This window comes from Cyanobium sp. Aljojuca 7A6 (assembly GCF_024346455.1).
In the GTDB taxonomy this organism is placed as follows: domain Bacteria; phylum Cyanobacteriota; class Cyanobacteriia; order PCC-6307; family Cyanobiaceae; genus Cyanobium.
Genome location: NZ_JAGQCY010000020.1, coordinates 1 through 45703 on the forward strand (window position 1 = coordinate 1; position 45703 = coordinate 45703).

Below are 45703 nucleotides of genomic sequence, written 5' to 3' on the forward strand. Positions count from 1 at the left end.
CGGAGGATCCTGAATTCGAGACGTTCTACACCAAGAACATCCTGCTCAACGAAGGTCTGCGCGCCTGGATGGCCCCCGCCGACCAGCCGCACGAAAACTTCATCTTCCCTGAAGAGGTTCTGCCCCGCGGCAACGCGCTCTGATCTTTTCCCTTTCATCCACAGGCCCCTGGCAGGGGCCTTTTTATTGGCCGCCCTCACCCCCGCTGCCGCGACGATCCGCTCGGCGCTGGCCCAAAAAGCTGGTTACGATGGGCGAGTTCCGTCAGCAGTGACGTGGTGATCGACGGAAACGCCTGATTGGAGTCCATCGCGACTTCCGGTCCTGTGGCGCTCATTCCGTGCAAACGGATGCAATGGGTTCCACGGCCGGTTTGTTTTGGTGATTCTTCTTTTCCCGGTCGTTTTTCGTTCTCGCCGCAGGCGTCGCCGGCTGGCATCCAACCCACAGGAGGAGGTGTCCATGACCCCAAGTTGTCCCATCAAGGGTCTGCTGATCGCGGAGAATGCCGGCTGATCACGGCTGCTGACTCCTGATCCATCGGTTCCGCGCCAGAGCGGACCCGGCGAGAGCCCCCGGCATCGTGTTCCCCAGGTTCCCTGGAGATCACGATGCCGGGGGCATCGTTCATGGAGCTCTATCTACCTGGCGGGCCAGCACCAGCAATCCCACCGCGGTGGGCAGCAGCACGGTGCACACCCGCAGCACCAGGGTGACCGCCAGAGCGGCCGATCGATCGACGCCGAAGGCCACCGCCAGGCCGATGGCCGTGGCCTCCGCCGTGCCGACCCCTGCCGGCAGGAAGGAAAGAACTCCGCCGAGGGCCATCGCCGTGCGGATCACAGCGGCCTGGGTCAGTGCCAGGGGATCCCCCAGCATCTGGAAGAGGCCCATCAGCGCCGCCGCCTCAATCAGCCACACCAGCCCCGCCAGGGCGGTGCCCACCAGCAGGGGCCAGGGACGCAGCAGCCGGCGCAGACGGCCCACCGCTCCGAGGGCTTCCCGCAGCAGCCGGGTCAGTCCCCTCCAGCGCCGGTGGGCCGGCAGCCGGTCGAGGAACGCTTCCAGGCGACGCAGGGCGGCGGGGTGGGTCAGCAGCCAGGCGCCGATGGCCAGGGTCCCACCGCCGGCCACAAGGGCAGGCAGGATGCGACCCCCAAGCCCCCAGGCCAGCACAAGCAGGGCTCCGGCCAGGTCCGTCACCCGCTCCGCCAGAGTCACCCCCACGCCCACCTGCATCGGGATGCCGTGGCGACGCTGCAGCCAAAGCCCGCGCAGGGCCTCACCGCTGCGCCCTGGTGCGGCCACCAGGGCGAGGCCGGCCGCGTAGATCCTGCCGCTGGGACGCCAGGGCAGGGAGTGTCCCAGCTGCCTCAGATAGAACTGCCAGCGCTGAAACAGCAGCAGATAGCCCAGGGCCACCAGCGCCGCCACCAGCCCCCAGCACCACCAGGGCAGCGCCGCCAGGGAGCGCAACACGTTGGCGAAGCCGAACCAGATGCTCAGCCCCAGGTAGAGGACCAGAGTGGCCACCAGCCCCAGGAACCAGCGCTTTTTCATCAGTGGCTGGGACGCCGCCGAGGGCACGGACGTGGGCTGCACACCGGCGCGCTCATGGTGTGAAGCGCAGCTTCTGGGCCGCATAGAGACACATCCTCGCCAGGATCAGCCCCTCCTTCACGTGGGCGATGTTCGAGCTGCCGTAACTGCGCTCCTGATAGCGCACGGGCACCTCCACGATCTTGAGATTCAGCTTGGAGGCACCGAAGAGCAGGTCGAAATCGCCAAAGGGGTCGAAATCGCCGAAGTAGGCGCGCCCCGCCTTGAGGCGCTCGTAGTCGGCCTTCCAGATCACCTTGGTGCCGCAAAGGGTGTCCTTCAGCCGCTGGCGCAGCAGCCAGGAGAAGGCCGCGGCGAAGAAACGGTTGGCGGCCGTGTTCAGCGGTGGCATGGCGGCGCTGGTGCGGGGATACACCAGCCGGCAGCCGTTGACGAACTCTCCCCGGCCCTCGGCCAGGGCCTTGTAGAAGCGGGGCAGGTCTTCGGGGCGCACGGTGAGGTCCGCATCCAGGATCATCAGCACCTCTCCTCCGGCCTGGTCAAAGCCCAGCCAGACGGCATCCGCCTTGCCGCGGCCGCTCTGGCGCAGGGCGCGCAGCTGCAACGGGCCGCTGTACGCCGCGCAGACCCGCTCGATCTCCGCCCAGGTGTCATCGGAGGAGTGCCCTTCCACGAACAGCACCTCGGTGGCCGACCCCAGCAGGGGCATGCGGTCGATGGCGGCGGCGATGTTGCCCGCCTCGTTGCGGGCCGGGATCACCACACTGACGCTGGGCAGGCGCTGGGCCGGGGTGGCAGGACGGGCCACCAGCCAGTGGGTGAGCCCGAACTGTTCCAGCACGGGCAGCTGGCTCAGCCAGCGGTTGGCCAGGGGGCCGAGCAGGGGAATGCGTCGGGGCAGCAGGCAGCGGTGCCCTTGCTTGAGCACCTCCCAGCCGGCCAGGTCGAGCAGGTTCTGCACGTCCCTGGGGGTGAGCCAGCTCTCGGGGGGCTGGGGCTGGCGCAGGCCCAGGGTTTCCGCCGTCTTCAGCAGGGGCTGCCACAGCCAGTTGTGGAAACTCACCACCAGTCGGGTGCGGTCATGGCAGAACGCCGCCAGCCGCTCGATCACCCCCTGCACGTCCTCGAGGGTGTTGAGGGTGTTGGCGAGAAGAATCACATCGAAGGGCTCGCTCTCCCCGATCGCCTCCGGGGTGATGGCCGCCGCTTCGGCGCAGACGATGCGCAGATGGGGATGGGCCGTCCCGGCGGCGGCGGCGATGGCGGGGTCGCGCTCGATCCCCACCCCGTGGCTCGGGCGGGTGGCGGCCAGCAGATCCCCAAGGCCGCAGCCGATCTCGAGCACCCTCAGGCCTGGAGCGACCAGCACCTGGTGCAGACGGTCCAGGTCCTCGTAATAGGCGCGGTTGCGGCGGTGGAACCGTTGCAGCCCCTCGGGCTGGAGCGTGCCGTTCATCGCAGCAGGGCCAGGGTGCCGGCCACGTCCAGCCGCAGGCCGCTGGCCACGGCCCGCAGGGTCCGCAGGGTGCGGTTACCGGGGTCGAGCCGGGCGGCGGCATCGAGCGCCACCTGGGCCTGGCCGGGGTGGAAGCGGTAGAGCTGCACGAAGCCGAGGGCCATCAGGGCATGGGGATTGGTGGGTTCGAGGGACACAATGCGCTGCAGGGTGTCGACGGCCCCATCGGCGTGCCGCTGCAGCGCCTGGGCCAGGGCCAGACCATAGAGGTCCTCAAGATCGCCCCCACCGGCGTCGGCAGGGCGCTCCTGGAGCCGGGCCCGCAGCAGTCGCTCCCCCTGGGAGAGATAGATCTGCTGGGGATCGCGCTGGTTGATCTGACCCACCTGCCGGAACAGCAGATCCAGCTCACCCCGGCGCAGCAGTCTCCCCAGCGCGAGCAGCTGGTCGATGCGGTTCGGGGGCGCCCCGCCGTCTTGCCCACCGGCGCCGCCAGCCTCCGCCGCCACTGTCAGCGTGAGCGGCGCACTGCGCAGGGCCAGCGGCCTCCCCTGGCGGTCCGTGGCGCGGGCCCCCAGCCGGTAGGACCCGTCGGGCAGCCCCGCCGGCACCACCAGGGCCAGGCGTTCGCGGACCTCCAGGCAGGCGGAAGAACCAGCTCGCACCATCCCCTGGCCGATGCCGCGGTCGTGGCGCCAGTTCGGCAGGCCAGCTTCGGCGGATTCCGGCCGCCAGTCGAGCAACAGCAGGCCGTCGTGCAGCACCGCCGCCGGCCCCCGCAGGCGGCTCACCAGCACCGCCTCGCGGCCTGGCCGCAGAGAGGGCGGCTCGACGCTGAGATCCAGCTGGAGGCTGGGATCCGGCCCGCAGGCCACCGGCGTCACTTCCAGGCTCAGGTCCCGCCTCTTGAAGAGTTCGGCGCTGCTGCCGTCGGGCAGGGGCCAGCGGCCGGCGGCCTGGAACGCCGGCGATCGGCGCACCATCCCATCCAGGGCGGCCTGGCGGGCGTCGCTCATCACCCCCTGATCGCCCCCCTTGAGCAGGAACCAGTCGAAGCCGGCCAGGTCGCCGTTGAGCTGGTCGAGGGGAGCCACGGTCTGGCGGGCGGCGACGCGGAAGGCCTGACGGCGACCTTCGGCGTCGAGGTTGAAGGCGTTCAGGCCCTGGCTGTCCGGCAGCACCGCCAGGGTGGAGAGTTGGTGCGGACTGCGCTGCCGGATCGTGGCCACGATCGCCTCCAGGGGCCAGGCGGGGCCGGCGATGGGGGGTCGCGGCGGGAACCCGGTGGGGTTGGCCGCCAGGGCGAACTGGCTGGCCAGGGCTCCCCAGACCCCGATCCCCACCACCGCCAGCCGCCAGGCGGTTGTCCAGCGCCCGGCGGCCGAGGCCAGCACGATCCCCAGGCCGAGGCACAGCTGGGGAACCAGGGGCAGCACGAAGCGGAAATCCTTGGTGCTCATCAGGGTGGCCAGCAGCAGGGCCCCGAGCGGAAAGCTGAGCCACCAGGCGATCTGTGGCCAGGGCGAACGGGAGGCTGGGGTGCCGCGGCGGGGCCACCAGCTCAGCAACCCTCCCGCCATCACCACCGCCACCAGCGCGGCCCCGGCCATTGTGGGCAGCAGACGGGGGTAAAACAGCCAGCCCGCCAGGGTGTTCGCCTCCAGGCCGTCCTGATACAGCACCCCCCACTGGCGGGCCTTGTTGACGGTGGAGAGGATCGTCAGCCAGTTCTGGCTCCACCAGGGCCAGGCCACGGCCGTGGCGGCGGCGGCGGCCAGCAGCAGCTGGGCCAGCCGGCCGAAGCGGGCCTTGCGGCCACGTTGGCGCAGGGGAACGAGGGCCATCCAGGCCAGGCCCAGCAGGGGCAGCCAGAGCATCACCAGGCCGGTCGGGCGCGTCAGAACGACGGCCCCGAGGCCCAGGCCCCCGCCCAGGCTCCAGAGCCAGGGGTGCCGGGGGCGGGCGAGCACCCGCACGGTCAGCACCCACCAGGTGGCGGTGAGAACGGCCGTCAGGCTGAAATCGATCAGATAGTCGCTGCGCTGGTTGAGCAGGGCCGGGGAGACGCCGCAGAGAAAGGCGGCCCAGAGGCCGGCGGCGCGGCTGTGGGCCAGGCGACCAAGGCCGTACAGGCTCCCCAGCAGCAGGGCCTGGAACAGGCCGTTGGAGAGGATCGCGCTGCCATACCCGGGCCCCAGCAGGCTGAACACCGGTGCCGTCACCAGGTAGGTGAAGGGCCCTCGGTAGGTGGGGGTTTCGGCCCAGAGCCGTTGCCACCAAAGCGGATCCAAGGGAGCGGCCTCGCCGAGTACCTGCCACACCCCCAGGGCGCGGCTCAGGTGTTCCCCCTGATCCCAGGCCGGCGGCTGGCCGTGGCGCTGCAGCCAGAGGGCATCAAGGAGCAGCCCCGCCAGCCACAACCCCAGCAGGATCCAACCGTCCCGACCGCGCGCCAGCCTCATCGGGCCCTCCCTGACGCTTCGGCCAGCACCCAGGGCTCCAGCTCGGGGGCCTGCAGCCGCACGGGCCATCTGGCCGGCAGCTCCTGACGCCGGATCCACACCCGCTCCCCAGGGGGAACCCGTTCCGGTGGGCTGAGGCGGGGAATCAGCCTGGGGCTGGCCAGGGCCACCAGGATCAGCCCCGCGTGTTCACCGCCGCTGAGGGGGGTGCCCGCCACGGCCGCGATCGGCCCGGCCGCCAGGGCCGCCGCCGCCTCAGGGCGCGTCAGGGCCTGGCGCTGCAGGGGGCTTCTGTCCGTGAACAAGCCAGCCTGAACGAGCACGGCCAGGGCCAGCCAGGGACCGATCAGCAGGGCCCCCAGTCGGCGCCGGCCACGGCCACACCAGGGCACCAGGGCCCAGGCCAGCCCCAGGCATGCCGCCGCCACGGCAAAGAGAGCCGGCGCCGGCGCAAGGGCGGCCACCCCATTGGCCACCAGGACCCCGGCAGGCGTTCCCGGCCACAGCACCAACGCCGCCGCCAGGACCAGGACAACTCCCAGGCCAGCGAGGCCCAGGCCCGCCCAGCGGGCGCCCCTGCCGCCCCCCCTGCTCCAGGAGCGCAGGCCGGCTGTTGCCGCCAGGGCGACAAAGGGGGTGAGCTGCAACCCGTAATAGGTGGTCTTGGTACGGAAGGCGCTGAGAAGAAGAAGCATCAGCAGCGGATAGAGCAGTAACAGCAGGCGCCGGGTCCGGTCCATCGGCGCGGCCAGCCAGCCGCGCCAGCCCGCCAGGGCGAACAGGCTCCAGGGGAAGGTGTTGGCTGGCAGGCTCCAGAGGTAATAGAGCGGACCGGCGCTGTAGACGTCGCTCTCCGAGAGGTAGAGCAGCTTCTGCCACAGGCCCGCCACCACCGGCAGGCCGAGCACCTTCAGACTCAGGCCCAGCCAGAGGGCCACCGGCAGCCAGCCCAGGGCGAGGCCGAGCCAGAAGGCGGGCCGCCGCAGCACGGGCTGGCGCTCCAGCAGGGCGAAGGGCAGCAGGGCCAGCACGGGCAGCGCCACCATGAAGCCCTTGATCAGGAAGGCCGGGCCGATCCAGGCTCCGGCCAGGAGTGTCCAGTGCCGTTGTGGGCTGTCACCGGCCCGCAGCAGGGCCAGGATTCCCAGCAGCTCCAAGGCCAGCAGTGGCATGTCCTGGCTGGCCAGGTGGGCGTAGTCGAGCCACAGGGGGGTGAGCGCCAGCACAGCCGCGGCCAGCCAGCCGGTGCGCTCGCCACCCAGCAGGCGCCTGGCCAGGGCCGCGGTCAGCAGCAGGGAGGCCACGGCGGCGACCAGGGACGGCAGATGGGCCACCCAGGGGCCCATCCCCAGCAGCCGGTAGGCCGCGGCGATCAGCCAGGGCAGACCGATGGTGCGATCGAAGACGACCTGGTCCCACCAGGGGGGCGCCAGCCACTGGCCGCTCTCGGTGATCCAGCGGGCCTGCAGGGCGTAGTAGCCCTCGTCGTGGGCCAGAAAGCTGCGCGGCGCCGCCGTCAGCAACAGGGGCAGGAAGGGCAGCGCCGCCCAAAGGGCTTTCATGGGCGGCACTCTGGCAGCACCCCCGGGTACCGGACGTTGTGTTTTCTGGCACATGGACCCTGGATGGTCAGGTCCACCTGGGTGATTCTTCGTTTGGCGCATTGCGCCGCTTCCGTGTGAGGAACCCATGAAACTCTTCCAGCAACTGCTGGTTGCTCCCGCAGCCCTCGGCCTGCTCGCCCCTGTGGCGGTCCAGGCAGCTGAGCTCAACATCGACGGCATCAACAAGTACGCCGCCGAGGAGCAAGTCACCAGCATCAACCAGTTTTCCGACGTCAAGCCCACCGACTGGGCCTTCCAGGCCCTTTCGAACCTGATCGAGCGCTACGGCTGCGTCGCCGGCTACCCGAACGGCACCTACAAGGGCGGCCAGGCCATGACCCGCTACGAAGCGGCGGCCCTGCTGAACGCCTGCCTCGACCGGATCACCGAAGTGACCGACGAGCTCAAGCGCCTGATGGCCGAGTTCGAGAAGGAACTCGCCGTGCTGCGCGGCCGTGTGGATGGCCTGGAGGCCAAGGTGGGTGAGCTTGAAGCCACCCAGTTTTCCACCACCACGAAGCTGACCGGTAAGGCCACCTTCATCATGGGTGCCAACAGCTACGGCGGAAATGCTCGGGTGAGCCCTGCCGCTTCTGCTTTCTTCGGGACTTCGGCCGCCACAATCGCTCCTAACGGTGTGATCACTCCAGGTGTGCCGAACGTCCCCGTTCTGGTCCCTGGCGCCTTCGGTGCCAACTTCCCTGCTCTTTTCGTCCCTAACACCTGGGCGAACCAGGCCCGTCAGAGCCAGGGCGCCACGGCGTTCAACTACGACATCCAGCTCAACTTCGACACCAGCTTCACTGGTAAGGACCTCCTGCGCACCCGCCTGCGCGCCGGTAACTTTGCCCAAGGCCCATGGGCCGGTGGTCCGGTCGTTGGTCTGAACGCTACGGAAACTGCCTTTGAAGAGAACTGCGGCCTTGGGGTCGACTGCGGTGACGTGGTCGCCATCAACCGTCTCTTCTACCAGTTCCCCCTGGGCAGCAACTTCACCGCCACCATCGGTGGTCGGGTCCGTCAGGACGACATGCTGGCCGTCTGGCCGTCCGCTTACCCGGCTGACACTGTCCTTGACATCTTCACCTACGCCGGTGCCCCCGGCACCTACAGCCTCAACCTGGGTGCTGGTGGCGGTCTGTGGTGGAAGAGCGGCGGCTTCAGCGTCAGCGCCAACTACGTCTCCGCCAACGGCGACTCGGGCAACCCGATCGCCGGCACGGCGAACTGCGGTGGCATCGGCAACGCCTGTTCCGCCCAGACGGGTACGGCCCAAGTCGCTTACACCGGCTCCAACTGGGGCCTCGCGGCGGCCTACACCTACTCCTCGGGTGGTGCAGGTACCTATGCCGGCAACGCCACGCCTCTGGCCAACACCCTCTTCTTGAACTCGAATGCCACCAACTCGGTTGGCATCAGCGGCTACTGGCAGCCCAGCAACTCCGGTTGGATCCCCTCGATCAGCACCGGCTGGGGCATCAACACCAGCAACTTCAACGGCACCAACTTCGCCGACGGGGGGCTCGTCTCCACCACCGGCATCACCAAGGCCACCAGCCAGTCTTGGTACGTGGGCCTGCAGTGGGATGATGTGTTCATCAAGGGCAACTCCGCCGGTATGGCCGTGGGTCAGCCCACCTTCCTCACGGCTGTCAGCGGTGGCAACGCCGTCTTCGGTGGCCCAGCCGCCGCCACCGCCATCGTTGATGGCAACTATGCCTGGGAGTGGTGGTACAAGTTCCAGGTCACCGACAACATCAGCGTGACCCCGGCGCTCTACTACCTGAGCGCTCCGCTGGGTCAGGTCTCCAAGAACGTCGGTATTGGCGGCGTTCCTACTGGTGCTGGCGGAAGCGAGTTTAACAACTTCGGCGGCTTCATCAAGACCACCTTCAAGTTCTGATCCCTCAGGATCAATCCCCCTCACAAAACGTCCTCTCTCCTGCCCGGCTGCTTTGCAGCCGGGCTTTTTGTTGACCATATGATCACGAGTTGACGAAGACTTCAGCCTGTACCAATCGCTACCTGTGCCTGTGATGGGTGCTGATTGGCCCTCGCTCCCTGGCCATACCTTTGGGCTTCCCCTTGCGGGGATTCCTCTTTTTGGTGTGAGGACCAATGAAACCCTTCCAGCAATTTCTGCTGGCACCGGTAGCCCTTGGGCTGCTGTCGCCACTTGCCGCTTCCGCCGGTGAAATCTCCCCCAGCCAGCGGGCAGAGATCTCCACCTACATGGAGCAGCAGGACATCGATCGCTTCAAGGCCTGGGAAGCTCAGAACCAGGTCACGAGCGTCAACCAGTTTTCCGACGTCAAGCCCACCGACTGGGCCTTCCAGGCCCTTTCGAACCTGATCGAGCGCTACGGCTGCGTCGCCGGCTACCCGAACGGCACCTACAAGGGCGGCCAGGCCATGACCCGCTACGAAGCGGCGGCCCTGCTGAACGCCTGCCTCGACCGGATCACCGAAGTGACCGACGAGCTCAAGCGCCTGATGGCCGAGTTCGAGAAGGAACTCGCCGTGCTGCGCGGCCGTGTGGATGGCCTGGAGGCCAAGGTGGGTGAGCTGGAAGCCACCCAGTTCTCCACCACCACCAAGCTCCAGGGTGAAGCCACCTTCGTGATCGGTGCCAACTCCTTTGGTGGCAACCAGAGCCTGCCAAACCCCGCAGCCGGAATTCCGGCTGCTGCCGCCAATGCCTTCCCCGCCAACAACCGCCGCAACTGGGGAGCAACGGTCTTCAACTACGACGTTCGCCTCAATTTCCTCACCAGCTTCACTGGCAAGGATCTGCTGTACACCCGGCTGCGCAGCGGCAACGCCAACAACAGCCCCTTCAATGGCAACCCTTACAACTTGATGGCGCTGGACAAGCTCACCGCTCCCACCGCCGGTGCCGACACCGTTTTCATTGACCGTCTCTACTACCGCTTCCCCATCGGCAAGGACTTCACCGCCATGATCGGCCCGAAGGCTCGGGCCACTGAATTTCTTGCTATCTCACCCTGGTTCTACAAGTCCGACATCCTCGATGTCTTCACCTTGCATGGAGCACCGGGCGCGTATAACAAGTCCACCGGCGCGACCTTCGGCCTGATGTGGAAGCAGAACGTGCAGAAGGGCAAGCCCTTCTTCGCGGTCTCCACGGCTTATGTCGCCCCCAATGCTGACAACGGCAACCCGAATCAGGGTGGCCTGCTGAATGAGCGCAGCCGCGGCACCTGGACCACCCAGGCCGGCGTGTCCGGCCAGCAGTGGCGCTTTGCCTTCGCCTGGAGCTATGTCCAGTGCGGCCAGAACTTCCGCCGCGGCAGTTCCTTCGCCCAGCCGGCCGTCGGCTGCACCAGCATCAACAACAACTTCCTGGGTTCGGAGAACTTCGGCAACAGCGCCGCGTACTCCAACAACTTCGCCACCACCTTCGCGTGGCGTCCCAAGACCAGCAGCTGGATCCCCTCGATCAGCCTGGGCTGGGGCTACAACGCCATGACCCAGCCCGAGCTGAACCCCCAGACCCAGGCGGTCCGGATCGGAGCCACCACGGTGAACGTTCCCACCGGCTTCAGCACGGTTCCGACCTTCAACCAGTCGGCGAACCGCGGCGCCAGCCAGTCCTGGAGCGTGGGTCTGCAATGGTCGGATGTGTTCATGAAGGGCAACCAGGCCGGCATGGCCGTGGGTCAGCCCGTGTTCGCGACCTCGCTGCGCAATGGCGAGACGCCCCAGGACGGCAACTTCGTCTGGGAGTGGTGGTACCAGTTCCAGGTCACCGACAACATCAGCGTGACCCCGGCCATCTTCTACCTGAGCAGGCCGAACGGCCAGTTCACCACCGCCGGCGAGTCAAGCAGCGTGTTCGGAGGCCTGATTCAGACCCAGTTCAGGTTCTGAGCGTCCCGTTCAGCCTTCCTCACACACAACCCTCCGCCCCCCTTTCCAGGGGGGCTTACCCATGGGGTGCCATGTCGGCTGCAACACCAGCCGGTGTGCTGCGGCCTTGCAGCAGGGCGGATGGATTCCGATACCTTTGCGCCGTCCCCCTTGCGGGGATTCCTCTTTTTGGTGTGAGGACCAATGAAACCCTTCCAGCAATTTCTGCTGGCACCGGTAGCCCTTGGGCTGCTGTCGCCACTTGCCGCTTCCGCCGGTGAGATCTCCCCCACCCAGCGGGCAGAGATCTCCACCTACATGGAGCAGCAGGACATCGATCGCTTCAAGGCCTGGGAAGCCCAGAACCAGGTCACGAGCGTCAACCAGTTTTCCGACGTCAAGCCCACTGACTGGGCTTTCCAGGCCCTTTCCAACCTGGTGGACCGTTACGGCTGCGTCGCCGGCTATCCCAACGGCACCTTCAAGGGCGGCCAGGCCATGACCCGCTACGAAGCGGCGGCCCTGCTGAACGCCTGCCTCGACCGGATCACCGAAGTGACCGACGAGCTCAAGCGCCTGATGGACGAGTTCGAGAAGGAACTCGCCGTGCTGCGCGGCCGGGTGGATGGCCTGGAGGCCAAGGTGGGTGAGCTGGAAGCCACCCAGTTCTCCACCACCACCAAGCTCCAGGGTGATGCCGTCTTCGTGATCGGTGCCAACAGCTTCGGCGGCAGCCAGGGCAACCCGAACACCGCGGCTTTCCTGCCCTTGGGTGCTAATCCCAACAGCGCGTTGCCGGCCACCAACGCCAATGCGAACCGCTTCCCCGCCAACAACCGTCGCGACTGGGGCGGCACGGTTTTCAACTATGACCTCCGCCTCAACCTCCTCACCAGCTTCACCGGTAAGGACCTGCTCTACACCCGTCTGAGGGCCGGCAACTTCCAGAACAGCCCCTTCGGCGGCAACCCTTACAACCTGATGGCCCTGGATCGGGCCTTCTCCTCCAACGTTGGCAATGCTGCCGGCAGCACCGGCAACGACATCGTTTCCATCGATCGTCTGTACTACCGCTTCCCGATCGGCCGCGACTTCACGGCCCTTCTCGGCGCCAAAGCCCGGAACACCGAGTTCCTGGCGATCACGCCCTGGTTCTACAACGGCGGCATCCTTGATGTCTTCACGCTGCACGGTGCTCCCGGCACCTACAACAAGGCCACCGGCTCCACCTTCGGCCTGATGTGGAAGCAGAATGTCAAGAAGGGCAAGCCCTTCTTCGCGCTCTCCACGGCCTACGTCGCCCCCAGAGGCGACAACGGCAACCCCAACCAGGGTGGTCTGCTGACTGAGCGCAGTGGCGGCACCTGGACCACCCAGGCCGGCATCGCTGGCAAGCAATGGCGTTTCGCCTTTGCCTGGAGCTATGTCCAGTGTGGAACCAACTTCCGCAGGGGCACCCAGTTCGCCCAGCCTGGCGTGGACTGCACCAACATCACCACCCCCGCTGGCTTCGAGAACAACGGCGGCAGTGCCTCCTACTCGAACAACTTCGCCACGACCCTGGCCTGGCAGCCCAAAAAGAGTGGCTGGATCCCCTCCATCAACCTGGGCTGGGGCTACAACGCCATGACCCAGCCAGAGCTGAACCCCCTGACCTCAACGGTTCGGGTCGGACGCACCACGGTGACCGTGCCTAACGGCTTCAGCCGGGTCCCCACCTTCAGTGAGTCGACCAACCGCGCCGCCAGCCAGTCCTGGAGTGTGGGCCTGCAGTGGTCTGACGCGTTCATGAAGGGCAATGCCCTCGGCATGGCTGTGGGTCAGCCGGTGTTTGCCACCTCGCTGCGCAACGGCGAGACCCCCCAGGACGGCAACTACGCCTGGGAGTGGTGGTACCGGTTCCAGGTCACCGACAACATCAGTGTGACCCCGGCTCTGTTCTATCTGAGCCGCCCCAACGGTCAGTTCACCACCGCTGGCCAGTCAAGCAGCGTGCTCGGTGGCCTGATCCAGACCCAGTTCAGGTTCTGATTCTCTGGTTTCACGCTTCCTCACAACCCCCTGCCCCCCTTTTCGAGGGGGGCTTTTTCATGGGCGCCATCGACCTGGCCCATCGGCGATGCTGGGTCCAGATGGCGCGCCCAGCGCATGGCCAGGATCCCAGCCGACCACTACGCCACCCTTGGGGTCGCCCCCGGGGCCACCACCGCCGAGATCAAGGCCGCCTACCGAGCCCTCGTCAAACGGCACCATCCGGATGCCGGCGGTGATCAGCGCACGATCCTGGCCCTCAATGCCGCCTGGGAGGTGCTCAGGGACGGGGACCGTCGCCGCCATTACGACCACGGCGCCGGGCTGGGGGCGGCGGTTTCGCCGCGCTCCGGTGGACATGGTTCAGGCCCACGCCGTGGCGCCGGGGCGGCCAGCGACGAGGAGTTGCTGAGCTGGCTCCAGCAGGTTTACGTGCCGATCGACCGGTTGATTGGCCAGGTGATCAATCCCTTTCCGGCCCAGTTGCGCTCCCTGGCGGCCGATCCCTACGACGACGACCTGATGGCGGCGTTCTGTACCTTCCTTGAACAGAGCCGCTCACGGATGGAGAAGGTGGAGGCCCTCTACCGCTCCAGGGCCTGCCCGGCGGCGGCCAGGGGTTTCGGTCTCAGCCTGTACCACTGCCTCAGCCAGGTGCAGGATGCCCTGGTGGAGCTGGAGCGCTACACCATGGGGTATGTGGACAGCTACCTCCATGACGGCAAGGAGATGCTGCGCGAAGCCAGGCTGCGGCGCAGCCGGCTGAAGGAGGAACGGCGCCGGGTGGAGCTTTAGGCGGCGGGCATCGCTTCGAGCTGGTCGAGCCGCAACCACACATCTGGAACGGGCCGGCTCCAGCGCAGCTGGGCGTAACTCCCCTGGATGGCGAGGATCTCCCCCGGCCCCTCGAACAGATAGCCGGGGGCCACCGGATCACTGGCTCCGGCCTCGAGGCTGTTGGTGTAGGCCGTTCTGTTCACCCTCACCAGGGCACCCTTCTTGAGGCTCGGGGCAGCGGCAGGCGTGGAGTCAGCCATCTTGGGAAGGTGCGATCGGCTCAGGTTAGGGCTGCCGGAACCTAACCTCGGCAATGGATTGCGACGGACCTGTAGGCATGCGATTGCTTCTGCTCGGATGCACGGGTTTCGTCGGCCGGGAGCTGGTGCCGTTCCTGCTCAACCTCGGCCACCAGCTCACCCTGGTGAGCCGGCGGCCCCGGCCGGCCAGCGAGGCGGCCGATCCCAGGATCACCAACCTCTGCTTCGATCTGGCCGATCCGGCCAGCTGGAGCCAGCCCCCACTGCTCGAGGCGCTGGAAGCGGCCGATGGGGTGGTCAACCTGGCCGGTGAGTCGATTGCCGACCAGCGCTGGACGCCTGCCTACCGCCAGCGCCTGCTCGATAGCCGCCTGGTCACCACCTCGCAGCTGGTGCGCGCCATGGCGGGGCTGGCCAAGCCTCCCTCGGTGCTGGTGAGCGGATCGGCCGTCGGCTACTACGGCACGAGCCTGGACGGGTGCTTCACGGAGGCCAGCGCGCCGGGTGACGATTTCCTGGCCCGACTCTGCGCTCGCTGGGAAGCCGCCACCCAGGTCGCTCCCGAGGCCTGCCGCGTCGTGGTGTTGCGGGTCGGCATTGTCATCGGACCCGATGGCGGGGCCCTCGGCAAGATGCTGCCCGTGTTCCGCGCCGGGTTCGGCGGGCCGGTGGGCAGCGGCCAGCAATGGATGAGCTGGATTCAGCGGCACGATCTCTGCCGGCTGATCGCCACCGCCCTGGAAGAGGCCGCCTACGCCGGCCCCTACAACGCCGTGGCCCCGGAGCCCACCCGGATGGCCATTTTCGCCTCCACCCTCGGCCGTGTCCTCGGGCGTCCCAGCCTGTTGCCCGTGCCTGGCCCCCTGCTGCAACTGCTGCTCGGTGATGGCGCCAAGGTGGTGCTGGAGGGGCAGCAGGTGAAGCCCGAACGGCTGCTGGCCCAGGGCTTCCACTTCCAGTTCACCGATCTCAGCGCTGCCCTCGCCGCTGCCACCAGCCCAGAGCGCCGCTGAGCAGCGCTGCGGCCATCAGCAGGCCGATCGCCGGGGTGAACAGCGGTTGCCACAGCTGCTGGAAGAGCTCCAGGGGGGCATTGAGCTGCTGGCCATGCAGCACCACCGCCACGGCGAAGAAGAGGGCTCCGGCCAGCACGAGAAACACGTCGGCCACCAGCACGATGTCGAGGACGCGGCGCAGCTGGGCGCCGGGGCCCGTGGCGGGAGTGCTCATGCCGTTGGGGTGAACCGGGAGGAGGCGGAAATCCCGGCTGTGCCCAAACCTAAACTCGACCGGACTTGGTGTCCCGTGTGCCCCTTTCCCCTGCTCCCAGGATCCTGCTGATCAGCAACGGTCATGGGGAGGATCTCAATGGGGGGTTGATCGCCGACGGTCTGCGCCAGTGCTCGCCCGGGCTGGAACTGGCGGCCCTGCCGATCGTCGGTGCCGGCTCGGCCTATGGAGGCCGGGGCCTGCCGCTCCTGTTCCAGGGCCGGACCCTGCCGTCCGGGGGCATGGTGTACCAGGGCCTCAACATCTGGAAGGATCTGGCGGCCGGCTGGCTGCAGCAGAGCGTGGCCCAGCTCTGGGCGGCCTGGCGCCAGGGCCGTTACTACGACCTGGTGGTGAGCATCGGTGACCATGTCCCCCTGATCTTCGCCCTGCTCACCGGGCGGCCGACGGTGGTGTTCCTGGTCTCCACCTCCAGCTTTTACGAGGGCCGGCTTCGGCTCTCCGCCCTCACCCGCTGGTGTTGTCGCCGCCGGCGGGTGCGGCTGGTGTTGACCCGTGATGCCTTCACCGCCGCCGACCTCCAGGCCCAGGGCCTGGCCAAGGCCCTGTTCTGCGGTTACCCGATCATGGATCTGCCACCCCCGGACCCCGGCCAGGTGGCCCGCCAGCCGGGCACCCGAACCCTGGCGTTGGTGCCGGGCAGCCGCTTCCCGGAGGCGCTGCATAACCTGATGCTGATGTTGCGGCTATGCAGCCAGCTGGGGGGCCTGGCCGGAGATGGCCGCTGGCGTTTCCTCGTCGCCGTGGTGGAGAGCCCGCGCTGGCGGGAGCTGGAACCCCTGGCCGCGTCGATCGGCTGGCATCTGTCCGATGGGGTGCTGCGCTCCGCCGCCGGCGATCTCGAGGTGCGGCTGCTTCCGGGGGCCCTGGCGTCGATTCTGGCCGCCAGTGATCTGGTGGTGGGCATGGCCGGCACCGCCGTGGAGCAGGCGGTGGGGTTCGGACTGCCGGTGGTGCAGCTGGTGGGACGCGGTCCCCAGTTCAGCTATGCCTTCGCCGAATCCCAGATGCGACTGCTGGGTCCCACGGTCCACACCGTGGGGCGCCGTCCGGCCGAAAGCGGCGAGCTTCAGGAGGCCGCGGCGCTGATCCTGCGGCTTCTGGCCGATGCCGACCTGCCCGAGCGCTGTGCCCAGGCGGCCCTGGAGCGGGTCGGGCCGGCGGGGGGCTCGCGGCGCATCGCAGAAGCCGTGCTGGAAACCCTCGCCCAGGGCCGGTCGGCACTCAGCTGAGCCAGGCCTTCACCTTCTCCAGGGCCTGCCAGCCTGGCCGCCGCTGCAGCCCGTCGGCGATCGAGCCCTGCAGTTCGCCGGCCAGCTCGGGGGCCATCAGCATCACACGCTTCACAACGTCGATGTGCTCCCTCACCCCCTTGGCGCCGGTCTCGAGCATGGCCACGCTCAGGTTGATCCGGGCCTGGGGGTCCTGCGGATTGAGTTTCACCGCGTGGCGGGCCGAGGGCAGCGCCGCCTGGGGCTGGTCGAGCAGCAACTGCAACCAGGCCAGGCAGGTCCAGCCCGCCGACTGGCGCGGTTCCTGGGCCGTGATCTGCAGGAACTCATCAATCAGGTCTTCGGGCGCCGCCCCCTGCTGGTAGCGGGCGATGGCCTGGTCGAAGCGGGAGTCCTGCGGGGCCGTCATGGCGGCGGGGGGTGGCTAGGTGGGGTCCGTCAGACTCCCACGCCATGGGGCCGTGGCGCCAGCGGCAAGACCGGGCTCAGACGGCGAAGGAACTGCCGCAGCCGCAGGTCTGGGAGGCGTTGGGATTGGTGAAGTTGAAGCCGCCGCCAATCAGTGCCGAAGAGAAATCCAGCTGCATGCCGTAGATGTACAGCAGGCTCTTGGGGTCACAGACGACCCGGAAACTCGGCGCACCGGAAGGTTCGTAGGTGTAGGTCTCGTCGTCGCCCAGGATTTCCGCGCCCTCGATGAAATCCATCGTGTAGCTCATGCCGCTGCAGCCGCCGGAGCGCACGCCCACCCGCAGCACCTTGTCGCCCCCTTGCGAGGCCATCAGGGTACCGAGCTGGCGCATGGCGGGCTCGGTGATCAGGATGCCCTTGCCGTCGACACCGGCCGTGGCCGTGGTGGTTGGCGGGGCGCTGGACGTGGGGGCGGCGCTGGGGGCCTGAACGGGGCTGCTCATCGGGCGTTGGGGGGTCGGAGGGGAGGGATCGGGCCGCCGGACGACGCGGTGAGAATCCACTCTATGGAGAACCATCCTCGGTGGGTGGGCTCCAGTCCATAGAGTCAGGACCTTCGCGGGACTCCAAGGGTGCGGGTTGCCATCGTGGGTGCGGGTCTGGCCGGTCTGAGCGCAGCCGTCGATCTGGTCGACGCCGGTCATGCGGTGGACCTCTACGAATCCCGTCCGTTCATGGGGGGCAAGGTCGGCAGCTGGGAGGACCCGGACGGCAACCACATCGAGATGGGCCTGCACGTCTTCTTCTTCAACTACGCCAACCTTTTTGCTCTGATGCGCAAGGTGGGTGCCTTCGACAATCTCCTGCCCAAGGAGCACTGGCACCTGTTCGTCAACCGCGGCGGGGACCTGCGGGCCCTGGATTTCCGTTTTCCTGTGGGGGCTCCGTTCAACGGCCTCAAGGCCTTTTTCACCACGTCCCAGCTCGACTGGATCGACAAGCTGCGCAATGCCCTGGCGCTCGGCACCAGCCCGATCGTCCGGGGGCTGGTCGATTACGACGGGGCCATGAAGGTGATCCGCTCGCTGGATGCGATCAGTTTCCAGCAATGGTTTTTGAGCCATGGGGGCAGCCCCAGGAGCCTGAAGAGGCTCTGGAACCCGATTGCCTACGCGCTGGGATTCATCGATTGCGAGGCCATCTCGGCCCGCTGCATGCTCACCATCTTCATGATGTTCGCCTCCCGGACAGAGGCTTCCAAGCTCAACCTGCTCAAGGGGTCCCCCCACCGCTGGCTGACCGGTCCGATCCTTGACTACATCCAGGCCAGGGGCGGCCGCCTGCACCTGCGCCACCGGGTCAGCGAGGTCCGCCACGAGGAGCGCGACGGCCAGACCGTCGTCACCTCCCTGCTGCTGGGCACCCCGGAGGGTGAAAAGCGGGTGGAGGCCGACGTCTACCTGGCCGCCTGCGACGTGCCCGGAGCCCAGCGACTGCTGCCCCAGGCCTGGCGCCGTTTCCCTGAGTTCGCCGCCATCGACCGGCTGGAAACGGTGCCGGTGGCCACTGTGCAGCTCCGTTACGACGGCTGGGTGACCGAATTGGGTGACGGGGCCGGCCCCCAGGCCCGCCGCGCCGATCTGAGCCGCCCGGCCGGTCTCGACAATCTGCTTTACACGGCCGATGCGGACTTCAGCTGCTTCGCCGATCTGGCCCTGGCCAGCCCTGCCGATTACCGGCGGGAGGGGCTGGGCTCCCTGCTGCAGTGCGTGCTCACCCCTGGTGATCCCTGGATCCCGTTGAAAACCGAGGAGATCGTCGCCCACACCGATCGCCAGGTGCGTGAATTGTTTCCCTCGGCCGCGGGGTTGCAGCTCGTCTGGAGCAACGTGGTGAAACTGGCCCAGTCGCTCTACCGGGAAGCCCCCGGCATGGAGCCCTTCCGCCCCGATCAGCGCACCCCCGTGGCCAATTTCTTTCTCGCCGGCAGCTACACCCGCCAGGACTACATCGACTCGATGGAGGGCGCCACGATGAGCGGTCGGCTCGCGGCCGCTGCGATCCTGAACCAGCCCGTGGCCCTGGCCACCTGCGCGGCGGTGGCCTAGGAGCGAACCCATGGGCAAATGGCTCGAGCACAGCGTCACCACCGAGATCCAGGCCCCGGTGGCCAGGGTCTGGGAGGTTTGGAGTGATCTGGAGGCCATGCCCCGCTGGATGCGTTGGATCGAATCGGTCGTCACCCTCGACGACCCCGACCTCACCGACTGGACGCTGGCGGCCCAGGGCTTCCGTTTCCACTGGAAGGCCCGGATCACCGAGCGGGTCGACTTGCAGAGGCTGCACTGGGAATCGGTGGGTGGCCTGCCCACCAAGGGAGGCGTGCGCTTCTATCCCCTCGGGCCTGACCTTACGGCCGTCAAGCTCACAGTGAGCTATGAACTGCCTGGTGCGCTTGCGCCCCTGATGGAACCCACCATCATGGGGGGCATCGTCACCAGAGAATTGCAGGCCAACCTTGACCGATTTCGCGACCTGGTGGAAAAAGGGTAACGGCCACTTCGGCCTCTGGGCGCTGGCGCCCCTTGTGCTCGCCGGATGCGCTGCCGCCCCCACGGTGGAAGCCCCACCGCCGCCAGCTCCGCCCAGGCCGGTCCCTGCCGCGGTGGCCTCAGGGGCCGTACCCGCTGGGCTGACCCCTCTGCCCACCTCCCAGCAGGTGGTGGCGGCTTTCCCAGTGGGCCGCAAGGATCCGTTCGGTGCCCTGGTGCCGCAGCTGGCCCCGGGGGGTGCGGCAGCCGCGGCCGGCGGTGGGGCGGCAGCATCGCTCCCTCCACCGGCCTTTCTTCAGGACTTCCGCGTCACCGGCGTGATTGACAGCGGCGGCCAGCGCGAAGCGGTGGTGACCTACAAGCAACTCAGCGGCAGCCTGCGCCGGGGCGACCGGGGTGGACGCAACACCGATCTGCTGCCCGCCGGCTGGAGCGTGGCTGCGGTGGATGTGGCCAACGGTCAGCTGATCCTGCAGAGCGGCAGTCGCAAGGTCAAGGTCGACCTCTGAGGGCCAGGCTGCAGGCCGCCACCAGACCCTCCAGGTCGTGGGGGTCTGCTTCCCCATCCACCCGTCCAAGCCGCTCCAGGCAGCGCTGACTGGTCTGGGGGCCGATCGAGATCACCTGCACCCCCTCCAGCTGCTGGATCCAGGCGTCGCCGAAGCTGCCGGCCAGCAGCTGGGCGGTGTGCTCCACCGTCTTGCCGCTGCTGAACGTGATGGCATCGAGCCCGCGCCGTTCCAGGGCCTGCAGGGCCCCGGTGGGCAGCACCGCTGGACAGCGCGTCTCGTAGGCGGCCACCTCCACCACCCGGGCTCCGGCCGCGGCGAAGGCTTCGGCCAGCAGCGTGCGCCCGCCGCTCTGCACCCGCGGCAGCAGCAGCCGCTGCCCCCAGCCCGACACGGGGAAGTGCTCGATCAGGCTGTCGGCCACGAAGGCCGGAGGTACAAAATCGGCGGGGGCTCCCAGGTCCTCCAATGTCTGGGCGGTCTTACGCCCCACCGCGGCCAGCCGAACCCCCCTTGGTCTGCGGCCCAGGCAGGATCCCTGCCGCACCAGCCGCTGCTCCACCGCGTCCACCCCGTTGGCACTCGAGAAGACGATCCAGTGGAACTGGTCCAGTTCCGCCAGGGCATCGTCGAGGGGGCCCCAGAGATCGGGAGGGGCGATCACCAGGGCCGGCAGGTCAATGACGCTGGCGCCGGCCTGCTCGAACAGCTGGCGGGCCGCGCCCAGCTGGGTTTCGGCCCGGGTCACGGCGACCGTGCGGCCCGCCAGTGGCAGTGGCAGTGGGCTGTCCATCAGGCGTCCAGCCGGACGAGGGCGCCGGCCCGTTGGGCCAGCTCGCTGGCCTGCTGCGGCTGGCCCTGGCTTTCCAGCAAGGCGATCGCCCGGCGGAAGCCATCCCGGGCCCCGGGAATGTCGCCCGCCAGCAGCAAGGCGGCCGCCAGGTTGCGCTGGGCGTCGGCGTGCTCCGGTGCCAGGGCCAGGGCCTGCCGGTAGGCGGTGATCGCTTCCAGCGGCCGGCCCCGCTGCCGCTCGATCAGGCCCAGGTTGAACCAAGCCAGGGGGAGCTCCGGGCAGAGGCGGGTCACGTCCGCCGTCAGGGCCGCCGCCTCCTCCAGGGCCCCCTGGCGCAACAGCAGGGCCCCGAGGTTGAGCCGAGCCCCCAGGGTGAGTCGCTCCTCCAGGGGCAGGTCCAGGGCCTGGCGGTAGAGGGCGGCGGCGGCGGCGGGCTCCCCAGGGCTGCGGGCGATGGCGAGGTGGAGCAGCAGTTCGTAGTGCTCGGCGACCGACCTGGCGCCAACCTGGGCCAGGCCCTCCTCCAGCAGGGCGATGCCCCTGGCGCGCTGGCCCTGGCTCACCTCCAGGGCGCCGAGCTTGGCGCAGGCGTAGGGGTCACCGGGCCTGGCCGCAAGCTCCGCCTCCATGGCCTGACGCAGGCGCTCAGCCTTGCCGGAGGCCGCCAGCAGGTCCGGGCGGTAGCCCTCGTGCCCCAGGGCCGTTTCCCCACAGGCCAGCACCTGCCAGTGGGGCTCCTGCTCCAGCAAGGCGGCCACGCTGTCGTCGACCATGGCGTGATAGCGGCGGCTCCAGCGGATCGCGGGATGGCGGCGGAACAGGCGGCTGACACTGGAGAACGGGGACTGGGCGGCCCCCACTTCCTGGCGCAGCAGGTTGATCAGCAGCACCTGGGGCTGCTCCATCAGGGCGCGCAGCGGGGAGCGGGCCTCGGGCCGCAGCCACTCGTCGGCATCCAGCACCAGCACCCAATCGCCCCGCACCAGATCCAGGGCGTGGTTGCGGGCGGGGGCGAAGTCCCCCGGCCAGGCCAGGTGGTGCACCCTGGCGCCGCAGTTGGCGGCGATCGCTGCCGTGTTGTCGTCGGACCCGGTGTCCACCACCACCACCTCGTCCACGAAGCCGGCCACCGAATGCAGGCAGCGCTCCAGCCGCTCCGCTTCGTTGCGCACGATCATCGACAGACTCAGCATCGGCGCTGCGGGGCAGGACAGACGTGCCAGGAGGCTAGGTGCCGGTGAGGGCTCAGTCGGTGAAGTCCACCCCAACGGCTGCGCCGGGCGCCGTGCCGCCGCTTGGCTTCGGACCGAAGCCGAGGCGCCCCAGCAGCTCGCCCTGGGCCAGGGCCATCTGGCCCGGAGACCAGGCGGCCGGCAGATCCGGCTCCAGCAGCGGCTGCAGGGCCTGCCAGGCATAGGGGCTGCCGTAGACGGCCAGGCCCGCCAGTCGACCGGTCGCCTGGAGCTGGCGGATCACTGCCGGCCAGGGATCCGGGCCGTCGGCCCGGCCGCGGAAAGGGTTGCCGCGTACGAACAGCTGCAGCAGCACCGGCCCCTCGCCCAGCCGCTCCAGGGCCAGGGGGGCTTCCTGATCGCCGCTCCAGGGGGAGGGTCCCTGGCCGTCGATCAGGCAGGGCCGCAGTCCTGCGGCCGCCGGCAGGGCCAGGGCCGGAGCAGCCGCCGGCAGGAAGGGGCAGCCCAGGCTGTTGTCGAGCTGGATCAGGTTCACCCCGGGGCCGCCGCGCACCGGGCCCCGTCCCCGCTGCTCCAGGCTGCGTTGCACCAGCTCCAGCGCCAGGGCCTGGTCGGCGGCGGAGGGGCCATTGCTGAGGCCGCCCAGGGGGGCAGGGGCGCTGGGGTCGTCGCCGGCGGGGCAGCGCCCCAGGGCCAGGCGCCGCCGCTCGAGGCTGGCCTGCAGCCGCTCCAGGCTCAGCCTGCCGCTGTGGACGGCCGCCACGATGGCGTCGATCGCCCCGTCCGCGTCGCCGGGCATCAGCACCAGGTCGGCCCCCGCCTCCAGGGCCAGCACGGCGGCCTGGGAGGCGCCGTAGCGGCCGGCGATCGCTTCCATCACGAGGGCGTCGGTGACGATCAGCCCTTCGAAACCGAGCTCCTCGCGCAGCAGACCCGTGAGCACCGCCCGCGACAGGGTGGCCGGGTGCTCGGCATCGAGGGCCGGCAGCAGCAGGTGGGCGGTCATCACCGCGGCCACCTCGGCCGCGATGGCGTCCCGGAATGGCGGCAGCTCCACGGCCTCCAGGCGGGCGCGACTGTGCGGCAGCAGGGGCAATTCCAGGTGGGAGTCGCTGGCGGTGTCGCCGTGCCCGGGGAAGTGCTTGGCGCAGGCGAGCACCCCTTCGGCCTGGGCGCCGCGGCAGAAGGCGGCCGCCAGGGCACCGGCCGTGGCCGGGTCTTCGCCCCAGGCCCGCACGTTGATCACCGGGTTGGCCGGGTTGTTGTTGACATCGCAGACGGGGGCGAGCACCCAGTTGAGCCCGAGCTGGCGGGCCTCCCGGCCCGTACAGGCCCCGTAACGCCGGGCCAGAGCCAGGGCCAGGGCGGGGTCTGTGGCGTGGATCCCCGCCAGGGCCAGGGGAGGCACCAGCCAGCTGGCCCCCTCAAAGCGCTGGCCCACCCCCTCCTCCACATCGGCGCAGAGCAGCAGGGGCTCCCTGGCCCAGGCCGCCAGTTGGCGTGTGCGCAGCCGCACTTCGCCAGCACTGCCGCCCAGCAGGATCACCCCGCCCACCCCGCGCTCTAGCAGGCGCTTCAGGCTGGCGTTGTCCAGCTCCCAGCGGGGATAGCGCCGCTGGCCATCGGCCGGATGGCCGCTGCAGCGCACCACCAGCAGGGCGGCGACGGTGCGATCCAGGGTCTGTGGTGGATCGAGGAACGAAGCCATGGGGCGGCTCAGGCTTCGGTCTCAGAGTCGGCGTCGGTGTCGCCCGCCGGATCAGCGGGTTCCGCCTCGGCCATCGGCTCCTCGCCCTCCTCGCCACCGCGCTCGCGCCGTTCGGCCTCCAGGCGCTGCAGCAGTCCCAGCACCGTGTTGCCCTTCTCCAGACCCCGGTCGAGGACGAAGGCCACTTCTGGTGTGCGGCGCATCTTGAGGCGGCGCCCCAGCTCCCCCTTCACGTAGACGGAGGCGGCCTTCAGGCCGTCCATGGCCACTTCCTGGTCCTCGGCGCTGCCGAAGATGCTCACGAAGATCTTGCAGTGCTGCAGATCGCCAGCCACCTCGACGCTGGTGACACTCACCATGCCGTGCTGGACCCGCTCATCCTTGATGCCGCTCATCAGCAGCTCGCTGACTTCACGGCGGATCAGGGCCGCCACCCGTTCCACCCGTCGGCTCTGTGCCATGACTACGAAACCGACCCGGGTTGCACCATGGCACGCAGTACCAGGGTGAGGCTGACCATCCCGCTGATCAGCGCGCCCACCAGGGCCACCGCCGTCACCGGGTTGCTGCGCCGCCGGGCCAGGGGTTCGAACACCGAGTTGAACACCCCCAGGCTGAAGGCGATCAGGTAGCGCGGATAGCGGGTGACATTGACGAAAAACTCTTTCATGGCCTTGGCGGCGGTCCTGGTCGGATGCTGGCTACTCTGCCGCCCAGGGCCACGTACAGCCGTCAGCGAGGGTCCATGGAGCTGCATCAGTTCAGACATTCCGCCTTCTGCGAGAAGGTGAGGCTTCTGCTGGCCCGCAAAGGTCTGGAGGCCACCATCGTGGAGGTGACCCCCGGCCTGGGCCAGCTGGAGCTGTTCCGTCTCTCCGGTCAGCGCCAGGTGCCGGTGCTGGTGGACGGCGGCGATGTGATCCCCGATTCCACCGCCATCGCCCTGCACCTGGAGGCCAGCCACCCGCAGCCGCCCCTGCTGCCGGCCGATCCGCTCGCCCGCGCCAGGGTGCTGCTGCTGGAGGACTGGGCCGACACCGCCCTGGCCCGGGGCGCCCGCCTGGCCCTGCTCCAAGCGGCGGCCATCGATCCGGTGCTGCGCACAGCCCTGCTGCCCGAGGCCACCCCGGGGCCCCTGCGCGATCTGGTGGCAGCTCTGCCAGGGGGCCTGATGGGCACCGCCACCGAGGCGATGCGCGACCTGCTGGGGCCCTGTGAGGTGCGCCAGCTGCACCGCAGCCTTGAGCAGCTCGCCCTGCTGGTGGCCCAGCGCCCCTACCTGGAGGGCGATGCACTCACCCTTGCCGACCTCGCCGTGGCGGCCCAGCTTTACCTGCTGAAGTTCCCCGTCTGTGCCGGCGCTCCCCTGGCGGGGCGGGGTGTGGAAGGCATCGCCGACAACCCCGTGCTCGAGCCCCTGTTCGCCTGGCGGGACCGGCTGCTCGCCGAGGTCGGTCGGGACTGAGGTCCCCGACTGCATCGGGCCCAACACCCGCCAGGATGGACTCCGCTGTTGTCCTGGCCTTGTCCGATCCGCTGCTGCGGGAGCTCGACCACTACGTGGTGCTGGAGCCCGGCCAGGGCGAGCGCATCCTCACGGCGGCCGAAACCGTGCTTTGGCTGGCCTCCCACGTCGAGGCCCTTGGCGATCCGCCGGCCGACCTGGCTGATCTGGCCGATCCGGAAGCCCAGGCCGTTCGGCTGATCGACACCGCCTGCGAGCTGGAGCTGGCGCCCGGATGCTCGATCCAGTGGTTCGCGGTGCGGCTGGAGCCCCCCGGCTGAGGACCACGTTGGGTTCGGACGGGGCTCAGTCGAGGGCTTCTGGGGCCTGGCGAGGCTCGCGCAGCACCGAGGGCAGGGCGTCCAGCACCTGCAGCGCCACCTCGGCGGGGAGTCCACCCTGCTGCGCCACGGTCAGGTCGGCCTGGGCATAAAGCGGCCGGCGCTCGCGCAACAGGGCCTCGAGGCGGGCGGCGGGATCGGGCGCGTCGAGCAGGGGCCGCCGGGTGGGATCGGCGGCCAGACGCCGCAGCAGCTCCGCCTCAGGGGCCTCAAGCCACACCACAACCCCCTGACGCATATGACCCCAGTTCTCCGGCCGGGTGACCACCCCACCGCCGGTGGCCACCACCAGGGAATGCCAGCTGGCGATGCCATTGAGCACGGTGGTTTCCAGGGCGCGGAACGCCGCCTCGCCATCGCGGGTGAAGATCTCGGCGATCGGCCGACCGGCGGCTTCCGCCAGGGTGACGTCGGCATCAATGAATCGATAGCCAAGGGCTTCGGCCAGCGGCCGTCCCACGGCACTCTTGCCCGCCCCCATCATTCCCACCAGATAAATGTTGAGGCCATCGAGGCGGCGGGCCAGGGTCCGGTGGCTGGGGGAAGGGGCGTCGTCAGGGGCCATGCGGTCGCGGTCGGCGGCGGTCCTGACCCCGTTTCTAGGATGGGCGTCCCCTGGGCCTCGGCGATGACCGCAACCCGGTTGACCGCCTTCCCCGCGGCACCCTCCTCCACCAGCACCGCCCACGGGCGGGGTCGGCCCTGCGTGATCACCCGCCGGGCCACCTTCAGTGCCAGCCACCTCTACCGGCTGCCGGAGCTGGATGAGGCCGAAAACGCCCGCCGCTTCGGCCGCTGCAGCCTGGCCCCAGGCCACGGCCACAACTACGAGCTCAGCGTGGCGATGGGTGGTCCCCTCGACGGCGACGGCATGGTGCTCAACCTCTCCGACGTCAAGCACGCCATCCGCCGGGAGGTCAGCGATCCCCTCGACTTCCGTTTTCTGAACGACGTCTGGCCCGAGTTCGACCTCTCCCGGCCCGAGGGGCGGTTGCCCACCACCGAAGCCCTGCTGCTGGCCATCCGCGAGCGGCTGGCCCCCCACCTGCCGCTGGTGGCCCTGCGGCTCCACGAACAAACCAACCTCTGGGCCGACGTGCTCTGCGGTCCCACCATCGATCCCATGGAAGCCTTCCTCTCGATCCGCACCCACTTCGCCGCGGCCCACCGCCTGGCCCGACCCGAGCTCAGCCAGAGCGAAAACGAGGCGATCTACGGCAAGTGCGCCCGCCCCCACGGCCACGGCCACAACTACCTGCTCGACGTCACCGTGCGGGGTCCGATCGATGCACGCACCGGCATGGTCTGCGACCTGGCCGCGCTGCAGCAGCTGGTGGCCGACCTGGTGGTGGAGCCCTTTGACCACACCTTCCTGAACAAGGACGTGGAGCACTTCGCCGACTGCGTTCCCACGGCCGAGAACATTGCTCTCCACATCACCGACCTGCTCAGTGCCCCGATCGCGGCCACCGGCGCCCGGCTGCACAAAGTGCGGTTGCAGGAGAGCCCCAACAACGCCGCCGAGGTCTTCGCCGAGACTCCCCAGCTGGAGATGCTGCCGGCGGCCCTCGAAGCCCTTGCGGCCGTTTGAGTCCGGCGGCAGCGGCGGATCCCCGCCCTAACAGCCCTCGCCCCGAGCTGCGGCTCGTGCTGGCCGTGAGCCTCGACGGTCGCCTCGCCCAGGCCGAAGGCGGGGCCGCTCAGTTAGGTGGTGCCGGTGATCGGCAGGCGCTGGAGGAGGCCCTGGCCTGGGCGGATGCCGCCCTTGTGGGGGCCGAGACCCTGCGGCGCCATGGCAGCACCTGCCTGATCCGCAGTCCCTCGCTGCTCGGGGCCCGCCGCCGCCATGGCCGCGCTGCCCAGCCGATCGCCATCGCGGTCAGTCGCAGCGGCCGGTTGCCCGCCGCCCTGCCCTTCTTCCGCCAGCCCCTGGAGCGCTGGCTGTTGCAGGCCGCCCCGCTGCCCCCCTCCGCCCCCGCCGAGGGCTTCGAGCGCCACCTGCCTCTGCGGAGCTGGGGCCAGGCCCTGGAGGCCCTCGGGGCCCTGGGACAGCGGCGGCTCGCGGTGTTGGGAGGGGCCCAGCTGGCGGCCTCACTGGCCGCCGAAGACCTGCTTGATGAACTCCAGCTCACCGTTTGCCCCCGCTTGCTCGGAGGCGCCCATGGCTGGTTGCCGGCCGAGGCCCGGGTGGCCCCGCTGGCCCAGGCAGGCTGGCGGCTGGTGGAGCACCGGGCGCTGCCGGAGGACGAACTGCTGCTGCGCTGGCGGCGCCCCGAGGATCAGGGCGTGACCTCCTGAAGGCCGAGGCTGCCGAAACGCTTGCCGAGTTCCCGCAGTGGCATGTCACGCAGGCTGTCGGTGGGGAGGCCGAACATCCTGGCCAGGCAGCGCTTCACCACCGCCTCGCTGTCATCGCCGAAGCGGCCGCTGACCATCTCGGTGAGCACTCCCAGGCTGCGGCCGCTGTTGTCGGTCTCCTCAATCAGGCACTTGCTGGTGGGTACCGCCAGCTTGCGGCAGGGATCCTGGAGGCTTTTCTCCAGATCCGCCCTGCCCGCGGAGGCCGTCTCCACGCAGACCCGTGTGAGCTGGTTCTCCAGCTGGGGGCGCAGCAGCATCAGCACCGGTCGGAGCAGCCCGGCCCTGGCCGGCGGCTGGGGCAGGACCAAGGCGGTGGCGGCCGTCAGGAGCATCAGGATCCGCAGGGGCTTGGCCATGGCGGGGCAAGGACGCTCGGTCGCAGGGAATCAACCGTTAGTTTTGCGCCTGCCCTGTCCCCCTGCGTCGCCACCGGCCATGGCCGAGCTGCAAGTTTGCTGGCACAAGGCAACGCAGGAGATCCCTGAAGACCAGTGGCAGGCCCTGGTGGGGGGCGACGGCGGGTCGCTGGGGGCGGCCGTGGATCGCCCGTTCTATGGCTGGCGCTGGTTGCACCACCTGGAGGCCAGCGGCAGCATTATTCCCCGCCAGGGCTGGCAGCCCTGCCATCTCGGGCTCTGGCGCCAGGGGCGACTGGTGGCCCTGGCACCCCTCTATCTCAAGGGCCACAGCTACGGGGAATTCGTCTTCGACCAATCCTTCGCGCAGCTGGCCGGCCAGCTGGGCCTGCGCTACTACCCCAAGCTCGTCGGGATGAGCCCGGTGAGTCCGGTGCAGGGCTACCGCTTCCATGTGGCGCCCGGCGAAGATGCCGCCGCCCTGACGGCGTTGATGCTGGCGGAGATCGACACGTTCTGCCGCCGGCAGCACATTCTCAGCTGCAATTTTCTCTATGTGGATCCGGCCTGGCAGCCCCTGGCGGAGGCCGCCGGCTGCGCGCTGTGGATCAACCAGCAGAGCGAATGGCGCAATCCGGGCCATGGGGATTTCGAGGCCTATCTGGCCAGCTTCAATGCCAACCAGCGGCGCAACATCCGCCGCGAACGCCGCTCCGTGGCGGAGGCGGGGCTGACCGTCACGCCCCTGGCTGGAGAAGAGATCCCGCCGCCGCTGCTGGAGCGGATGCATCGGTTTTATGAACAGCACTGCAGCCGCTGGGGCCCCTGGGGGAGCAAGTACCTCACCGAGTCCTTCTTTCAGGCGGCCGCCACCGACCTGCGCCAGCATCTCGTGCTGTTCAGTGCCCATCGGGGCGAGCCGATGCAGCCCCTGGCGATGTCGCTCTGTGTGCACGATGCCACCGGCCTCTGGGGGCGCTACTGGGGCAGTGACATCGAGCTCGACAACCTGCACTTTGAAGTCTGCTATTACGCCCCGATCGCCTGGGCCATCGGCCGGGGTCTGGAGAGCTTCGATCCCGGCGCCGGCGGCAGCCACAAACGGCGTCGTGGCTTCGTGGCTCAGCCCCGAGCCAGCCTGCACCGCTGGTACGACCTCCGCTTCGACACCATCCTGCGGGAGTGGCTGCCGGGGGCCAACGAGGAGATGCACCAGGCGATTGCGGCGATGAACGCGGAACTCCCTTTCACCGCTGCCTACGATCCCCCCCATGCACCGCGACCCGTGCCCACGTCAGAGCCTGGATGAGGCGCTCTCCCAGCGTTTCATCGCCCTCGATCCGTCGGGCTATTTTCTGATCAAAGTGGATGCCGCCAACGCTGAGTTGGTGGCCGAGCATTACGCCAATGGCATCGATGAACGGGGGCTGGCCACCGATCCCGACACGGGGGAGGTGATCAGCTGCCGGGGCAGCGACCCGCGTGCGCCCGTGGCCATCTACCGGGGCCGCACCGCCAAAGAACTCGGCATTGCCCTTACCGAGGGGGAGGGGCCCCATCCCCTGTCGAGGCTCGACCATGCCTTCTACCTGGGCCGGGAGCTCCAGAAGGCAGAGTTCTGCCTGGTGCAGGGCTTGCCCTATGAACAGGACTAGGCAGTAATCTCCAGGGTCCCGACTCAGCGGGAGGCGACGAGACGGCAACGGCCATCCATCATCAAGGCCCTGAGGCTTCCCCGTTTCTCGATCGCATTCTCCTGGAAGGTGAGCGCTCGACGGTCGATCGTCGTGTGATGCTCCTCGTCGTGGCCGTGGTCGGGATGAATGACCAGGGGAGCCTTCCCGGCGGCCATTCCAGGACGTTGATCCGCCGCACGGGGATGGCCCAGGGCGACCTCATCACCGTCGTTGTCAGAGAGGTGGAAGCTGTTGGACTCCTTCTCCAGAAACGTGATCCGATCGCGGGAGGTTTGCACCGGCAGACTCTGACCATCGGCGAAACGGACCCGATCATCCCCTTGACCCACATCCACCCTGAAATCGATCTGTCCCTTGGGATCATCCCGATGGCGACAGATCATCGACTGGGGGCCCAAGGTGTCCCAGCGGCTGAGGCCAAGGACCAGCAAGCCGATACCGCCGATGATGGCCAGAGCCGAGAGCCTGGTGAGCCCAGGGTTCATGGGCTGTGACGTCCCCATCACTGCGCCCCATAGGCAGCCAATCAAACGTACTCCGACCTCAGACCGGACCAGGCCACAAGGACGCTAGACAGGCTGAAGTTCGCGGCTGGTTTCGCGGGAGCCTTCGGGTGGTTCCGGGGGCAGGGCGGCGAGTTGGTCCTCGATTTCGCGGGTCACCACGCCCCGGTACTCCTGGAAGTGCTCGTTATGGGCGAGGGTTACCAGGAACTGCTCCAGGTTGTTGGGGTTGTGACGGGCGATGGTCAGCAGGGAACGCCAGAAACGGCCACGGGTGTCACGCTTCAGGCCTTGACGCCAGATCACGATCAACAGGGCGCGGACATCGGTCCAGCTGGGCAGGCTGGCCTTGCCGAAGGCCGCCGCAGGTACGAACTGCTGCCAGCGGGGCTGGCCCATCTTCAGGTAGTAATGCGTGACCCGGTCGATGTAGGCGTTGGGTTCGTACAGGCGGCAGAAGGCATCCACGTACTCATTGGCGATCTGCCGGATCGGCCGTGTGGGCACGAAGTTGAGCAGGTTGGTCTGGTTGACACCTTTGGCGTCGGTTTTCTCCTGCACCAGACGGCCCTCTTTTTCCAGCCGATGCCAGAGGCCCGTGTTGGGCAGGGCCTGCAGCATGCCCATCATCGCGGCGGGGATGCCGGTACGGCTGACGAATTCCACGATCCGATCGCCGGCGCCCTGCTTCTCACCATCGAAGCCGATGATGAACCCGGCCATCACACGGATGCCGTAGGAGGTGATCCGGTCGACCGACTCCTCCAGCGAACTGCGGGTGTTCTGCAGTTTGCCGGCGGTCGCAAGGCTGGCCTCATCGGGCGTCTCGATACCGAGGAAGACGCTGTCAAAGCGGGCCTCCGCCATCATCAGCATCATGTCCTCGTCGGCGGCTAGATCCACCGAGGCTTCGGTGGCAAAGCTGAAGGGGTAGCCATGGGCAACCTGCCAGCGCTTGATCTCGGGGAGCAGCAACTTGGCGTTGCGCTTGTTGCCGATGAAGTTGTCGTCCACCAGGAAGATGGAGCGGCGCCAGCCGAGGTCGTACAGGTACTGGAGTTCGGCCACCAGCTGATCAGGAGCCTTGGTACGGGGTTTACGGCCGTACAACACAATGATGTCGCAGAATTCGCACTGGAACGGGCAGCCCCTAGAGAACTGCACCGACATGGAGTCGTAGGCATCCAGCTCGAGCAGGTCGAAGCGGGGAATGGGGGTGCCGGTCACGTCCGGCTTTTCCCCATCGGCACTGAATCGGCCCTGACGATCGCCGCGTTCAATGGCCTCAATGAACATCGGCAGGGTGATTTCCCCCTCGTCGAGCACCTTGAAGTCGGCCAACTTAAGTTCAGGCGCGTCTGGGGTGGAGCTGGCGAAGGGTCCGCCCACCGCCACCGGCAGACCCCGCTGCTTGGCCCTGGCAATCTGGGCGGCCATATCGGCCTTCTGAACGATCATCCCGGAGATCACCACCAGTTCCGCCCAGTTCCATTCCGCCTCGGTCACCTCCCGGACGTTGCGATCCACCAGCTTCATCTCCCAGGTCTGGGGCAGCAGGGCGGCCACGGTGACCATCCCGAGCGGCGGAAGGAGCACCTTGCGGTTCACCAGCTCGAGAATCTTTTCGTAGCTCCAGAACGTCTTCGGGAATTCGGGATAGATGAAAAGGGTGCGCATGCTGCAGGTGAGTTGTGGAGGGGCCGTGGGCGATTGCGCGGCGGCGGAAAGGGTGTCTTGAGCAGGTTCCGCTGCGCCGCAACCTTAGGAGGTTTCGGGAAATATCAGGTCGTTCTACCGCCTCCTGCCAGGCCGTGGGGGTGGAAGGGGGCGGATCCTCTGCTGTAATGATCCGGTTCCTCGCAGCAGCGGCCGTGGGTGTGGTGATTTATCTGGCGCTCGTCGGTGGCGGGCTCACCGCCGCCTTCCTGGCCACCGTCGTGCTCAAGGGCGTCAGGCTGATCTGAGCCTGAGAGCTCCGTTTCGCCCGAGTTCCAGCACACCCACCACCAGCCCCAAGCCGCCGAGCAGGGCGAAGGTGGCTTGCAGTCCCATGGTCATGGTCAGCGCGGCGGCCACCAGTCCACTCACCCCGCCCCCGCCCAGGAAGGCGATCTGCCCCAGGCCGGCCATCCGGCCGCGCAGGGCCATGGGTGCCCCCACCTGGAGGATCAGGCTGGAGCCGGCCAGCAGGCCGGCCGTACCGGCACCGATCAGCAGCGCCATCGCCAGGGCCGTCGGGCCCCCAGTGGCCGCGGCCATCCCCAGCTGGGCCAGGGCCACCACCACGGCGCAACCCCCCAGCAGCAGCACCGGTCGTTCGCTGAGGGCGGCGCTGTTGCGCTGCAGCACCACCCCGCCGCAGATGCTGCCGGCCGCCAGCACGCTGGTGAACAGGCCGAGGGCCTGCGGCGAGGGGCCAATCACTTCGGCGGCGATCAGGGGGGCCAGGCCCGGATGGAAGAAGCCCACCAGGCAGGCCACGGTGGTGAAGCGCAGCACATGGCGCAGGGTCGAACCGCACTCCCGCCAGGCGGCCCCGAGGCTGGCCCCTTCCCCCCCGGCGCTGCGCTGCTCCAATTCCCGGTGGGGCCGCAGCAGCCAGATCACGGTGGCGATCGGCACCAGATAGGACGCCGCATCGATCGCCAGGGCCATGGCGGGTCCGGAGAGGGCCACGAGCCAGCCTCCCAGTGGAGGGCCCACCAGCTTGCCGACATTGAACACGACCGAGAAGCTGGCCAGATAGGGCGCCACCTGCTCCGGCCGTTCCACCAGCAGGGAGCAGTACTTGCTGCGGGCCGTCAGTTCGAAGGAGCTGGAGACGCCCACCACCAGGGTGCTCAGAAGCAGCAGGACCACCTGCCCCGTCCCCTGCAGCAGGGGAATGGCCAGGGCCCCCAGGGTGGCCCCGCCGAACAGACCCCACTGGGAGCGGATCAGCATGGTTTCGCAGCCCAGCCGATCCGTCAGCACACCCGCCCGGCCGCTGACCAGGAGGCTGGGTAGGGCCAGGGCGGCGAAATGCAGGGCCAGCAGCAGCGGATTGCCGGTGCCGGCCATCAGGATCCAGCCCTTGGCCGTCAGCCCGGCAAAGGATCCAGAGGTGCTCAGGCCGGAGGCGATGAGGAAGAGGGGGCGCTGGTGCCGTTGCAACCAGCCGTGTGTGGGGCTTGGGGTCAAGCCCCGCTCCGCGTGGCGGCCTGGGCCTCACGCACCATGGCGCCGGCCCCCACCACCTCGCCGCGCAGGTCGTAGGTGTCGGCCGCGGTGATCCGCACCGGCACCATCGTTCCCGGAGCGGCGCAAAGCCCCCCCTCGCCGGGGCTCACGTGCACCTCACCGTCCACGTCGGGGGCGAAGCGGGCGCAGCGTCCCAGCATCGCGCCGCTGGTGGGGTTGTCCTGCTCGATCAGCACGTCCACGATCCGGCCCACCCAGGCGGTGTTGCGCTCGGCGGCGATCGGCTGCTGCAGGGCCATCAGCCGGTCCCGCCGCTCGCTGGCGACCTCGGCGGGCACGGGATCCGGCAGGTCGGCGGCGGCGGTGCCGTCCTCGGGGGAGAAGCTGAACACGCCGACGTGATCGAAACGCTGCTCGGCCACGAACCCCAGCAGGTGCTCGAAGTGCTCCTCGGTCTCCCCAGGGAAGCCGACGATGAAGGTGGTGCGCAGCACGGCGTCGGGCAGCTGGTCGCGGATGCGCTTCAGCAGGGCGCCGTTGACCCCGGTCTGCCAGGGACGGTTCATGGCCCGCAGCACCTCCGGGTGGCTGTGCTGCAGGGGGAGATCCAGGTAGGGCAGCACGTTGGGGACGTCCCGGTAGGCGGCCAGGACGGTGTCGGTGAGACCGGTGGGGTAGGCGTAGTGGACCCGGATCCAGGGGATCTCCACCTCCCCAAGGGCCCGCAGCAGGTCGTCGAGGCGGGGCCTGCCGTAGAGATCCAGCCCGTAGTTGGTGGTGATCTGGCTGATCAGGATCAGCTCCTTCACCCCCTGCTCGGCCAGCTGGCGGGCCTCCGCCACGATCGATTCGATCGGTCGGGAGCGCTGGTCGCCCCGCAGCCGGGGGATGATGCAGAAGGCGCAGCGGTAGTCGCAGCCTTCGGCCACCTTCAGGTAGGCCACCGCCTCGGAGGTGGTGCGGTAACGGGGCAGGTGCTCGTCCCCCACGAAGGTGGGCACCGCGCTGACCCTGTTGACCCGTTCCCCGGCCTCAACCCGCTCCAGCACTTCCACGATGTGCTGGTAGTCGCCGGTTCCGACGATCGCCCGCGCTTCCGGCAGGGAGTCCAGCAGCTCCTGCTGAAAATGCTGGGCCAGGCAGCCGGCGATGATCAGTTCCTTGCCCTGTTCAGCCAGTTCCACCAGGGTGCGCACCGATTCGGCGCGGGCGTCCTGGATGAAGCTGCAGGTGTTGACCACCACCACCCGTGCCTCGCTCTCGTCGGCGCTGACGCCGTAGCCGGCCTCGGCCAGCAGGCCGAGCATGTGCTCGGTATCCACCCGGTTCTTCTCACAACCCAGGTGGGTGAAGGCCACGGTGGGCCGTTCTTGGCTGGGCTGGGGAGACATGCTGTTGCGGGTGGAAAGGGGGACGGGCCGGCTTGCCGGCATCAAGAGAGTGGGCGCAAACGCCGATGTCCACCCTATGCAAGCCCCCGCGACTGCGAGAATCGCTCCACGATTTGTCCGTGCCTGTGACTTCCACCCGCCTCGCCAGCCGCCTCACCAATCGCCGCCGACCCGAGCCGGGTCGCCGCTGGGCGCGGGTGGTGATGGCCGTGCTGGCCACGATCGGTGTGATCGACACCGCGGCGATCACCCTGAACCGCTGGGGCGTGATCGGCAACCTCAGTTGCCCCGGGGGCGCCGAGGGCTGCGACAAGGTGCTCAACAGCCCCTGGGGGAGTGTCTTCGGCCAGCCCCTGTCCCTGTTCGGCTTCCTGGCCTACGGGGCGGTCCTGGTCATGGCGTTGCTGCCGCTGGTGCTGAAGGGGGAGGCTCGCGCCAGCATCAACGGGCTCAGCTGGTGGGGCCTGTTCCTGCTCAGCGCCGGCATGGCGATCTTCAGTCTGGTGCTGGTGGGGGTGATGGCCTTTCAGATCAAGGCCTTCTGCACCTTCTGTCTGATGTCGGCCGCCATCAGCCTGTCGTTGTTCGTGCTCAGCCTCATCGGCGGGGAGTGGGAGGACACCGGCGCCTTGCTCTTCCGCGGGGTCCTCACCGTCCTGGCCGTCGGCCTGATCGGCCTTGGCTGGGCCACCTCCCTCAATCGCCCCGAGGCCACCACCGGCCCCGGTATGGCACGGCCAGTGGTGGCCGCCAGCACCCCGGCCAGCCTGTCCCTTGCCGAGCACCTCACCAGCACCGGTGCCGTGATGTACTCGGCTTACTGGTGCCCCCATTGCCACGACCAGAAGGAGCTCTTCGGCAAGGAGGCCACGGCCAAGCTCAAGATCATCGAGTGCGCGCCCGATGGCCGCGACAACCAGGCGGCGCTCTGCGCCAGCAAGAACATCCAGGGCTTCCCCACCTGGGAAATCAAGGGCCAGCTGGATTCCGGCCAGAAGACCCTCGCCCAGCTCGCCGCCTTGAGCGGCTACCAGGAACCAGCAGCCCCCGCCAACTGAGGCGCACCCCTCAGCTCTCGCCCACCGGCCCTGTGAAGGGGGATCGGCCGCGTTGCTGCAGCGTGTGACGCCGCCAGAACAGCTGGGAGGCGGGGGCATCGGTGCGGTAATGGCCGCCCCGGCTCTCCACCCGGAAGGCGGCGGCTTCCATCAGCAGTTCCGCCAGCACCAGCCGCTGGCGCAGATCCTGGAGCAGCAGCAGGCGTTGGCTCTGGTCTGGCGTCAGCTGCAGTTCCTGACCGGGTGGCAGGTCATGGGCCCGGCGCAGCAGGGGAGACCGTTCGTGGCCGGAGCGTTGGCTGCGGACCCGGCCCAGGGCACCGATGAGATCCACCCCGCGCCGCTCCACCCCGGCCACCTGCCAGCACAGCCGGCGCAGGTCGCCGATCGCCTTGATCAGGCTGGCCTCATCGGGGCTGGCCAGAAGCTCTGCCTGGCTCAGCCGCGGGGCCGCCGCGGGCGTGCCCTGGGGCGCAGGCGGCAGGGGCTGGGGCCGCAGATGGCGCAGCCGGCGGGCGAAGACCAGGCATTCCATCAGCGAGTTGCTGGCCAGGCGGTTGGCCCCGTGCACACCGGTGCTGGCCACCTCCCCCACCGCGTAGAGGCCGCCCAGACTGGTGGCGGCCTCCAGATCGGTGCCGACGCCCCCCATCCAGTAGTGGGCGGCCGGGGCGACGGGAATCGGGGCGTCGCAGGGCGACAGCCCCAGCTCACGGCAGCGGCGCAGGATGGTCGGGAACTGGCGTTCCAGCCGTTCGCGGCCCACCGGCCGCAGGTCGAGCCAGAGATGGGTCACCCCCTGCTCCGCCATGCAGCGAGCCAGGGCGCGGCTCACCTGGTCACGGGGGGCCAGATCGCCCCCCTCCAGCTGCGCCACCGGAGAATGGCCGCGGTCGTCGAAGAGTCGCGCCCCTTCGCCGCGCACGGCTTCGCTGATCAGGAAATGGGGGGCGTCCGGCAGCATCAGCGCCGTGGGGTGGAACTGCACGAACTCCAGGTCCTGCACCCTGGCGCCGGCGCTCCAGGCCATGGCCACGCCATCGCCGCTGGCCTGGGTCGGGTTGGTGGTGTGGGCAAACAGATGGCCGCCGCCACCACTGGCCAGCACCACCGCACCGGCCCGCAGCCAGCGCAGGCAATTCCCCTCGAGCACCTGCAGCCCGACGCAGCGGCCGTCCTCCATCCACAGTTGCAGGGCAGGGATGCCCTTGCGTTGCTCCAGCCCCGGCCGGCGCCGCACTTCCCGCTCCAGGGCATCCACCAGGGCCCCGCCGGTGCGGTCCTGGGCATGCAGCACCCGGCGGTGGCTGTGGGCGGCTTCGAGCGTGGTGCTCAGACCCTGAGGGGTGCGGTCGAAGGCCATGCCCAGTTGCACGAGCCGCTCGACACAGGCTGGAGCTTCCCGCACCAGCACCTCCACCGCCTCCGGATCGCACAGGCCGGCACCGGCCTTGAGCGTGTCGGCGACATGGCTGGCAAAGCTGTCCTCGGCTCCGGTGACGGCGGCGATGCCGCCCTGGGCCCAGCGGCTGGCGGAGGGGGGGCTGCTGGATTTGCTCAGCAGCAGCACGCGCAGTTGGGGGGGCAACTCCAGGCAGGTCATCAGTCCTGCGGCACCACTGCCCACCACCACCACGTCCCAGTGGGGGGCCATGCGCGGATCCGGCTCATCCAAGCGGCTGCTTCACCCCTTTACACCCTGCTTCGTGGTGGAGAGCCTATGGGACGGACGGCGGGTCGCCCCTCGCCCACAAAAAAACCGCCGTAGGTACGGCGGTTCTGACTGGGTCAAGGATGGGCCGGCTGATTGGTCGTTGGGCTCAGCGGTAAACGCCATCGTTGATGCGATCGAAGCCTTCGTTGAGGGCAATCGCGGGCGGGGTCACGGTGAAGTTGTCTTTGTACTTGTTGAACAGCTCTCGCTGGCGGTCCGTCAGCTCCAGCTCCAGCACGTCGTCGACGCTGTCGTAGGGACCGCCGAGGACGATCTTGCCGGCCAGAGTCGGATACATGCCGGGGTATTGCTGGAAACGGCGGACCGAGGCGTTGTTGAGGTCCACCTTGCCGCCGCTCTCGGCAATCTTGTCGTCGATCTCGTTGCGGCGCTCCGCAGCGAGGGCGGCACCGGGCAGAAGCAGGGTAACGAGCAGACCAGCCAGGACCACACCACTCATCAACCAGGCAAGCAGCCGCTTCATCACGACACTCCTTTTAGGGATAGAACCAGGGGACCCTGGCAGGGACAGGGCGGTGATCCGCAGACCACCCGTGCAACGTTACAGAAAGCCCCGTGGTCTCTCTCGGCAGGCGGCCTTGCTTTTGCAGATCTTCAGATCAGGCCGCTCAGGTGGGGGGCCACCAGGGCCGCGCCCAGAAACAGAGCGTCGACCGCCAGGGTGGTGCCCAGGGCCGCAGCGGCGACCCGCCAGGGCCCGCCCAGGAGCCAGAAGCGCCGACAGATCAGCACCAGCAGGCTCGCCGTCAGGCCGATCAAGGCCAAAGGCCAGGGCTGCAGCACCTGGATGGCGGCCCCCTGCAGCAGCAGCGGAGCCTCGGACAGGGGAGCGTTGAGAACCTGGGGCCAGAGGTTCATGATCCCGGCAGCCGCGATCACTCCGTCGGTGCTGGCGGTGCCGAGCAGGGAGCTCAGGTAGAAGGCGCCCGCCAGCCGCCAGCGGCCTCCGAGGCCAGCCAGTGCCAGGGGCAGGGCGAAGGCTTCGATCGGCAGATGCATCACAGGGTGGAGCCGGAACCAGCCCCAGAAAAGGCAGCCGCCCAGCCAGCTGCCGCAGAAGCCCACCAGGAGCACGCCCAGTTGCTGCCACTGACCCTGGCCCCGGCGCTCCAGGAGCAGGGCCAGGGCCATCAGGGGGAGGGTGAACAGGGCCGCCGCCATCGGCGCGGAGCGCACCCAGGGGGCCTGCAGGAACACCGGCACCGTGACCAGCAGGGCAGCCGTCAGGGGCAGCACGGCTGCGGCCGGGATGGCAGCCGCGGCAGGAGCGATCGGAAGACCCGGCAGGGCCGTGGGGCGAGTCGCAAGGGTGGGTGGGACCCCGATCACCTGGTTGTGAAGAAACTTGACCAACCTTAAAGGGCGGGGTGGGTGCTTCCGTGACCCGTCCGGCCATAGGGTCAGCCGCAGTATCGGCTTTCCCCATGCCGCTGGTCGCGACGGCCGCCTCCTTGCCCCTGCTCGAGGCCTGCTGGCACGCCCTCGTTCTGGGGATCGTTCAGGGGTTGACGGAGTTCCTGCCGATCAGCAGCACGGCCCACCTGAAGGTGGTCCCGGTGCTCCTGGGCTGGGGTGATCCCGGAGTGGCGTTTACAGCCGTGATCCAGCTGGGCAGCATCGCCGCCGTGCTCGGCTATTTCCGCAATGACCTCGCTGAGGTGGGCGCCGGAGTGGCGCGCGCCTTCCGCCATGGCCAGTGGAACGATCCACCGGCGCGGCTGGGTGTCGCCATCGCCATCGGTACGGTGCCGATCCTGCTGGCGGGTTTGGCCATCAAGGTGCTGCTGCCCGGCTACGAGACCTCCCCCCTGCGCAGCCTGACGTCGATCGCCATCGTTTCGATCGTGATGGCGCTGCTGCTGGCGGTGGCCGAACTGCTGGGCCGCCGCCGTCGCCTGCTCGCGGCCGTCACCCCCCGCGACGGCCTGCTGGTGGGCCTGGCCCAGTCCCTGGCCCTGATCCCCGGGGTGTCGCGCTCGGGCAGCACCCTGACGGCATCGCTGTTCGATGGCTGGCAGCGGGCCGACGCGGCGCGCTTTTCGTTTCTGCTTGGCATACCCGCCATCACCCTGGCCGGGCTGGTGGAGCTCAAGTCGGCCTTCGGCTCGGTGGCGACCGGCGGTGTGATCCCGATGCTGGTGGGCATCGCCGCGGCGGCGGTGGTCTCCTGGCTGGCGATCGCCTGGCTGCTCCGCTTCCTGCAGCAGAACAGCACCTGGATCTTCGTGATTTATCGGCTGCTGTTCGGTCTGGTGATCCTGCTGGGGTTCCGGGGCCTGGAGGGGGTCACCCCCTGAGTGGGCACGGCCGCCACACTGGAGCCACAGTCCTGTCGCTTCGCCGTAACCGACCGTGTGGAAGGAGCCTTCCTCTGCCCTTGCTGGGCCCGCTGCCCTAGCCGGGCCCGTCACCCAACCCCGGCCGGCGCTGGTGGCCACGGTGGAGCCGGGATCGATCGCCGAGGAGCTCGGCTTTCAGCCCGGTGATCGCCTGCGCAGCATCAACGGGATACGGCCGAGGGACTTGATCGACGTCCAGGTGCTCCAGGGGGAGGAGGAGCTGGTGCTGGAGGTGGAAGACCCCGATGGCAGCCTGCACGTGGTGGAGCTGGAAAAAGACCTGGACGAGGGGCTGGGGCTGGGCTTCAGCGAAGCCCTGTTCGATGGCCTGCGCCAATGCAACAACCACTGCCCCTTCTGCTTCATCGACCAGCAACCGCCCGGGCGACGCGGCAGTCTCTACCTCAAGGACGATGACTACCGGCTCAGCTTCCTTTACGGCTCCTACCTCACCCTCACCAACCTGAGCCCGGCCGACTGGAGCCGGATCGAAGAGCAGCGCCTCTCCCCCCTGTTCGTGTCGGTCCATGCCACCGACCCGGAGCTCCGCAGCCGCCTGCTGGTCAACCCGCGGGCCGGTCTGCTGCTGGAGCAGCTGGCCTGGTTCGCCGAGCGGCGCCTGCAGATCCACGCCCAGGTGGTGGTGTGTCCGGGGCTGAACGACGGAGAGGCCCTGGAGCGCACCCTCACCGACCTGGCGCGCTTCGCCACCGGACCCTGGCCGGCGGTGCTCTCCACCGCCGTGGTGCCGGTGGGTCTGACGCGCTTCCGGCCGGATGGCGATGCGCTGCGTCCGGTCGATCGCGATGGGGCCCTGGAGGTGATCGCTCGGGTGGAGCGTCTGCAGCGGATTTTTCAGGCCAGCACCGGCAGCCGCTTCGCCTGGCTCTCGGATGAGTGGTTCTTGATCGCTGGCCAGCCCCTGCCACCCCGGGCCAGCTACGAAGACTTGCCCCAGCAGGAGAACGGCGTCGGCAGCATCCGCGCCTTCCTGGAGGCTTTGGAGGAAGCCACCCGAGAGCTCCCCACCCGGATCGCCGGGGCACGTCGCTGCAGCTGGGTGGTGGGACAGCTGGTGGCGGAGGCGCTGCAACCGGTGGTGGAGCGCCTCAACAGCATTGAGGGGCTGGAGCTGTTGCTCCACGGCCTGCCCAGTCCCTACTGGGGCCAGGAGCAGGTGGTTACCGGGCTGCTCACAGGCTCGGACCTGATTGAGGGGCTCGGCGGCCGTGACCTGGGTGATGAACTGCTGCTGCCCAGGGTGATGCTGCGGGAGGGGGAGGAGGTGTTTCTCGACGACTCCACGCTGGCGGAGCTGCGCCTCCGCCTGCCCGTGCCGGTCCGGTTGCTGGGGGGTGCGGACGATCTGGTGGCCGCCTGCCTCGGCACCCCACGGGGAGATGCTTAAGCTCGGGCGGAAGCGAACGGTTCAACGTGAGGCCCCAACCACTCCTGCTAGCGGCACTGGTGGTGCTTCCGTCGGTTGGCGTTCAGATGTTGCCGGCAGGGGCCCAGACGGCTCCTGCCCCTGCAAGCCAGGCGATTCCGGCTGTTGAGCCCCTGCCCCTGGCTCCCGAGGTCAAGGGATCCCGGCCGAAGTCCAATCCGAACGTGCTGGCTCCCGCCGCCAAGGAGCTGCCCCCCGCCCTGCAGGATCTTCGGGCTCCCAATCCCCTGGCCCTGCCGGTGAAGCCGGCCCAGGTCCGCATCCGGGAATTGCGCCCCCTCGGCCTGGCCGATGTCGAAACCCTGGTCGAAGTCAATAACCCAGAGCTCAAGGCGATCGCCAGCCAGGTGGAGCAGGCCCAGTCGGCCCTGCGCGCCCAGATCGCCCTCTGGTACCCCAACATCTCTCTCAACGCCACCAGCCTGCCCACCTACACCGGAGGGCAGCAGTTCAGCAGCGCCTTCACGGGCACTGGTCAGCAAGCCGGCAACACGATCACCAGCATCTGGCGGATGTCGGCGGTTCTTCAGGCCACATGGGGCCTGATCAACCCCACTCGCACGCCCCAGATCGCCGCGGCCCGCGACAGGTTTGAGCAGGCCAAGAACCAATACCTGATCGGTCTGCGGGTCCGGCGTCTGGAAGCAGCGGTGGCTTTCTTCGATCTTCAGGTCTCCGACGAAACCGTTCGCATCGGCCAGGAGTCCGTGCGCTCCTCCCTGGTGAGCCTGCGGGATGCCAAGGCCCGTTTCCAGGCTGGGGTGGCCACCAAGCTGGAGGTGCTGGAAGCGGAAACCCAGCTGGCCCGTGACCAGCAGGTGCTCACCCAGGGCCTGTCCGACCAGGCCATCGCCCGCCGCGGCCTCGCGGCCATCCTGGATTTGCCCCAGGATGTGACCCCCACCTCCAAGGAGCCTTCCCGGGTGGTGGGATCCTGGTTGCCCTCGTTGCAGGAAAGCATCGTTGCCGCCTACGCCTTCCGCGAAGAGCTCGACAACGTCCTGCTCAACATCTCCATCGCCAACAGCGAGGCGAACACCGCCTTGGGCCGGGTCCAGCCGTTTCTGAACATCGCCTACGGCTTCACCGGTGGTCGCACCAGCGGTATTCAGTTCGCTAACCGCAACCAACAAGGTGTCAACTTCGGCAACCAGAGCTGGTCGGTCGAGAACACGGTCGGCCTCAACCTCAACTGGACCTTGTTCGATGGCGGTGCCGCCCGGGCCAACTACCGCCGCCAGAAGCAGGTGGCTGAGCAGAACACCTACCAGTTCGCCCAACAGCGCGACACGATCCGCCGGGAGGTGGAAACCAATTTCTACGAGCTGGAGAAGAACAACCGCAACATCACCACCACCTCCCGCGAGGTGATCTCCACGAGGGAATCCCTGCGTCTGGCCCGCCTGCGCTTCCAGGCCGGAGTCACCACCCAGCGGGAGGTGGTCGACACCCAGAGGGATCTCACCCAGGCCGAAGTGCGCTGGTCGACGGCCATCTCTGATTACAACAAGGCCCTGGCCCGGTTGCGGCGCTTCACCGGCCTCGACCAGGTCGGCCTTTGCCAGCGCCAGTCGCTGCCGGCCACCAGTCCGAGGCCGGCCGGGTCGGCCTTGATTCCGGTGGAGCCCCAGCCGCTGATTCCGGCCTGTCGGGCGGGCAGTCCGATCGGGCCCGAGGTCATGCCGCCGGGGTCCTGAGGCCCGTTGTCATCCCACCTCCGCTCCGGTCTCTCCCTTACCGCCACCATGCGCCTGGGTCTCTTCCAGGGATGCCTGGGCTGCCTGGCGGTGATCTTTTCCGGTCTGCTTAACCGGATCATGCTCAGTGAGCTGGGCTTTCCCGGACTGCTGGTGGGTGGCGCCCTGGCCTTTGAGCAATTCGTGGCCCCGTCAAGGGTGCTGTTCGGCCAGATTTCCGATGCCCATCCCCTGGCCTCCCGTCACCGGGTTCCCTACGTCCTGATCGGCACGGCGGCGTTCTGCCTGCTGGCGGTGTTGTCGGTGCCTCTGATCTTTGAGGTCGGGCGTCTGCTGCAGGACGGCAGCCAGCCCGGCCTGGCCCTGGGCATCGCGGCCCTCTGCGGCCTGTTTGCCCTCTATGGCCTGGCGATTTCCCTGGCGACCACCCCCTACCTGGCCCTGGTGATTGACCGCACCAGCGAACAGGAGCGGCCCCGGGCGGTGAGCATCATCTGGTGCATGCTCACGGTCGGCATCGTCATCGGCGCCGTGGCCATCGGCGTGAGCCTGCGCTCCCTTGACGGGGTCAGCGATCCGGTGGTGCTGCAGGCGACCCTTTCCCGCTTCATGTCGATCGTGGCGGCGGCGGTGATGCTTCTGACGGTCGTGGCCACCTGGGGAATGGAAGCGCCCCTGCGCGAGCGCAGCGACGGGACAACGGCCCGTCGGGAGGATGCCATCGGCCTTCGACAGTCCTGGACTCTGATCACCTCCAGCCGCCAGGTGCTGATCTTCTTTTCCTTCCTGATCCTGTTCACCCTCGCCCTGTTCCTGCAGGATCCGGTGCTGGAGAGCTACGGCGCCCAGGTCTTCGCCATGCCGATCGCCGCCACGGCCCAGCTCAACGCCTTCTGGGGCGTCGGCACCCTGGTGGGCTTGCTGCTGGCGGGGCTCTGGGTGGTCCCACGGCTCGGCAAGATGGCCACCGCTCGCCTGGGCTGCCAGCTGATCGCCCTGTCCCTGCTCCTGCTGATCGTGGCGGGCCTGACGGCGAGGATCCCCTTCCTTCAGGCCGTGATGGTGCTGTTCGGGCTGGCGGCGGGCATCGGCACCAACAGCGCCCTGTGCCTGATGCTCGATCTCACCTTGCCTCAGGCGGCTGGCACCTTCGTCGGGGTCTGGGGTCTGGCCCAGGCCCTGTCCAGAGCGATCGGCAAACTGCTCGGGGGGGGCTTGTATGACATCGGCCGCTCCCTGCCCCTGGGGGAGGGACCCTATGGAGCTTTTGCCCTTGTGCTCGGTGTGGAGTTGCTGGTGGCTCTGGCGGCCCTGGTGCTGTTGTCTCGCGTCAACGTGCGCCAGTTCCGGGAAGACACTTCCCGCAGCCTTAGCCAGGTCCTGGAGTTGGAACTGGGATGACGCCTCTTTCCCCACAACCCCTCGACCCTCGGCTGGAGACCTTGATTGATCGGGTCGCCGAGCGGCAGCGCGCCGATTTCGGCCACAGCCACCCGGATCTGAAGGCGGATGGCTCCTTCATCACCGCCTGTGATCGCTGGAGCGACGCCACGCTGGTCGAGGGGCTGGCGGAGCTGTTCCCTGGAGAGGGCGTCCTCAGCGAGGAAGGCCGGCAGCAGGTTCCCGCGAGCCCCGCTTACTGGGTGGTGGATCCGCTGGATGGCACCACCAACTTCGCCGCCGGCATCCCCTATTGGGCGATCTCGATGGCCCGCTTCGAGGCCGGAGTGCCGGTGCTGGGGATCCTGGATGTGCCGCCGCTGCGTCAGCGCATCGTGGCCATCCGGGGTCTCGGCGCCTGGCGCAACGGCAAACCCATTCCGCCGCCGGCCCAGCAATTGCACAACGCCGGCTGTGCCTCCCTTTGCAGCCGATCGATCCGTGTGCTTCAGAAGCTGCCGCACCGTCCGTTTCCCGGAAAGATCCGCCTGCTGGGCGTGGCCAGCTTGAACCTGGTATCGGTGGCCATGGGCCAGACCATGGCGGCCCTGGAGGCCACTCCGAAGATCTGGGACCTGGCAGCGGCCTGGCTGGTGCTGGAGGAATTGGGCTGTCCCCTGCGTTGGCTTGGACCAAGTCCGCAAGGGCTGCAGGCCGGGACGGACCTGGCTGAGACGAACTTTCCGGTCTTGGTGGCCAACCGCCAGGAGACATTGGATCGCTTCATGCCCTGGGCTGAAGCCCTTGAGACGTCTGAGCCCCCAATGAGGTGATATGATTTTGGACTGCGCCCCACCAGAGCGAGAGCTCAAGTGGGAGGCGGGCTTACTGAGACTGAGAGGCGCGAGCCGACGGTGCTGTAAGTTTTCTGAGTCGCCGGGAGGCGACGCGCCGCGAGAGCCCCGGAAGGGGTGGAGCGGTAGAACCTGGACAACCAAAAAAGTTT

Annotated in this window: 45 protein-coding genes and 1 pseudogene; 23 read left to right on the plus strand and 23 right to left on the minus strand. The window is 68.6% G+C overall.

Going from position 1 to position 45703, the window contains the following annotated elements:
- Positions 1–143: pseudogene (locus KBY95_RS14410) on the plus strand (photosystem II D2 protein (photosystem q(a) protein)); the annotation flags it as partial.
- A 53-nt stretch (positions 144–196) separates the two neighbouring features.
- Here KBY95_RS14410 and KBY95_RS14415 read toward each other — a convergent pair.
- The 5 genes from KBY95_RS14415 to KBY95_RS14435 form a co-directional block, all read right to left on the minus strand.
- The gene (locus KBY95_RS14415) at positions 197–439 is read right to left on the minus strand and encodes a hypothetical protein (protein ID WP_254965850.1); all 243 of its coding nucleotides are present in this window, start codon (positions 437–439) and stop codon (positions 197–199) included.
- Between the two features lie 188 nt (positions 440–627).
- The gene (locus tag KBY95_RS14420; protein ID WP_254965851.1) at positions 628–1560 is read right to left on the minus strand and encodes a lysylphosphatidylglycerol synthase transmembrane domain-containing protein; all 933 of its coding nucleotides are present in this window, start codon (positions 1558–1560) and stop codon (positions 628–630) included.
- Positions 1561–1612: 52 nt separating this feature from the next.
- Positions 1613–3016, minus strand: coding sequence for a glycosyltransferase (locus KBY95_RS14425; protein ID WP_254965852.1), 1404 nt, complete (start codon positions 3014–3016; stop codon positions 1613–1615).
- Positions 3013–5478, minus strand: a complete 2466-nt coding sequence (locus tag KBY95_RS14430) for a hypothetical protein (protein WP_254965853.1) — start codon at positions 5476–5478, stop codon at positions 3013–3015. Before KBY95_RS14430 ends, KBY95_RS14425 begins: the two co-directional genes overlap by 4 nt.
- Entirely contained in the window at positions 5475–7040 is a 1566-nt protein-coding gene (locus KBY95_RS14435; protein WP_254965854.1) for a glycosyltransferase family 39 protein, read from the minus strand. Before KBY95_RS14435 ends, KBY95_RS14430 begins: the two co-directional genes overlap by 4 nt.
- 127 nt (positions 7041–7167) lie before the next feature.
- Between KBY95_RS14435 and KBY95_RS14440 the strand changes: the two genes are divergently transcribed.
- The 4 genes from KBY95_RS14440 (at position 7168) to KBY95_RS14455 (ending at position 13778) form a co-directional block, all read left to right on the plus strand.
- A complete protein-coding gene (locus KBY95_RS14440; RefSeq protein WP_254965855.1) occupies positions 7168–8985 on the plus strand; it encodes an iron uptake porin in 1818 nt (605 codons plus the stop codon).
- A 215-nt stretch (positions 8986–9200) separates the two neighbouring features.
- Positions 9201–10973 (plus strand): iron uptake porin, encoded by a 1773-nt coding sequence (locus KBY95_RS14445; protein WP_254965856.1) that lies wholly within the window; start codon positions 9201–9203, stop codon positions 10971–10973.
- 183 nt (positions 10974–11156) lie between these two features.
- Positions 11157–12983, plus strand: a complete 1827-nt coding sequence (locus KBY95_RS14450; RefSeq protein WP_254965857.1) for an iron uptake porin — start codon at positions 11157–11159, stop codon at positions 12981–12983.
- A 117-nt stretch (positions 12984–13100) separates the two neighbouring features.
- Entirely contained in the window at positions 13101–13778 is a 678-nt protein-coding gene (locus KBY95_RS14455) for a J domain-containing protein (RefSeq protein WP_254965858.1), read from the plus strand.
- Here the strand turns inward: KBY95_RS14455 and ndhO are convergent.
- Positions 13775–14020: an NAD(P)H-quinone oxidoreductase subunit O gene (ndhO, locus tag KBY95_RS14460; protein WP_254965860.1), complete on the minus strand. Its 246-nt coding sequence runs from the start codon at positions 14018–14020 to the stop codon at positions 13775–13777. The two genes, KBY95_RS14455 and ndhO, sit on opposite strands and share 4 nt — an antisense overlap.
- Positions 14021–14097: 77 nt before the next feature.
- On the opposite strand from ndhO, the gene KBY95_RS14465 reads away from it, so the two are divergent.
- Positions 14098–15033 (plus strand): TIGR01777 family oxidoreductase, encoded by a 936-nt coding sequence (locus KBY95_RS14465; RefSeq protein ID WP_254965862.1) that lies wholly within the window; start codon positions 14098–14100, stop codon positions 15031–15033.
- Here KBY95_RS14465 and KBY95_RS14470 read toward each other — a convergent pair.
- On the minus strand, positions 14990–15250 hold the full coding sequence (locus KBY95_RS14470; protein WP_254965863.1) for a hypothetical protein: 261 nt from the start codon (positions 15248–15250) through the stop codon (positions 14990–14992). The two genes, KBY95_RS14465 and KBY95_RS14470, sit on opposite strands and share 44 nt — an antisense overlap.
- A 77-nt stretch (positions 15251–15327) precedes the next feature.
- Here KBY95_RS14470 and KBY95_RS14475 point away from each other — a divergent pair, with 77 nt between their 5' ends.
- Positions 15328–16542, plus strand: a complete 1215-nt coding sequence (locus KBY95_RS14475; protein ID WP_254965865.1) for a lipid-A-disaccharide synthase-related protein — start codon at positions 15328–15330, stop codon at positions 16540–16542.
- Here KBY95_RS14475 and KBY95_RS14480 read toward each other — a convergent pair.
- Both KBY95_RS14480 and KBY95_RS14485 read right to left on the minus strand, forming a co-directional pair.
- Positions 16535–16951, minus strand: a complete 417-nt coding sequence (locus KBY95_RS14480) for a hypothetical protein (protein WP_254965868.1) — start codon at positions 16949–16951, stop codon at positions 16535–16537. The two genes, KBY95_RS14475 and KBY95_RS14480, sit on opposite strands and share 8 nt — an antisense overlap.
- Before the next feature lie 76 nt (positions 16952–17027).
- The gene (locus KBY95_RS14485) at positions 17028–17456 is read right to left on the minus strand and encodes an iron-sulfur cluster assembly accessory protein (RefSeq protein ID WP_254965869.1); all 429 of its coding nucleotides are present in this window, start codon (positions 17454–17456) and stop codon (positions 17028–17030) included.
- A gap of 129 nt (positions 17457–17585) precedes the next feature.
- On the opposite strand from KBY95_RS14485, the gene zds reads away from it, so the two are divergent.
- From zds to KBY95_RS14500, 3 genes are read left to right on the plus strand one after another with little or no spacing between them, the layout of a single operon-like run.
- Positions 17586–19061 (plus strand): 9,9'-di-cis-zeta-carotene desaturase, encoded by a 1476-nt coding sequence (gene zds, locus KBY95_RS14490; RefSeq protein ID WP_254965870.1) that lies wholly within the window; start codon positions 17586–17588, stop codon positions 19059–19061.
- Between the two features lie 10 nt (positions 19062–19071).
- Positions 19072–19506, plus strand: coding sequence for an SRPBCC family protein (locus KBY95_RS14495; RefSeq protein WP_254965872.1), 435 nt, complete (start codon positions 19072–19074; stop codon positions 19504–19506).
- Positions 19472–20014: a hypothetical protein gene (locus KBY95_RS14500; protein WP_254965874.1), complete on the plus strand. Its 543-nt coding sequence runs from the start codon at positions 19472–19474 to the stop codon at positions 20012–20014. Before KBY95_RS14495 ends, KBY95_RS14500 begins: the two co-directional genes overlap by 35 nt.
- On the opposite strand, the gene KBY95_RS14505 is transcribed toward KBY95_RS14500, so the two are convergent.
- From KBY95_RS14505 to KBY95_RS14525, 5 genes are read right to left on the minus strand one after another with little or no spacing between them, the layout of a single operon-like run.
- Positions 19998–20807 (minus strand): uroporphyrinogen-III synthase, encoded by an 810-nt coding sequence (locus KBY95_RS14505; RefSeq protein WP_254965876.1) that lies wholly within the window; start codon positions 20805–20807, stop codon positions 19998–20000. The two genes, KBY95_RS14500 and KBY95_RS14505, sit on opposite strands and share 17 nt — an antisense overlap.
- The gene (locus tag KBY95_RS14510) at positions 20807–22000 is read right to left on the minus strand and encodes a glycosyltransferase (RefSeq protein WP_254965878.1); all 1194 of its coding nucleotides are present in this window, start codon (positions 21998–22000) and stop codon (positions 20807–20809) included. Before KBY95_RS14510 ends, KBY95_RS14505 begins: the two co-directional genes overlap by 1 nt.
- A gap of 52 nt (positions 22001–22052) precedes the next feature.
- A complete protein-coding gene (locus tag KBY95_RS14515) occupies positions 22053–23708 on the minus strand; it encodes a glycoside hydrolase family 3 N-terminal domain-containing protein (protein ID WP_254965879.1) in 1656 nt (551 codons plus the stop codon).
- A gap of 8 nt (positions 23709–23716) precedes the next feature.
- Positions 23717–24169 carry a 30S ribosome-binding factor RbfA gene (gene rbfA, locus KBY95_RS14520; RefSeq protein ID WP_254965880.1) on the minus strand — a complete coding sequence of 151 codons (453 nt, stop codon included), beginning with the start codon at positions 24167–24169 and terminating at the stop codon, positions 23717–23719.
- A gap of 2 nt (positions 24170–24171) precedes the next feature.
- On the minus strand, positions 24172–24378 hold the full coding sequence (locus tag KBY95_RS14525) for a DUF751 family protein (protein ID WP_254965881.1): 207 nt from the start codon (positions 24376–24378) through the stop codon (positions 24172–24174).
- Positions 24379–24453: 75 nt separating this feature from the next.
- Here KBY95_RS14525 and KBY95_RS14530 point away from each other — a divergent pair, with 75 nt between their 5' ends.
- Positions 24454–25173, plus strand: coding sequence for a glutathione S-transferase family protein (locus tag KBY95_RS14530; RefSeq protein ID WP_254965882.1), 720 nt, complete (start codon positions 24454–24456; stop codon positions 25171–25173).
- A 59-nt stretch (positions 25174–25232) separates the two neighbouring features.
- Entirely contained in the window at positions 25233–25493 is a 261-nt protein-coding gene (locus KBY95_RS14535) for a chlororespiratory reduction protein 7 (RefSeq protein ID WP_254965925.1), read from the plus strand.
- Positions 25494–25518: 25 nt separating this feature from the next.
- On the opposite strand, the gene KBY95_RS14540 is transcribed toward KBY95_RS14535, so the two are convergent.
- Entirely contained in the window at positions 25519–26118 is a 600-nt protein-coding gene (locus tag KBY95_RS14540) for a shikimate kinase (protein WP_254965883.1), read from the minus strand.
- A 63-nt stretch (positions 26119–26181) separates the two neighbouring features.
- Between KBY95_RS14540 and KBY95_RS14545 the strand changes: the two genes are divergently transcribed.
- Both KBY95_RS14545 and KBY95_RS14550 read left to right on the plus strand, forming a co-directional pair.
- Positions 26182–27144: a 6-carboxytetrahydropterin synthase gene (locus tag KBY95_RS14545; protein ID WP_254965884.1), complete on the plus strand. Its 963-nt coding sequence runs from the start codon at positions 26182–26184 to the stop codon at positions 27142–27144.
- Positions 27141–27851: a RibD family protein gene (locus KBY95_RS14550; protein ID WP_254965886.1), complete on the plus strand. Its 711-nt coding sequence runs from the start codon at positions 27141–27143 to the stop codon at positions 27849–27851. Before KBY95_RS14545 ends, KBY95_RS14550 begins: the two co-directional genes overlap by 4 nt.
- On the opposite strand, the gene KBY95_RS14555 is transcribed toward KBY95_RS14550, so the two are convergent.
- A complete protein-coding gene (locus KBY95_RS14555; RefSeq protein ID WP_254965887.1) occupies positions 27833–28270 on the minus strand; it encodes a hypothetical protein in 438 nt (145 codons plus the stop codon). The two genes, KBY95_RS14550 and KBY95_RS14555, sit on opposite strands and share 19 nt — an antisense overlap.
- Before the next feature lie 79 nt (positions 28271–28349).
- Here KBY95_RS14555 and KBY95_RS14560 point away from each other — a divergent pair, with 79 nt between their 5' ends.
- A complete protein-coding gene (locus tag KBY95_RS14560; RefSeq protein ID WP_254965889.1) occupies positions 28350–29579 on the plus strand; it encodes a GNAT family N-acetyltransferase in 1230 nt (409 codons plus the stop codon).
- A complete protein-coding gene (locus KBY95_RS14565) occupies positions 29542–29925 on the plus strand; it encodes a DUF4346 domain-containing protein (protein ID WP_254965891.1) in 384 nt (127 codons plus the stop codon). The genes KBY95_RS14560 and KBY95_RS14565 overlap by 38 nt, the downstream gene beginning before the upstream one ends.
- Positions 29926–29948: 23 nt before the next feature.
- On the opposite strand, the gene KBY95_RS14570 is transcribed toward KBY95_RS14565, so the two are convergent.
- Together KBY95_RS14570 and KBY95_RS14575 are read right to left on the minus strand one after the other, a co-directional pair.
- Positions 29949–30452: a hypothetical protein gene (locus KBY95_RS14570; protein ID WP_254965893.1), complete on the minus strand. Its 504-nt coding sequence runs from the start codon at positions 30450–30452 to the stop codon at positions 29949–29951.
- Positions 30453–30536: 84 nt separating this feature from the next.
- Positions 30537–32147 carry a B12-binding domain-containing radical SAM protein gene (locus tag KBY95_RS14575; RefSeq protein ID WP_254965895.1) on the minus strand — a complete coding sequence of 537 codons (1611 nt, stop codon included), beginning with the start codon at positions 32145–32147 and terminating at the stop codon, positions 30537–30539.
- Positions 32148–32314: 167 nt separating this feature from the next.
- Between KBY95_RS14575 and KBY95_RS14580 the strand changes: the two genes are divergently transcribed.
- On the plus strand, positions 32315–32434 hold the full coding sequence (locus KBY95_RS14580) for a cytochrome b6-f complex subunit 6 (RefSeq protein ID WP_254965896.1): 120 nt from the start codon (positions 32315–32317) through the stop codon (positions 32432–32434).
- On the opposite strand, the gene KBY95_RS14585 is transcribed toward KBY95_RS14580, so the two are convergent.
- Both KBY95_RS14585 and rimO read right to left on the minus strand, forming a co-directional pair.
- Complete coding sequence (locus KBY95_RS14585) at positions 32421–33650, minus strand: MFS transporter (RefSeq protein WP_254965898.1); 1230 nt, start codon at positions 33648–33650, stop codon at positions 32421–32423. The genes KBY95_RS14580 and KBY95_RS14585 overlap by 14 nt on opposite strands.
- Positions 33647–35041, minus strand: coding sequence for a 30S ribosomal protein S12 methylthiotransferase RimO (gene rimO, locus KBY95_RS14590; protein WP_254965900.1), 1395 nt, complete (start codon positions 35039–35041; stop codon positions 33647–33649). The genes KBY95_RS14585 and rimO overlap by 4 nt, the downstream gene beginning before the upstream one ends.
- Before the next feature lie 125 nt (positions 35042–35166).
- On the opposite strand from rimO, the gene KBY95_RS14595 reads away from it, so the two are divergent.
- Positions 35167–36099, plus strand: a complete 933-nt coding sequence (locus tag KBY95_RS14595) for a vitamin K epoxide reductase family protein (RefSeq protein WP_254965927.1) — start codon at positions 35167–35169, stop codon at positions 36097–36099.
- 10 nt (positions 36100–36109) lie between these two features.
- On the opposite strand, the gene nadB is transcribed toward KBY95_RS14595, so the two are convergent.
- The 3 genes from nadB to KBY95_RS14610 form a co-directional block, all read right to left on the minus strand.
- Positions 36110–37753, minus strand: a complete 1644-nt coding sequence (nadB, locus tag KBY95_RS14600) for an L-aspartate oxidase (RefSeq protein ID WP_254965902.1) — start codon at positions 37751–37753, stop codon at positions 36110–36112.
- Between the two features lie 166 nt (positions 37754–37919).
- On the minus strand, positions 37920–38297 hold the full coding sequence (psbU, locus tag KBY95_RS14605) for a photosystem II complex extrinsic protein PsbU (RefSeq protein ID WP_254965904.1): 378 nt from the start codon (positions 38295–38297) through the stop codon (positions 37920–37922).
- A 131-nt stretch (positions 38298–38428) separates the two neighbouring features.
- On the minus strand, positions 38429–39187 hold the full coding sequence (locus KBY95_RS14610; protein ID WP_254965906.1) for a DUF3120 domain-containing protein: 759 nt from the start codon (positions 39185–39187) through the stop codon (positions 38429–38431).
- 71 nt (positions 39188–39258) lie between these two features.
- On the opposite strand from KBY95_RS14610, the gene KBY95_RS14615 reads away from it, so the two are divergent.
- From KBY95_RS14615 to KBY95_RS14635, 5 genes are read left to right on the plus strand one after another with little or no spacing between them, the layout of a single operon-like run.
- The gene (locus KBY95_RS14615; RefSeq protein WP_254965908.1) at positions 39259–40131 is read left to right on the plus strand and encodes an undecaprenyl-diphosphate phosphatase; all 873 of its coding nucleotides are present in this window, start codon (positions 39259–39261) and stop codon (positions 40129–40131) included.
- A gap of 55 nt (positions 40132–40186) precedes the next feature.
- On the plus strand, positions 40187–41581 hold the full coding sequence (locus KBY95_RS14620; RefSeq protein ID WP_254965910.1) for a TIGR03279 family radical SAM protein: 1395 nt from the start codon (positions 40187–40189) through the stop codon (positions 41579–41581).
- 59 nt (positions 41582–41640) lie between these two features.
- Positions 41641–43317 carry a TolC family protein gene (locus KBY95_RS14625; protein ID WP_254965912.1) on the plus strand — a complete coding sequence of 559 codons (1677 nt, stop codon included), beginning with the start codon at positions 41641–41643 and terminating at the stop codon, positions 43315–43317.
- A gap of 48 nt (positions 43318–43365) precedes the next feature.
- Positions 43366–44718 (plus strand): BCD family MFS transporter, encoded by a 1353-nt coding sequence (locus KBY95_RS14630; RefSeq protein ID WP_254965914.1) that lies wholly within the window; start codon positions 43366–43368, stop codon positions 44716–44718.
- Complete coding sequence (locus KBY95_RS14635; RefSeq protein WP_254965916.1) at positions 44715–45530, plus strand: inositol monophosphatase family protein; 816 nt, start codon at positions 44715–44717, stop codon at positions 45528–45530. Before KBY95_RS14630 ends, KBY95_RS14635 begins: the two co-directional genes overlap by 4 nt.
- The last annotated feature ends 173 nt before the right edge of the window (positions 45531–45703 follow it).

Excerpts from the sequence above, each read along its gene's own strand:
- KBY95_RS14415 (WP_254965850.1), bottom strand. The coding sequence starts at position 439 with ATGCCAGCCGGCGACGCCTGCGGCGAGAACGAAAAACGACCGGGAAAA.
- KBY95_RS14420 (WP_254965851.1), bottom strand. The coding sequence starts at position 1,560 with ATGAAAAAGCGCTGGTTCCTGGGGCTGGTGGCCACTCTGGTCCTCTAC.
- KBY95_RS14425 (WP_254965852.1), bottom strand. The coding sequence starts at position 3,016 with ATGAACGGCACGCTCCAGCCCGAGGGGCTGCAACGGTTCCACCGCCGC.
- KBY95_RS14430 (WP_254965853.1), bottom strand. The coding sequence starts at position 5,478 with ATGAGGCTGGCGCGCGGTCGGGACGGTTGGATCCTGCTGGGGTTGTGG.
- KBY95_RS14435 (WP_254965854.1), bottom strand. The coding sequence starts at position 7,040 with ATGAAAGCCCTTTGGGCGGCGCTGCCCTTCCTGCCCCTGTTGCTGACG.
- KBY95_RS14440 (WP_254965855.1), top strand. The coding sequence starts at position 7,168 with ATGAAACTCTTCCAGCAACTGCTGGTTGCTCCCGCAGCCCTCGGCCTG.
- KBY95_RS14445 (WP_254965856.1), top strand. The coding sequence starts at position 9,201 with ATGAAACCCTTCCAGCAATTTCTGCTGGCACCGGTAGCCCTTGGGCTG.
- KBY95_RS14450 (WP_254965857.1), top strand. The coding sequence starts at position 11,157 with ATGAAACCCTTCCAGCAATTTCTGCTGGCACCGGTAGCCCTTGGGCTG.
- KBY95_RS14455 (WP_254965858.1), top strand. The coding sequence starts at position 13,101 with ATGGCCAGGATCCCAGCCGACCACTACGCCACCCTTGGGGTCGCCCCC.
- ndhO (WP_254965860.1), bottom strand. The coding sequence starts at position 14,020 with ATGGCTGACTCCACGCCTGCCGCTGCCCCGAGCCTCAAGAAGGGTGCC.
- KBY95_RS14465 (WP_254965862.1), top strand. The coding sequence starts at position 14,098 with ATGCGATTGCTTCTGCTCGGATGCACGGGTTTCGTCGGCCGGGAGCTG.
- KBY95_RS14470 (WP_254965863.1), bottom strand. The coding sequence starts at position 15,250 with ATGAGCACTCCCGCCACGGGCCCCGGCGCCCAGCTGCGCCGCGTCCTC.
- KBY95_RS14480 (WP_254965868.1), bottom strand. The coding sequence starts at position 16,951 with ATGACGGCCCCGCAGGACTCCCGCTTCGACCAGGCCATCGCCCGCTAC.
- KBY95_RS14485 (WP_254965869.1), bottom strand. The coding sequence starts at position 17,456 with ATGAGCAGCCCCGTTCAGGCCCCCAGCGCCGCCCCCACGTCCAGCGCC.
- KBY95_RS14495 (WP_254965872.1), top strand. The coding sequence starts at position 19,072 with ATGGGCAAATGGCTCGAGCACAGCGTCACCACCGAGATCCAGGCCCCG.
- KBY95_RS14505 (WP_254965876.1), bottom strand. The coding sequence starts at position 20,807 with ATGGACAGCCCACTGCCACTGCCACTGGCGGGCCGCACGGTCGCCGTG.
- KBY95_RS14510 (WP_254965878.1), bottom strand. The coding sequence starts at position 22,000 with ATGCTGAGTCTGTCGATGATCGTGCGCAACGAAGCGGAGCGGCTGGAG.
- KBY95_RS14515 (WP_254965879.1), bottom strand. The coding sequence starts at position 23,708 with ATGGCTTCGTTCCTCGATCCACCACAGACCCTGGATCGCACCGTCGCC.
- rbfA (WP_254965880.1), bottom strand. The coding sequence starts at position 24,169 with ATGGCACAGAGCCGACGGGTGGAACGGGTGGCGGCCCTGATCCGCCGT.
- KBY95_RS14525 (WP_254965881.1), bottom strand. The coding sequence starts at position 24,378 with ATGAAAGAGTTTTTCGTCAATGTCACCCGCTATCCGCGCTACCTGATC.
- KBY95_RS14530 (WP_254965882.1), top strand. The coding sequence starts at position 24,454 with ATGGAGCTGCATCAGTTCAGACATTCCGCCTTCTGCGAGAAGGTGAGG.
- KBY95_RS14540 (WP_254965883.1), bottom strand. The coding sequence starts at position 26,118 with ATGGCCCCTGACGACGCCCCTTCCCCCAGCCACCGGACCCTGGCCCGC.
- KBY95_RS14545 (WP_254965884.1), top strand. The coding sequence starts at position 26,182 with ATGACCGCAACCCGGTTGACCGCCTTCCCCGCGGCACCCTCCTCCACC.
- KBY95_RS14555 (WP_254965887.1), bottom strand. The coding sequence starts at position 28,270 with ATGGCCAAGCCCCTGCGGATCCTGATGCTCCTGACGGCCGCCACCGCC.
- KBY95_RS14560 (WP_254965889.1), top strand. The coding sequence starts at position 28,350 with ATGGCCGAGCTGCAAGTTTGCTGGCACAAGGCAACGCAGGAGATCCCT.
- KBY95_RS14565 (WP_254965891.1), top strand. The coding sequence starts at position 29,542 with ATGCACCGCGACCCGTGCCCACGTCAGAGCCTGGATGAGGCGCTCTCC.
- KBY95_RS14570 (WP_254965893.1), bottom strand. The coding sequence starts at position 30,452 with ATGAACCCTGGGCTCACCAGGCTCTCGGCTCTGGCCATCATCGGCGGT.
- KBY95_RS14575 (WP_254965895.1), bottom strand. The coding sequence starts at position 32,147 with ATGCGCACCCTTTTCATCTATCCCGAATTCCCGAAGACGTTCTGGAGC.
- KBY95_RS14580 (WP_254965896.1), top strand. The coding sequence starts at position 32,315 with ATGATCCGGTTCCTCGCAGCAGCGGCCGTGGGTGTGGTGATTTATCTG.
- rimO (WP_254965900.1), bottom strand. The coding sequence starts at position 35,041 with ATGTCTCCCCAGCCCAGCCAAGAACGGCCCACCGTGGCCTTCACCCAC.
- nadB (WP_254965902.1), bottom strand. The coding sequence starts at position 37,753 with ATGGCCCCCCACTGGGACGTGGTGGTGGTGGGCAGTGGTGCCGCAGGA.
- psbU (WP_254965904.1), bottom strand. The coding sequence starts at position 38,297 with ATGAAGCGGCTGCTTGCCTGGTTGATGAGTGGTGTGGTCCTGGCTGGT.
- KBY95_RS14615 (WP_254965908.1), top strand. The coding sequence starts at position 39,259 with ATGCCGCTGGTCGCGACGGCCGCCTCCTTGCCCCTGCTCGAGGCCTGC.
- KBY95_RS14630 (WP_254965914.1), top strand. The coding sequence starts at position 43,366 with ATGCGCCTGGGTCTCTTCCAGGGATGCCTGGGCTGCCTGGCGGTGATC.
- KBY95_RS14635 (WP_254965916.1), top strand. The coding sequence starts at position 44,715 with ATGACGCCTCTTTCCCCACAACCCCTCGACCCTCGGCTGGAGACCTTG.